This is a genomic window from Leptolyngbya sp. PCC 6406, assembly GCF_000332095.2.
Lineage (GTDB): Bacteria > Cyanobacteriota > Cyanobacteriia > Phormidesmidales > Phormidesmidaceae > PCC-6406.
In genome coordinates this window covers 501,337-547,811 of sequence record NZ_KI913949.1, presented here as the reverse complement: position 1 = coordinate 547,811, position 46,475 = coordinate 501,337, and the positions used below count along the sequence as shown (strand labels likewise).

The following is a 46,475-nucleotide window of genomic DNA, read 5'->3' as shown; positions in this document are numbered from 1 at the left end:
AGGGGGTGGGGGGCGGAAGTTTTGAATTTTGAGTTTTGAATTGATCCCGTAGGGGCAATCCCTTGTGGTTGCCCTTGTTGCCGGGTAACCAGTGATGGGGTAGGGGCGCGGTTTCCGCGCCCAAGGCAGGATGTCGCCGTAGGGGCGGGTTTGGCTCGTATTGACTGGGAAATCCAGAATGGGAGGCTCAAAACCCGCCCTGCCCAGTTGCCGGGTGACCGATATTGGGGTGTGAGGGTAGGGGCGCGGTTTCCGCGCCCAAGGCAGGGGATGTCAGCGGGAGACTAGGAAATCTGCGATCGCAAATGCAGTCTCCTCCGCATCTGGTTCGGCATCATCCAGATTCAACAGCACCACCACAGATAGGCTTTCTTCAGGGAAACGGAGGTAGTAACTGTCGAAGCCCAGCCACGACCCTTGGTGGCCCACATAGTCGTAGCCGCTGTAGGTGGCCACCTCAACACCAAAGCCATAGGCGGTTTCCTCGCCGTCATTGAGGGTGCCTGAGGTGAACATCTCTGCCAGCAGGTCTTGGCTCACCAGGGCTTCGGTGTATAGGGCTTGGTCATATCGGTACAGATCGCCCAGGGTCGAATAGATGCTGCCGGAACCGTTGACGTTGTCCAACACATCCGACTCATAGGGGCCGCTGGTGTCATAACTCTGGGCGACCGTGTCGCCAAACCGTCGGTCGCTGGGCAGGGCAAAGGTGTTGGCCATGCCCAGAGGCGCAAACAGATTGGCCTCCATAAAGCGACTATAGGGTTGGCCCGAGATGCGCTCGATCAGAAGGCCAAGAATGTCATAGCCCGTGTTGCTGTAATGAAACTCGTCCCCCGGATCGGCCAGCATTTCTTGAAACTGCGAGAGCGCTGTCAAGACATCCTCGTTGTCCGGCGCGGGGGACAAGGCCAGCAGGGCTGTGTAGATGTCATCGCGATCGTCGTATCCCATCACACCAGAGGTGTGGTGCAGTAGGCGGCGGACGGTGACCCCCGAGTCCATCCACCTCAATTCAGGGATATAGACGCTGATGGGGTCATCTAAATCCACCTGGCCGCGCTCCACCAGAATCAAGATCCCCATGGCGGTGAACTGTTTGCCCACGGAGCCTAGATGGAACAGGGTCTCGGGGGTGATGGGAATTTCTTGCTCTATATCCGCCAAGCCGTAGCCGTTTTGGTGGACAATTTCCCCGGATTGAATCACCATCACCACCCCGCCGGGACCATCTTCAAATTGCGCCATCAACCCGTCGATCTGGGCAGACATCTGACCGGCGATCGCGCCGTTGGGGCTGGACTCGGCTATGCCTGAGTCCACGGAATATGCCTCCGATTCTGGCTCTACCTCCAAGGCACCGCAAGCGGCCAGGAGAGGCATGATCACGACCAACGACAGGAGTTTATTTTTCATGGCTGTTCATCCGCTAATGGGCGTGCATAGCTCGATCAGTGAGCCATCCGGTGCCCGAATGTAAGCAACGGCTTGCACCCAGGGTTTGGTTGTGGGCGGTGCGAGTTATCATTGCACCCGCCGCGATGGTCAGAGACCGGCCCAAAGGGGCCATCGCGATGGCCACCGCCTATTCCACATTGTCGGTCACTAGGGCGATTTCGATGCCGGGGGGACGGGGCAATTCGGACAGTTTTGTGTAACCGTTGGGGAAATTCGATGCGCCTAGGGTATGGGATGCAAACGCAAGGGTGGTCTCGCCAGTGTCGAGTTCAGCATAGTCGCCCCCATCGTGAACAAACCGAGTTGCGATGCCAAAGGCTTCGCCATAAAACCTGGTGGCGGCGTTGACATCGGCAACGTAAATGATGGTGTAAGCTGTTAGACATTCAAACTGCACTAGTACAATCGCTCTAAAAGCCTTGCAGCAAGGGTCTTGCAGAATCCACCATGCAATTTAGATGCTCAACAGCTTATCCAAGTTTCATGGATGAAGGTTTTGAATGGAAATGAGTTCAGACGGATAACGACCTAGTTGACTTTTCAACTTAAAGAGAATGCTTAGCCATTACTTCCACTCCGTTTCAAGCCATTGAATCTTAGGACTCTTAATGCTGAGCCGACGACATTCGTCCAGAAAGTGATGCACACTTTCTGGTGTTAGGGTAAGCCCTGATTCTTGAAAGTTATCAATATATAAACTGATATCGGACGTAGTCAATAGTGCGTCACCTTCTTCTAATACAGCAGTATGTACAACTTCCTGACAAACTGCTTCGATATCAGAAGACACAAATCGCTTGCTGCGCTCCGCTAGTGCTGCGAAATCAATGAGATCCAGATTTAAAAGATCTTTATTGACAGGATATTGATCAAGGAAACGAGATAGATGAAATCGGAATAAATCATGCCTTTCGTTCTGGTCTGGGGGGAAAATGGGGATTTTCCATCCCAGCCGTCCTGACCGTATCAACGCAGAGTCCAAAACTGAAATGAAATTAGTGGTTGCAATGACAACAACATCGCTATCATGTAGATTGTTGAACTCGATCAGCAGTTGAGTAATTGTTGCTTTTTGATCTGTGTGAGCCTGCTCTTCCACACGACTAAAGCCAACACTATCTAACTCGTCAATAAAGACAACGGATGGCGAACGTTTTTTTGCCTGCGCAAAAATTCTCCTAATATTTTGCTGACTTTCGCCTATCCATTTGCTCTTAATATCAGCAGGTGAGATATTAAAGAAGTAACGATTGCTTTCGCCTGCAAATGCTTGTGACAACAGAGTTTTTCCGCATCCAGGCAGACCAAAAAGGAGAATCCCTCTAATGCCAGCTGTATGCAATCCTTTTTCTTGGAGAAGAAGGAGCTTTCGCAACTTTTCTTTCTCGGCAGACAAACCCGCAACATCTTGGAAAGAAATCTTCTTTTCTTGGACTTTTCTTGTGGAAGTTTGACGAGCATTCCGGTTAACTGCATCGCCATACGTAGGGTTTTTAGAAGGATAATGAATGTGATCAAAAGATGCCGGAATAAGTTTTTGAAGCTGATAATCTGGAGCCATTATCTGGACTCGAAACGATGAGCCGAACTTCTGGGCAAGCTCAGAACATAAAATCTCTTGGATTTTTTTTGAATTGATAATAGTTCCTGGCAATTTCAAAACCTGGTAGTGCAATCCAAAGTTCTTTAGCATTCTTACCCCAACCTTCTGACTTATTGAGTATGTTACGGGTAAGATTCAAGAAGACATTACTACTACCTGCCTTGCTTCTGAGCGTTTCTGCTTCAACAATAACTTCATTCTTCACATAAATATCTGGTCGAGATCTGTGACCAATCTCAGTTATTTTTTCAACCTATCTAGCATCAACATCGATAATTTCTGACGTTTTTTCTATGGATTTCTCACATTGAATATCAAGCAAGTTATAGCCGATTTCTTCCAATGTTCGTATGGCAAAGTACTTCAAGTAAATATGTTCTGTACTTTCATGGCCCCACGTCAGCTTGTTGAAATAATGGGGCTCTATCGTGAGAAAAAGTTGAGACTCAAACTGTGCCTGAGCCTTTTGCAACTCAACGAAGTACTCTAATAGAGTAGCTTCTTCTTCTTCGCTTTCATAGCTTGGCATCTCCATGAGAAGCTTTAAGTGACTACAAATATCCTTGTAAACCTCCTGGTCTAGTAGCAATGAATTACTTGAGGAGTACTTGCATTTCAATGTAAATGTGAAAGGTAGCCTCTCAGAAACCTTGTCAACAACATCACTGAATAAATCAAGACGACCTTGCTTTCTTATTTCCAGCTCTGATGGGCAATGAAAAACAACAAAAAATTGTTCGTTGTTGTATTTATGAGCATATAAGGATACTTGACTAAACTCGTTTTCAAATTGCTCAGAGTCCAACATTTCAAGACCAGTCTTACCAAGCAATACATTATGCATGGTTTCCCGATCAAATCGAATGATGCCAGATGTTGAGGCGACATCATTAATATTTAAGTGACTTGTTGCCAAATCGGAACTGACAGAGGAAAAAGTTGATGTGGATGAGCTTGGGGTTCCTGAAATACCCAAATACTGATACTTCCTAATAAGTTCATAGTTTAGAACCTTAATGACAACCTCAGAAAAGAAGTCGTCCTCTAACGGAACAAAGAAAATGCCAATGGGTTGATTGGAGTCAAGACATGCTTGCAGACGTTCGTATTCTTGTTCGGAACCTAAATCGAACAAGTGCGATAGAAAGTCACATTTAACTTGTATAGATGAAATTGCATTCAAATCCAAACTCTTATTTCTGACAGAACTATTATTCTGCTCTGTTTTGACTGCTTTGTTTTTCAGAGAGATTGATATTCTTCTGTCAAAGTCGATAGACATATCTATCGATGGATTCACGCTGAGTTGTAAGTCGCTCAGAGTACAATTAATTTTGTCAACAATGAGTTGACTCCGACGACGGTAGCCAAGTACTGCCAGAATATTTTTGAGTTTAATCGTTTTTGAATTGTTACCAGTACTTTCAAGCTTTTCCTTGATGCTTAGAAAATAGCCAATTGCATTGTCTAAATATTCTGAAGTCATTGAATTATGGCAAACTTAATTGCTTTAAGGTCAGTGGATTTATTTGGTAAATTATAGCGATTACTTGCTTAGATAGCGACCTTACCATTAGCCATTGGTAGCGATAGGGTGATGGTACCGTTTCGGCCCACCCCCAAGACATCCATGGGGGCGATTCGGTGGCGGGAGGTGGAAGTGGGCATTCTGGCCCGCTTAGGCACCGAAGTGGGCATTCTGGCCCGCTTAGGCACCCCGGAGAAGACTGTCCTCCAACTACTGAGACGCCGACTGGTGGCGGTGTTGGACACGATTGATGAGTTCATCTCACGGGAGATCGCATCCCATACCTGGCTACACTAGAAACCATCCCCCACCCCATGCCTACCATGATTCTGGCCAAAGAAACCGGTACTATCGCCATCTCCCCTGAGGGCCGGTCTCCGGTGGCCACATCTGAGCCAGAGGCAGCGGTGGTCTTTCCCCCCAGTGACCTCTACAGCCACGAGCCCCCCTTGGAAACCGACCTGCACCGCGACCAAATTGACCTGTGCGCTTTTTTACCCCAGAGGGCACGTTGGTGCCAACCCCAGAGGAACGCAGCGAAAAACTGGCGGCTAAGTTGCGGGAGTTGGGGGTTGACCCGGATGAGATCGCGTAGTGTCTCCCCCGGAGCATCGCGTAGGAGGCCAGTTATAGTCCTTGGTCTTGGTCGGGCAGATGGTAGATCGGCAAGGTCAGTCGCCAAATGATGGCGACGAGGCGTAGGAGGACAATGGTGGCCATTCCCACGCCCTGAGCCAGAAGGGAGGGGAGACCTAGGTATTGGAGCAGCAGGTATAGGGCAATACCCGCGATCGCGGCAGTGGCGTAGATATTTCCCCGCCGCAGAATGACGGGAATCTCCAGCAAAATCACATCCCGAATCACACCACCCACCACCCCGGTACAGGTACCCATGAGGATAATGATCAGGCTATGTAGGTCTGCCGCCTCCGCGATCTGAGCCCCGCTGATACTGAACAGGGCGAGACCAAAGGCGTCGGCTACCAGCAGGGATCTTCCCGGTGGTTTGAGGAACCGGGTGTACAGCACCGTCCCCATCGCCGCCAGCAGGGTGACAATTAGGTAATCGGGCTGACGAATCCAAAATACCGGGCTGCGATCCAGCAGTATGTCCCGCAGGGTGCCGCCCCCCAGGGCCGTCACCACCGCAATCACCAGCACCCCTAACAGGTCTAGCTGCTTGCGTCCGGCAGCCAGGGCTCCGCTAATAGCAAAGACAGAAACCCCCAGCATATCTAGGGTGTAGAGAATCATAGGGACTCAAAACCGCTAGTCCGAAATCCAGGCATAGGGGTCACCGCCAATGGTGATGCCCCCAGTTTTGGAATAGCGCACGACGATCAGGTTAGAGTCGCTGCGACCCACATCCAAATAGCCCGAGGCCCAGCGGTCAAACTGGGTAGTGCCGGTGATACTGAGGCGATAGGCTCCCGGCTCTAGCTCCACGGCATAGTTACGGCGAGTATTGAGGGCGCGAAAAAGGATGCGATCGTCCAGGTAAATAGTGGCCCAGTCGTTGCCTTCGGCAATGAACTGCACCGTCACCAGCCGTCGAGTCTTGCGCTGGGGCACGATGATGACGGGATACCCCGGAATGATGATGGGGATGTTAATGATCAGGTCGGCCCGCAGAGGCAGCACTTCTATGGGGGTCGGTGCAGGTCCAGCGGGGGGTAGGCTGGCCCCCAAGCTGCATAGGGCGACGCCAGCCCCAAGACTCGCCTTTGCGATCGCAGTCATGCGCGATGTCCACAGCGCGATCGCAGGCCATCGCCGAAACGGACGCCCGCACTCAGACCCGAATTCAGACTCGAACTCAGAATTGAAAACCTTGCCCATTTCACCACCTCCCAGGGAGGACGACCTTGTTGTTTCCAGCTTAGTTCCCACCCTAGGGAGAAGCCACAGTGGCTTCTCCCTAGGGCGGGAAGCGGGCTACGCTGGCCCCATGCCGACGACTCCGGCGTAGATGGCCTGATCCCCCAGTTCATCCTCAATCCGCAGCAGACGGTTGTACTTCGCCACCCGCTCACTTCGGCTAAGGGAGCCCGTCTTGATTTGCCCCGCCCGAGTTGCCACCGCCAGATCCGCAATGGTGGTGTCCTCCGTTTCCCCAGAACGATGGCTAATGATCGAGGTATAGCCGCTGCGGGTAGCGAGGTCGATGGTTTCCAGGGTTTCCGTCAAGGTACCAATCTGATTCAGCTTGATCAGGATAGAGTTACCCACCGCCTGCTCAATCCCCCTGCGGAGGCGGATGGGATTGGTGACAAAAAGGTCATCCCCCACCAATTGCACGCTGTCTCCCAATCTGTCGGTGAGACCCTTCCAGTTCACCCAGTCCTCTTCATGGAGGCCGTCCTCAATGGAGAGAATAGGGAACTTGCCACACAGATCCGCCAGATAGCTGATCAGGTCATCGGGGCTATGGGCTGCCCCGTCGTAGGTGTACTGACCATCCTTGTAAAACTCGCTGGCGGCCACATCTAGGGCCAAAGCCACCTCTTCACCGGGCTTATAGCCCGCCTGCTCAATGGCCTGCATCAGCAGTTCCAGAGCTTCCTGATTGGAGCCCAGATTGGGGGCAAAGCCACCCTCATCCCCGACCCCCGTCAGTAAGCCCTTGCCCTTCAGCACGGTACTGAGGCTAGCGAAGACCTCTGCTCCCCAGCGCAGGGCCTCCCGGAAAGTGGGAGCACCGATGGGCACAATCATGAATTCCTGGATATCCACGTTGTTATCGGCGTGGGAGCCGCCGTTGATCACGTTCATCAAGGGGACGGGCAACAGATTCGCCAATGGCCCCCCCAGATAGCGGTAGAGGGGCAGCCCCACCGCCGCCGCCGCCGCCTTAGCGGTGGCGAGGGAGACCGCCAAAATGGCATTAGCCCCCAGTTTGGACTTGTTTTCCGAGCCGTCTACTTCTCGCATGATGCTGTCTAGGACGGTCTGCTCTAGGGCATTGATGCCCATGAGTTCAGGGGCCAGAATCGCCTCGACATTTTCGACCGCCTTCAGCACTCCCTTACCCCCAAAGCGCTCGGGATCTTCATCCCGTAGCTCATGGGCTTCAAAGGATCCGGTGGAGGCTCCGCTGGGGACTTGGGCAATACCTGCGGCTCCCCCGGCTAGGTATACTTCCGCCTCAATGGTGGGGCGACCCCGTGAATCTAGGATTTCTCTGGCTCGAATGTCTTCAATGGAGGTATCGAGTTCGTCAATCATCATCCCCTATTTCCTCGTGTCGTCTTCGCTGGAGCTGGGTTGGAAATCGCGATGGCCAAAGGCCAGTCGGAGACCATGACACCTGATGCTAAACCGAAACAGTACAGCCCCTAGTCGCGAAACTAAAAGATGCCACCGGGGCGATTCACATCAAGCCGAACACGGTTCCCGAGAAATAAGGATACGTCGAAGCTGGGCTTGCCAAGCAGGGTTTAAGGGTGTCTTCGGACGGGGCGGTTCCCGAGAATGGGATTTTCTTCGGGATCGGTGGAGTAGGGCGGGGCAGTACCGATGGGTTTTGCGGGGAGCCTGCTGCCATCCTGATACCAGGTGCTGCGTTCGTAAAGGATAGGAGGGACTGCTATAGCTTTGGCCCCTTGGCTGCGGACACCGACTCCCTCTCTGATGTGTCGTGCTACAGCACATTACCTCCCAGGCTTGTCCTAACCGGACTGGCGACTGCTATCGGTCTCTGCATCTCCCTACAATCTGCCGCCTGTCGGCTTAGCCCTATGACCCTGGCAGTGAATACCGATCACTTCTACGAGCAACTACCCGCTCTGGAGCACTTTATCGACATCACGGTATCGGAAAATTTTGTGGCGGTGCCAGAGGATTGGTACATCATCGTCACCGATGTGGTGCAATCCACCCAGGCCATCGCCGCAGGCGGCTACAAAGCCGTCAACTTTATTGGAGCCGTCACGATTGTCAGCCTCCTCAACCTGGCAGGCAACCTGCAAATTCCCTTCGTCTTTGGTGGTGACGGGTCATCCCTGTTGATTCCGGGCTACCTGCTGATTCCAGCCAAACGGGCGCTTTTGGCCAACCGTGATCTGGCCCGCCGTGATTTTCAGCTCGATCTACGGGTGGGGATCATTCCGGTCTCAGCGGTCACCATCGACTATGAGCTGAGGATTGCCAAGCTCCGGGTTTCAGAAAACTACAGCCAAGCGGTTTTTCGGGGGGGTGGCCTCACCTACGCGACCCAACTGCTCAAAAACCTAGCCACCAGTGGCCTGTACCAACTGGCAGCGGAGGATCTGATGCCCCAGGCTAACCTTTCCGGGTTGGAATGTCGGTGGCAGGATATCCCCAGTCCCCACGGGGAAATGGTCACCCTGATGGTGTTGGCCACGGCCCCCAGCGAAAATCAGCTCAACCGCATCTACCGCGATGTGATCCTTCAGCTAGAGAAAATCTATGGCGGGGATGCCCGCCTTAATCCCATCTTTCCGGCTAACCTGCGTCTGTCCTTTAGCCAGAAGAATTTAGATCTAGAGGCTAAGGCTCGGGCTCCGGGGCGGCGTTGGTGGAGCCGTCAAGGGTATTTGCTCAAAATGCGCTTGGAGAATGCCCTGGGTTGGCTATTCATGGGGCTAGGGATGCGAATGCCGGATGTGGATTGGGGAGCCTACAAGCAGATCGTCACCGACGCCACGGACTATCGCAAGTTTGATGACATGCTGCGGATGGTGATCTCCAGCACCCCAGCCCAGCGACGCAAACTGGATGACTACCTGGAGAAAAAGTACCAGGAAGGGCGGCTGGTCTACGGCATCCACACCTCTGCCAGTGCCCTGATGACCTGCCTCGTGTTTGAGCGCGGCGGTCAGCAGGTCCATTTTGTCGATGGCGGCGACGGGGGCTATGCCCTAGCCGCCACCGCCATGAAGCGTCGCATGATGGCCTAGGGAGAGAAAATCATAAAATCTGATAATAGCGATCGCGCAGCAGCCCCACCATCTGCATAAAACCAACCCTCCTGCTCCCTAGTTCCCTTACTCCCTAGCTCCCTAATCAGGTCAGGGCTACACCTAACGTTTGTGCTCTGGGCTGTTGAAGTCCGATTTACAACCCGCATCCCAGACATCGGGTTGATTGCCATGGGCCGGAATGCCGCCATTGTCCTTCAACATGCGGGCCATGTGCATACAGTTCCAGGCCAAGAAAGTAGTATTGCGATTGGTGAAATCGTTCTCTAGCCCCCCCGAGCCGGGATCTAAATAGGATGGACCTGGCCCCACTTCCCCGAGCCAACCCGCATCCACCTGGGGGGGGATGGTGTAGCCAATGTGGGATAGGGAAAACAAGATGTTCATGGCGCAGTGTTTAATCCCATCTTCGTTGCCGGTGATTAAGGTCGCGCCCACTTTGCCGTAGTCGCGATACTGCCCTTTTTCGTTGAAAAGGTGGGTGTAGCCATACATGCGCTCCAGGACTCGGTTACAAACGGAGCTTTTCTCCCCCAGCCAAACGGATGTACAGAGCACCAAGATGTCGGTGGCATCCACCTCTTTTTGGATTTGGGGCCAATCATCCCGGTCCCATTCATCGGTTTGAGACATATCTACCCCCAACCCGGCTGGAATCTCATAATCAACGGGACGGATAATCTTGGTTTTTACCCCATTCGCCTCAAAGATTCGTTGGGCGATTTTGATCACGCCTTCGGTGTGTGAAAGCACTGGGGTGCGGTTGAGGGTGCAGTTCAGAAACAGGGCGGTCAGGTCATCGTATTTCGTCGGTGCTGTCTCGCATTGGTGCTCGGTGATTTTGGTGAGCTGTTCTGACATGGATGTAGAATCCTGGGACGAATGACGCTGATATTATGGCGTTAATCATCGTTTCGGCCAAGGGGTTGTTCAAGCTACATCCGATCTAAAAGCCCACCACCTAACTCGCTCCCCCACATCCAACTCCTTCCCTACAAAATCCGCCTCCCCACAGCCCCAATTCTCCCCATACATTCCCACCCCACAAACCGCCGAAAACTCCCACCCATGGGAGCACCTCCCCAACCCATGCTTCACCGGGTTGTAGCACCCCAACTCCCTGCAAAGCTGAGAAGCGTCATGATCTATTGATCACGCGACATAGATAACCTGCGCTTAATCCAAAATATTGCGTCGGCGTAGTAGTAGCCCGACAAACCTAAATTGGTAGCTTAAGCAGCAATTGTAAATTCGACGCTAGAAGGGCATTTCAGCCTCTCCGACAGAAGTTAGTGTCACACTCCCAAGCGACTTGCTGCCGCTGCTTAGAGATCTCAATCTGCAAACCACTGGGGTAAAAGATGTCTACCACAGATCCCCGCTCCACCCCCAAGCGTTCCGTCAGCAGCGTCAACGGGCACCCCCTGAGGTTGGGTAACCTCACCCCAGGCGCTCTGCCGCCCCCGGAGACTGTCAGCCGAAACAGGTTTAGCCTAAAATCGGAGGGATGATTATACTGAAGCATTCTACCTAATCACCCATATAGGGGTGTTAGGCTGACGTATTTCCACCTAATCACCCTATACGGGGGGTTGGACTGACAGATTTCCATCTAAGATCCCCATACGGGTAAATAGGTGGAAACTTTCGCTCTAAGTAATAGTTGGGTGGCAGATTCACTTAACCCAATAGCTATGTAGAGAAAGTTTTCTGACAAGAAATATTTACCGCAATTATGCATGGACTCAGGGGTGCTACTTATAAGCTGTAGACTTATAGGCATCATCTTGCCAAAATAAGACCCATGTCGAGCATACTTGCCACCATTGGGTCAAATATCAAATTTCACAGAAAAAAACTTAGGCTAAGTCAGGAGCAATTGGCTGACTTGGCGGATTTGCACAGAACATATGTTGGTTCTGTTGAACGAGGTGAGAGAAACATCTCTGCCCTTAATATTGAAAAACTTGCGGCAGTGCTTGGCGTTGAACCAGCAAAGTTATTGGAATCAAAGCCAAACCAGATTGATGACAAATAGAGAAGAAGAAAAAGAACTACAAGCTTGTTTACCAATCCCGGTTGATCCAGATTCTTTTAATCCTGACTGTGATTTACCTTATGGCTTAGAAACTATTCATATCTATCAAGCCATGAATGAATTTATCGACTTCATAGGCTTTATTAATGGACAACTTAAGACAAAGGAGATGTCACGCCTTGAGGGTTTCTTAATGCCTGCAAGTTTTAGTAGTATCGTGGGCGAATTTATGAACATGAGTATTCCCAAGTATTGTCCTACCTTAGTAAAAAATCAGTATCATAACGGTCACCCAGACTTAATACCAGTAAATACCTTCCCTGACAACGCAGTGCAGTATTCAAGCCAGGGCTTAGAAATAAAAGGTTCAAGACATCTTAGCGGTTGGCAAGGTCATAATCCCGAATCAGTTTGGCTTATGGTTTTCTGCTTTGATAGCAATACATCTAGCGACAAAATTAAGAATGTCGATCCTAAGCCTTTTGTTTTTAGAGCGGTTTATGCTGCTAAACTTGAGGAAGATGATTGGAACTTTTCTGGTCGCTCCGCAACTAGCCGACGAACTATTACTGCAAGTATCAATAAGCAAGGCCATAACAAAATGAAAGGAAATTGGATATACGAAGATCCATCAAATTTGTAAAGAAAGTTGATCGTCTTCAGTTTGTAATTCTGCTAATTTTGGAATGGCAAGTTTACTGGCATCAAAATAATCCTTATATCTTTCAATTCCAATCGCTTTATAGCCCACTGCCTCTGCTGCTGCTATCGTAGATCCTGATCCCATAAAGGGATCAATAACAACTCCACTGCCCAGAGGCAAAGAAGCATAAACAATCTTTCTTAGAAAAGACTGCGGTTTAAGGCTAGGATGCTCTACAATTTTGCGTTCTTTTTGAGAAGTTCGTTCACTAGGAATAACATCTTCAAAAGGGTTTCCGTCAGGCTTCCTTCTTAGTCCTCCAGTTCCAAATTCTTTCAAGCAATCACTCACTTTCATCCCCTTTAAGAGAGGCTTACGAAAAACACCCCACGGCTCGTAGCAACCACGAGGCATAGAGCATACATCATCAAATTCCTCCTCTGCATTTTTCGGTCTATCGCCACCACGTAATGTTCTAACTAATCGAATGACTGTCCCCCTGTATTCAAGCCCACCATCTATCAGTGCTTGAAAAACCATCTGTGAAAGAAAAGTGTTAGATGCGATGAATATGTGGCTACCCGGACACATAGGACGGTTAACCATTCTTGCCCATTCTAGAAAAAAGCGACATAAATCAGCCCTTTCTTTTTCATTAAGAGCAGTGAAACGAGGAAGTGGAGAACGTATACTTCCATCAAATGACGGTGGTATTCTCCAAATCCCTCCCTTACCATTGTCCTTTTTCTCTAGCTGATCGAAATTATATTCCTTGACTCCGTAAGGAGGATCGGTAACAACAGCGTGAAAGCTATTGTCAGGCAACTTTCCTAGCCATTCAAAGCAATCTGCATGTACCACAAGAGATTGACCATGCTCAAATGCCAAATATTCAAAAGCTAGTTGTGGATGATGTGTTAGCACAGACTAAAGTCAATCAAAGTGGGTTGTGATGACTAAAAGTAGCATGGTTGTTTGATTGGCGCAAGGTTTAGTGCCACCTAACATAGTCCCTGAGGCCGACGGGATCAATTACGGCAGCGGACGGACGAAAGCCACTGGTGCTGAGTCAGCAAGTAGGGTGGGCACTGCTCACCACCTAACTCACTACCCCACATCCAACCCCTTCCCTACAAAATCTGCCTCCCCACAGCCCCAATCCTCCCCATACATTCCTGCCCCCATAATCTGCCGAAAACTCCCACCCATGGGGGCACCTAATCCATCCATGTTGCCCCGAATTGTCTCGATGCCGTTTCAGATTTTCAAACCAGGCATCAAAGGGACAGTTTTCCCCTTCATCCACGGCACTGTCATCTTAGGGAGTGAGAGCTAGACTGTAGATACAGCGAGCCTTTAAGTCCAATGAACTGTATCCATTGTCAGAGTGAGGCCATCGTCAAGAATGGCACAAAACCCCTCAAGACGGGTCAAGTCCTTCAACAATACCTCTGTAAAACCTGTGGTCGTCGCTTCAATGAACGCAGCGGCACCCCCATGGCCCGCCTGCGCACCCCAGTCACCACCGTAGAGATGGCCCTCAATGCCCGCCACGAAGGACTCGGCATCAGAGCTGCTGCCAGGGTGGTGGGGACATCTCCCAGCAGTATTACCACCTGGGAAGAACGGTTATCGTCTCATCTGCCCGCCTGGTCACCCCCTGCCCCAGAGGGCGGAGAGGTCACGATAGAAGGCGATGAACTCTACACCCGCGTCGGTGAGAACCTTCCCCCCCGAAGCCTCCGAGGGATGGACTATTAGCTTCATTGAGCGAGAGAGTCGCTACTGGCTAGAAGCCAGCGCTGGACTCAAGCAGGCTCAGTTGTTTGAGGAAGGGGTGCAACGGGCGTGGCAATGGGCAGAACCCAGCCTTTGGATTCGCTGGTTTACCGACGGTGAACGTCGCTATGGCAAGGAATTGTGGAAACTGGCTAGCGTTTATCTGCCGAGCCACCTCAGCAGCGATGCCTATCCCTATCGCAAGGTGTGGCGGGAGGGGTTAGAGGTGGCCATCAAGATCAAAGGCTCTCAAGGTGAACCCAGGGTAGAGTGGCTCAAAGTTGAGCATCCTTGGACGGCCCTCAGTGCCCTCAGCGAGGTCCACGCCAATCACCTGGAAGCCTTCAACAGTGCCTTGAGGCGACGGGCAACAGCCTATCGCAGGCGGCAGAATCACTATGCCAAGCAGGTGGAGGGCTTGCAGCGAGCTTTGAATGTCCAGCGTCTGATGCACAACTGGGTGCGGCCCCATTGGAGTTTGGAGAAACGGACGACGCCTGCCATGGCCATGGGATTCATTCAGCGCCCCTTGAAACTCTCTGAAATCCTATTATCCAGGGGATTTGAGGCTCTCACTCTTTAATAGGACAGTGCCTCATCCACATATTTCTGAATGAGCCACTGTCCTTGGTTCATGCCTTGAGATCTGCTCAAACGGTTAGATGTCGTTTACTTCTTCACCGAGATAACGTTCCACAAAAGCTTTGGCGGCTTCAGGTTTGAGTTCTTTCAGCGCCCTTACCAGTTCAATAATCGTTTCCCCTGAGGGGTCACTCTTCTCATTCACCCATCGGTAAACGCTGTTGCGCTCAATATTGAGAGCCGCTGCGAGACTGTACTGGCTCACCTCAAACTCTTCAAGTACCTGCCGGAGGGCTTTTCCTGCTTTTCCCATGCCCTCATGGTGTCAGAGGAATTTGACCACGTAAACAACAGACTTGTTGACGGCATCAAATGCGTTGACTATCATGGGCGTCATCGACTCTGATGACGTTTTGTGGTGTTCGCTATGCAAACTCAAGCCTTTCTTGCCGCCGATTCCCAGGCTTCTGAAACCGTGGGGGTGGAGCTTTCCCTCAAGCTGTACACTTACCCCAAGCCCGACCGCGAACCAGTCAAAATCCTGGTGATTGGTTCCAAAGCTGCTGTGAGCGCGATCGTCCATAGTCTTCATCAACGCCGCTTTGCTGAAGTTTTGGAGTGGACTGACTTCCTTCCAGCCCCTAGCGAGACGAATCCCCTCCGGACCCATCCTGGAGAAGTGATGAAGGCGCTGATTAAGTATTTGCCCAAGGAATAGCCGTGCTTGGCCCCGCTGACTGGGCCATTTTTGGACCTCCAGCGCCGTCTACCCCAGGGTGCAGGAGCGCCAGGGGGTATGCTCTCACGCAGAGCGCGGGAACGAGGGGAATGGGTCAAGGGCTTGTCATCTCGCTGGTTTCTTCTCCGATGCTGGGGACCGACTCCGCTAGGGCTTTACGAGCGATGCGGGTGACGTACACGGTGACCGCCACCGTGGCCAGGAAGGCGATGATGCGAATGGTCCAGGTAATGGTGGGGTTGCTGGGTTGTTCCCCGGCTCCTAGGGTGGCCAGGTTCCCGGCTAGGGAGCCCAGGTAGACATACATGATGGTGCCGGGGATGATGCCGGTGGTGCCTGCGATGTAGTCTTTGAGAGACACTTTGCTCAGGCCCAGGGCGTAGTTGAGCAGGTTGAAGGGAAAAGCTGGGGAGAGGCGAATGAGAAAAATAATCTTGCGGCCTTCGCGACCAATGGCTTCATCAATGGCCTGGAATTTAGCATTTCCGGCGATGCGCTTGCCGACCCAGTCTCGGGCCAGGTAACGTCCGACCAAAAAAGCTGCGGTTGCCCCCAGCATGGCTCCTACGAAAACAAGGAGGGAGCCCTTCACCACCCCAAAAACGACCCCTGCCCCTAGGGTGACGACGGATGCAGGCAGGAAGGCGACGGTGATGACAATGTAGAGGGCGATGAAGGCGATGGGCGCGATCGCACCTAGGCCATCAATCCAGGCGAGGGCATCCACCAGTTGTCCCCGCAGTTGTCCCAAGATGCCAACATCGGGGGAACTAGCGGTCTGAGCTAGGGCGGGTAGGACGGGCAGAAATAGGGCAGCAAGGGTCATGAGTAGAGCCAGACGCAGGGGACGGGCAGAGCGGCGGGTCCATTGGGGAAGACCAGTCAAGAGGAAAAGCATGGGGAAAGCCTTGTGACAGGATGGGGGGTTGCGGCAGGGGATGGATGAGCGCAATTTGCCCGAAATCCATCCTGCTCTGATCCTGCCGGAGGGCAGCGCTAGAAAAATGAGAAAAGATGAGTTTTACCCTGAGTGGGCATTCATAAAGGCACCTCCTGGGGAGAGACCGCCCGGTGACCGCCGAATTTCTCTGCGATCAGGTCTTCGTAGGTGTGGGCGATGGTGACCACGGAGAGGATGCAGGTTTGCAGCTCCATCAGATCCATGTTGTCGCCCCCCAGAACACTCTCGGCAAAGAGCACCTGACCCGCCTCATCCAGGTGAAAAGCGCCAAAGCGCATTCGGCGGTTTTCCGTCAGCAGAAAATACATGAGATCTTCCTTGAGGCTGCTGCCCACGGTGACGCAGCTGGTGGCCCGGACGGTGGCCAGTTCCGTCGTCTGCCAGGGATGGTCCTCCCAGGGCAAAACCTCAATTTCCGCTAGGGTCGCGCCATAGAGGATGTCAAATTTGGGCCGATTATCATAAATCCGCAGGGACTCTCGAAACAGGCTGGACTGCTGGAGATAATCCAACACCTTGTGGTAGGTAACCGCCTGGACCGGGCTCTCAAAGGAAATCGCCATAGGGCCTCTAGAGTATGAACATGCGGCGGTCTAGGGTTTTGGGATCGTGGCTGGCGACGAAGGTGTCCAGGTTTTCGTCGGATGCCAGGGCTCCATCCACCAAATTGATGATGCGATCCGCCACGTCTAGAATGCGGTTGTCGTGGGTGACCATGAGCACGGTGCAGCCCTGTTCCCGAGCCAGGATTTGCATCAGGGTGACCACGTCCCGCCCGGATTTTTTGTCCAGGGCAGCGGTGGGTTCGTCCGCCAGAATTAGCTTGGGTTGGTTGACCAGGGCACGTGCGATCGCAACCCGCTGCTTTTGCCCGCCGGAGAGCGCTTCGGGCTTGTAATCCACCCGATCCGCCAACCCCAACCGAGTCAGCATATCCACCGCCTGAGCCCGCTTGTTGCCAAAACGGCCCACCAATTCCACCGCCATCTCTACATTTTGACAGGCGGTGAGGGAAGCGAAGAGGTTATGGGCCTGGAAGATAAAGCCAATGTTGCGCCGCACCTCCACCAACTGATGTTTGCCGAGCCCCACCACCTCTTTCCCCAGCACCCGTAGACTGCCGGACTGAAGGGACCGCAGCGCCCCAATCAGCGTCAGAAGCGTGGTTTTACCAGAGCCGGAAGGCCCGGTCATGATCACAATCTGCCCCGGCGGCAGATCGATGCTGATGTCAAAGAGCACCTGTTTTTTCAGGTCACCGCGCCCAAAGTGATAGTCCAGATTGCGGATACAGACCGCCAGGTCGGCGGGGAGGGCATTAGGGGCAGGGGAAGTGAGGTTGGGGGAAGCCATAGCACGTCACTAGGAACTGACGGCGAGGGGGGCAAGGAGTTCTGGATCCTGGAACAACGGGGTACTGAGGTAGCGTTCCCCAAAGCTGGGCTGGATCAGGACGATTAGCTTTTGGGCATTTTGGGGGCGCTTGCCCACTTCAATCGCAGCCTTAAGGGCGGCTCCGCTAGAAATGCCGGATAGCAACCCCTCCTCTCGGGCGAGGCGGCGACCATAGGCGATGGCATCTTCATCGCTGACGGTGACCACCTCATCAATTATGGCAACATTCAGCACCTCGGGGATAAAGCCTGCCCCGATCCCTTGAATTTTATGGGGTCCAGCCTTGCCGCCGGAGAGAATGGAACTGCCGACGGGTTCCACCGCGATCGCTTGAAAGCTGGGTTTGCGGGCCTTGAGCACCTCCGCTACCCCGGTGATGGTGCCGCCAGTGCCAACCCCCGCCACCAAGATATCCACGGCCCCATCGGTATCGGCCCAGATCTCCTCCGCCGTGGTTTTGCGATGAATATCGGGATTGGCCGGGTTGCGAAACTGCTGGAGCATATAGGCATCGGGCAGGGTGTTGACCAGCGCTTGGGCACGGCTAATACAGCCCGCCATCCCCTCTAGGCCGGGGGTCAGGTGCAGTTCTGCCCCGTAGGCGCGCAACATCGCCCGCCGCTCCGCGCTCATGGTTTCGGGCATGGTCAGAATCAGGTGGTAGCCCTTGGCGGCGGCGGCCATGGCCAGGGCAATGCCCGTGTTGCCCGAGGTGGGTTCCACCAGTGTCGTGCGTCCAGGAGTGATTTTGCCCGCTGCCTCCGCCGCTGCGATCATATTGATGCCAATGCGATCTTTCACAGAGGCGGAAGGGTTCATGCCCTCTAGCTTGACAACAATCTGGGCGTGACACCCCTCCGATTGGGGAATGCGGTTGAGGCGAACTAGAGGAGTGTGGCCAATCAGAGCGGTGATGTCGGCGGCAATACGCATGGTGGTTAAGGACGGTTCAGAGCAAGGTCTTAGAAGTTCTTAGATGTAATACATGATGTCTACCTGCTGTTTGGCGTTACGCCGATCCAGTAGGTCTTGCAGAGTGTATTTTTGCAGCACCGATTCCGCCGCTTGCCGGACCTCTTGCCAGACTTCGGTGATCACCACCGCTTCTGATGTCTGGGGACAGTCCTGGGGTTCGCCCTGGGCGTCTAGCCCCTCAATGCATCTCACCACATCGTAGAGGGTGATCTGCCAGGGCAAGCGCGCCAGCAAATAGCCCCCCCGTGCTCCCCGCTGGCTGCGCACCAGTCCCGCCCGCCGCAGGGTGGCGAGGAGTTGCTCTAGGTAGCGGTCGGGAATATTTTGCTGGACTGCAATTTGCCGAATTTGCATGGGCTCATTACTGGTGTGGTGGAGGCCAAGTTCCACCAGCGCCAACAGGGCATATTCACTTTTACAGGAAAGTTCCACGAACAGGGTGACAGCCTTTTAACAGTCTTCCCAGTATACCCCGGTTCCCCAGTCGGGTTTAGAGGATTCCCGTTTGGGTGCCGTTAGTACTGGGCGGCGGCAATACCCTGGCCGTTCCATCGTGGCACACTCGGCCCCTCTCCCTAGCCCTCTCCCAAGGGGAGAGGAGACCAGAAAAGGTTGGGCTGGTGCGACAATAGTGGGCTGATTTACGCCCTGCGGTACTAGCCGCCGCCGATCACGCCCTGCACTAGGGGACGAAATTGATCCACTAAATCAGCGCGGCTGGTGATGAGGGTGGGGAAAGCGCGATCGCGGTAGTTTTCCCCCACCGTCAGGGGAAAGGGATCACCCTCGTCCAGAGGCGTCCAGGTAGCTCCAGCGGCCTGCAAGATCGGCCAGACCCCGGCAATATCCCACACCTTGGGGGTGGCTTCCACCGCCCCCACCGCATAACCCGCCGCCACCAGCAGCAGATTGTAGGCGGCGGTGCCCAGCATCCGCACCTTGCAGGGAAAGGGGCGTTGCAAGATGCTCGTACTGCGGGCGCAGAGGCTAAAGAACTGGTTGGCACTGGGATCGTCGGGGCGGGTGTGGATGGGTCGGTTGTTCAAAAATGCTCCGGTGGGTAGGGTCAACCCACTGGTCCCGGCCCAGTAGCCGTGGAAGCGATCCCCCAGGGGCGGCAGGTAAATGTAGCCGTAGACGGGGGTGCCCCGGTAAAGCAAGCCCAGGGAAATGGCCCAGAGGGGAATACCCCGGCTGAAGTTGGTGGTGCCATCGATGGGGTCGATGATCCAGCACCAGTCTTGATCGGGGAACACATGGTGGGTTTCTTCGCTGAGGATGCCGTGGTCTGGGAAGGCGGTCTGGAGGCCGGTGCGGAGTTGTTCATCAGCCCAGGTATCAAATTGGGTGACGAGGCTGCCGTCTTGTTTTTCCTCTGCGGGGGCGTTGCCGACTGCTAGCAGTTGAGTTGCCACCCGATCCGTGAGGCTATGGCAAACATCCAGCACCCGATCCCACTGCACCTGATCCTGCATTAGATCCTGCATTAATCTAATTCCAGTTCCATGAGGGCCGCGATCGCATCTCCCGACTCTTGCTTAAAGGTCTGCACATTCACCCGCGTCAACAGCAAAAAGGCCAACACCATTCCCACCGACTGGCAGGCAAACACCAGACCAAAGGCCAGGAAGGAATCGCCAAAGACCTGGCGACCTAGGGAGAGAATAGCGCCCCCCAGCACCGTGGCGCTGGCCTGGGCCATGGCCTGGGCCAAACCCCAAGCCCCGATAAACGTCCCCGCCGTCTCTGCCGCCGTCAGATCCAGCATTAAACTCACCGCGCTATTGGTGAGGATGCCGGAGGCCAGCCCAAACAGCATCACCGCACTGCGGAGCAGCGTGGGATTCGTGGTCGCGCCCGACAGGATCACCAGGACAAAACAGACGGAGGAGAACAGACACCCCACCATGGCGGTGTTCCGTTTGCCGAGACGAGGCACAATCACAAACCCGGAGATGGCGATGCCGACCAAAATACCGTAGCCCCAAAACTGGTTCAAACCGGCACTTTCGCCAATGCTGAGGCCAAAGATCTCGCGGGCATAGGGTTCCAGAATCGGCTGTTGCAAAAACAGACTGGTGGTCATCACCAGCAGAAAGGTAAAGAAAAAGCCCGTCTGCTTGGAGGCGGTCAAGACAGACAGGGCTTGTCGCAGGGTGACTTGGTCTTCCCGTCCCGCCAAGGAGGAGCGGCTACTATAGCGGGAATATTTTTTCTCGATGCCAAAAGTGGCCACGATCCCCAGCCCCACAACACTGAGGGGAAACAGGATAAACAGTCGGGTAATGGCCCCTTCTAAATCCTCCGCTGTCATATCCCGCAGCAAGACCTGCCCCGCGATCGCGCCCGCAATAATGCCCACCATCAGCATGGCCCAGACGATGCCCACCAACTGGGAGCGGTTGTCTTCATCGGACACATCCACCAGCAGGGCGGCGAAGGGAGTGGAGGCAGAAGCAATGCAGAGGCCATAGAGGGCAAACATCCCCGCCAGCAGCGCCAGCCACCCGGAGCTGACCACCGTCCAGCCCTCCCCCAGACTGGCTCCCAGTTGCCACACGACTTGAATCGCCAGGAACAGACAGATGGCCTGCATCCCCAGCCCCAGCCAGACATAGCCAGTGCGGTGGTAGCCGCGAATGGGCTTGGTATCAGAGAGTTGGCCCATCCACACCCGAGCCGGGGAGACGAACTGGTACATTGCGATCGCACCCGAAGCCAGCAGAGCCGGGATTCGCAGCTCTGAAATCAACACCTGATTCAAAATTCCCAGGGTCAGCAATGACAGCAACCCCAGCCCCATCTGAAACAGTCCCAAACGGAACATGGTGAAGAGGTTGAGGCGGGGCAGAGCGGAGTCGGGGAGAGCCGTAGAGGACATATCACGGAAAGACATAAGTTAGGAGGGGCGATGGCCCCCTGGGCCGGTCTTTGACCATTGTGGCAGAACGACAGTCAATCGCCGCCTCTGCCGCTGGGAGCCCCAGGGGAGTGTGTGGAGGGGACGGGTTCCTCTCCAACGGGCCAGCTACCCCAGGGAAAATCCCCCCAGGAACCCGTCCCCTGCCCCACCCCCCAGAAATCGGTTTTCTTTCTAACGGTGAATAAGCTCCCCCAGCCCAGTTCAACTTTCGTAGACATCTCGGCGATGTCCCACCTTAATGACTCGGATGATGAGGGCTGCATCCTCAACGCTGTAAATAATCCGATAGTCTCCCCACCGCACCCGATAGCGGTTGTCTCTGTCCTTCAGCTTTTTGCACCCAGAGGGTCAAGGATCATCCGCGAGGGACTCTATCTGGACAATCAGTTCAGCTTGCACTGCTGGGGGCAACTTTTTCAATTGCCGCTGAGCAGCGGGCTGGATCAGAATTTCATAACTCACCCTAGCCCCAAGGATTGTTTGAGTTGACTGAGGGGGATTGCCCCGGTCTCAGTGAGGGCAAGATCACCATCAATATTATCGATCTCGTCTTCTAGGGTCTCCAGGCACGGCTCTAGGTCAACGTTGTATTTGAACTGAAGATACTGGAGAAGATGGTACAGCTCATCCAATGCGGGGCGCGGCAGGGCGGGAAGTTCCAACGCTATGGGGGCGGTGCAGGGCAGGGTCGTCATCGCTGCTCTAGTCAAAAAAGGTATTGCCATCCTAGCGCGGGGGTTGTAGGGGACGGGTTCCTCGCCAGCGGGTTGAATACCCCAGCGACAAGGTTCAAGGGGACGGGTTCCTAGTTGATAGGCCAGATACCCCAGCGCCAATCTTCCGAGGAACCCGTCTCCTGCCCCTCCCCAGAAATCAGATTTCTTTATAACGCTGAATCAGCTCCCCCAGCCCAGAACTATAGAGTTCTAGGTAGATCCCCGAGTGCTCTGGGGCGGAAATCCTGTGACCATTTACCCTAGGCGTTGCCTTTCTGCGGTGCATTGCTTCGCGTGGGCGAAGCCGCGCCTTAGCGCTATGCACCCTACGAAACCCTGAAAATCAAACCTGATGATGCACCAGCCTAATATTTTCCGGTCCCCTCTCCCCGTGGGAGAGGGCTAGGGTGAGGGGCCGAGGTGTACCACGATAGAACGGTTAGGGTATTTGCACCGCCCAGCCAGTACTAGTGCCCTGGCCTGGTGCCTCAGGCTCCGCCTGGGCACTCCCTGCCGAGGTGGGGCCTCGGTTCCGGGCGGCGGAGGCTAGGAGCCTCCGCCTGGGCACTCCCCGCCGAGGCTAGGAGCCAGGGGTAAGTGAATTTTGATGATTTAGCGCGAGAATTGACTTGTGGCTGATCCGCCTATGGTTACTGATCCACGCAAGGGAAATACCATGCCAATGCTTTCAGAAAAAGAACAGCAGATTCTAGGCAAAATTCGTCAGTGTTCTTCTAGTCAGCTTGCTGAAATTGAAGACTTTATCGACTTTTTGCATCAGCGCTCTCAGGATCGGGCGCTGGTCACGGCTGCTGCCCAGGGGGCTGAAGCTGCGTTTGCTCAGGTTTGGGATAATCTGGAGGATGCCGCCTACGATGACCTGTGAATTTGGCTCTGTGGTGCTGGTGCCTTTTCCTTTTACCGCCCAAAATGCACTCAAGAAGCGCCCTGCTGTTGTAGTCAGTTCAGCAGATTACACAGCAAACCGTCCTGACCTGATCTTGATTGCTGTTACCAGTCAGGTGAGAAGCCCCTTGTTGTTTGGCGAAGCCCCGATCATCCAATGGCAAGGGGCTGGGTTACTCAAGCCGTCGGTCATTGGCCTGGTGCCTCAGGCTCCCAGCCGAAGGCTAGGAGCCATCGGGTGCAGATGGTCCGTCCCTGGGCGGGGGTTATGGGCTGGGAAGGGTTTGGACGGTTAAGACTTGGGGGGGAGTGGCATCGGCGGGGTAGAGGAGATCCACCTGTACCTGTTGCACTTGGTTGGGTGGAATCAGCACTTCCACTAGGGGGCGACCCATCTGGCCCCGCCGCTGTACCAGGTGAATAAACCGCACCCGCCGCCGCCCGGTTTCATCCCGGTGGCTAATCCGCACTGGCCCCCGGAAAAACACTGGGGCGGTGGGGGAGTTGAGGAAGCGGAGGCCGGGGGTACTCAGAACATCTTCTTTAATGGGGGTTTCCAAAGCCACCGTTACCCATTGGGGGGTGGGGGTGGGGTTGTGCAGGGGCAGGGTGAGGCTGTACTGAATGCCGTAGTTGCCATGGGCTTCGTAGGCGGTATCGGCATAGCGGACGGCCAGGTTGGCGCTCTGGTTTTGCCCCGTGCCCAATCGGCCCTGGTAGAGGGTGCTGATGCCGTAGGAGAAGGCGGCACCGGGGGCGGGGATGGCCAAGTGGGGGCTCCCCTCGTCGGTGAGGGTGGCTCGCCATTGGGAGCCGATCGCTACCCCGGCGACCCGACCATAGATAAAGGCGTTGGTACTGCCCAGGGGGGTGGGGGCGCGATCGCGCGGCCCCGCTACGGGACTTTCCCGCAGCAGGGATTCCCATTCCGCCAGGGTGGGAGGCCGCTCGATGTCATACCAGGTGATGGGGGCATAGCGGGCGAGGCTGGCCACATAGACGGGGCCACTGCTCTGGAGCCGAATCAGGGTGGAGCGACCATTGAGGGGGGGCTCTAGGGTGCGCACCGGGATGGGTTCATTCAGCAGCAGGGTGCTCTGGCCGGGGGGAATGATCACCTGGGTGGGGAATCGGTCTGACTGCGATCGCCCCGCCAAAAAATCCCCTGACACTCGACTCCCCGGCCCTGCAAAGGCGGGAACCCAGGGGGAATGCTCGATAAAGTCATCAATGACGAAAAAGGGGGCATCGGGCTGGCTGAGGTAGCTGGCCCCTTGCAGAAGGGTCACGGTCACGGGTTCCCGCCCTGGGTTATGCACCACGATGCCCAGGTACAGGCTGGTGAGGTCATCGGGTTGGGGGGCGCGGGCGACGTGGTGGGCAAAGATGTCGAACCGCCCCGAGAGGGCATAGTTCAGATGGGCTTCGGGGTGGGCCATTCCTGCTGGGGGAAAGGTGGATAGTAAAATTCCCGGCTCTAGGACTAATTCCGGGCTATTGCTGTTGAATACGGGCACGGTGTCTAGACCACCGGGTAGGGGCCGCACTTCCTGGGGCCGCACCATCTCCGCCGGGGCCTGGGCCACGGGCGACTCCGCTGCCGCCGCTACCGGGGCCGCAGCCAGCATTAAAACCGAGAACCACGCGAGCATAGATCTTGTCTTCCTTTCGCCAGTAAATCGTTTCCCCATCCTACAGAACCGCTGAACCCAGCCACGTTGGTGCGCTTTATGGGTGTCCCCTCAACTCAGCTACGATTGAAAGACCTAATCATCAATTATGGACATGCACCCTACCCTCAAGCAGCTAGACGCATTGCCCCCTGCGCTACAACAGCAGGTGATTATGTTGATTCAGACGTTACTGCGGCAATACACCCGGTCTTCGGCCCAGCCGCTCAAGCAAACTTGGGCAGGGGCAATGGCGACCTATCGAGACCAGTACACAGGGCTCAGCCTCCAACAGGAAACCGTTGAACAATGGGGCAGCAGTGTACCTGATTGATACCAATATTTGGCTAGAACGCTTACTCGACCAGCAGCAATCCGACATTGTTGGACAGTTGTTGGCCAAACTACCGTCTGATCAACTGGCGATGACGGACTTTACCCTGCATTCCATCGCTTTAGCCATGATGCGGCGGCAACTGGGGACTGCATTTGAACAGTTTGTGCAGGATGTATTCATTGAGGGGGCTGTTGGCCTCTTGAGCTTGAGCCCTACAGAACTGTCCAGGGTTGTCGTTACGATGCAACAACAGCAGCTTGATTACGATGACGCCTATCAATATGTGGTGGCAGTAGCTTTTCAACTCACCTTTGTTAGCTTTGACAAGGATTTTGATGGCACGACCTTAGGCCGCAAAACCCCACAGCAAATCCTGCAAGCCCTGTCTTCGCTTTGATGTTACGAATCGCACTCTGTTCGACCCACCCTACGATTGCCTGGGTACCGCCGCTGAGGCTCTGCTTCTAGGGTGCTGGCGGCGGAGCCGCCACCGGGAGATCCCAGCCGGAGACTGGGAGCCAGTGGAGTCGCGGGGCGGCTCCCTGGTGCCCTGGCTCTGCCTGGGTACCGCCGCTGAGGCTCTGCCTCTGGGGCTCGGCGGCGGAGCCGCTACCGGGGGCTCCCAGTCTCCGGCTGGGAGCCAGTGGAGTCGGGCGGCTCCCTTGTGCCCTGGCTCTGCCTGGGTACCCGCCGCTGAGGCTCTGCCTCTAGGGTGCTGGCGGCGGAGCCGCTACCGGGGGCTCCCAGCCGGAGACTGGGAGCCAGGATCGGGTTACGGTTGAATAAGCTGGCGGGGCTCAGCAATAGTGATGGGTGTTATCCCCATGCTGGAGATTGCCCCATGGCCCGCCCCGCCAAGCTGCTTAGTTTTGCCCTCTGCTCTACGTTGCTGATGCCTGTGGTGCAATTGGTGGGTGGGTTGCAGCCGTTGCAGGCGGCGCGATCGGGTGAGGCGGCGAGGGACCGGGTGCTTTGGAAGCACCCGGTCCATGATGGGTTGCGGGGGGTCGGGGACAGGTTCCTGACGACTGATCCGATTACCCGCCCCGCTGCCGTTGAGGAACCTGTCCCCTTGGGGGTGACCCAGAGCCCAGGGTTCTTTGGCGCGGGTGACCCGTTGCGGTTAGGAACGATACAAGAACCCTGGGCTCTTGACCCACTGAACGGGGAAGGGCCACAGATGGAGCCGTCGCCCCTATTGGCGGAACCGCCGCAGATTTTGACCCAGGCGGATAGTCGTCTAGAAGAAGCGGATCGACTTCTAGATTTAGGGATTGAACAGTACAACCGTAGTCAGTTTCGTGAAGCATTGGCCTCTTGGGAACGAGCTTTAGAACTCTACCGGGCAGCAGGGAATCGCACCGGGGAAGGCCGCGCCCTAGGCAATTTGGGCATTGCTTACCGCAACCTGGGCCAGTACGACCGCGCCATTGACCTCTATGAACAGGCCCTGGCGATCGCCCGCGAGATTGGCGACCGGGCTGGTGAAGGCCGCGCCCTGGGCAATTTGGGCAATGCTTACGACAGCCTGGGGGATTATCGCCGCGCCATTGAGTTCCATGAACAAGACTTAGCGATTGCCCGCGAGCTTGGCGATCGCGCTGGGGAAGGCAGCGCCCTGGGCAATTTGGGCAATGCTTATCTCAGCCTGGGCCAGTACGAGCGCGCCATTGACTTCCATGAACAATCCTTGGTGATCGCTCGCGAGATTGGCGACCGGGCAGGGGCAGGCCGCGCCCTAGGCAATTTGGGCATTGCTTACCGAAACCTGGGCCAGTACAATCGCGCCATTGACCTCTATGAACAACGGCTGGCGATCTCCCGCGAGATTGGAGACCGGGCAGGGGAAGGCAGCGCCCTGGGCAATTTGGGCGTGGCTTATAGCAATCTGGGCCAGTACGACCGCGCCATTGACCTCTATGAACAACGGCTGGCGATCGCCCGCGAGATTGGAGACCGGGCAGGGGAAGGCAGCGCCCTGGGCAATTTGGGCAATGCTTACAACAGCCTGGGCCAGTACGAGCGCGCCATTGATTTCTATGAACAACACCTGGCGATCGCCCGCGAGATTGGCGACCGGGCCGGGGAAGGCCGCGCCCTGGGCAATTTGGGCGTTGCTTACGCCAGCCTGGGTCAGTACTCCCGCGCCATTGACTTCTATGAACAAGACCTGGCGATCGCCCGCGAGATTGGCAACCGTGCTGGGGAAGGCTATGCCCTGGGTAATTTGGGCGTTGCTTACGACCGTCTGGGCCAGACCGACCGCGCCCTAGAGCAGTTTGGCCAAGCCGTCGCCCTCTTCAACGAGTTGGGTGCTCGCGCCGAAGAAGCCCGAACTCTCAGCAACATCGGCATCCTCCTCAACGACCAAGCCCAACCCGAACTGGCCATCATCTTCCTCAAAGCCAGCGTCGATATCCGCGAAGCCATCCGGGGCGACATTCGCGGCCTCAGCACCGACCTCCAGCAATCCTTCACCGACACCGTCGCCGACAGCTACCGCCTCCTCGCCGACCTCCTCCTCCAACAAGACCGCATCCTCGAAGCCCAGCGCGTCCTCGACCTACTCAAAGTCCAAGAACTCGACGACTACCTGCAAGAAGTGCAGCGCAATGCCCGCACCGCCAGCGGTGTGGACTACTTGCGGCCAGAGCAGAGCATCCTCGACCAATACAACCAATTGCAGGCCAGCGCCATTGCCCTGGGCCAAGAGCGGGCGCAGCTCAGTCAGCGACAACGCAGCGGCAACCTCACCCCCGCAGAAACCCAACGGCTGCAAGACCTGGTGCGTCTAGAGCAAGCCCTGGCCGCCCAGTTCAACCGCTTTGCTGAGGATCCCGAAATCCAAGCCCTCCTAGCGGCCCTCAGCCCCCAGGTACTGCGACAGACCGTTGACCTAGAGGGACTCTCCGCCCTGCGCAACAACCTGGACAGCCTCGATGCCGCCCTGATCTATCCCCTGGTCCTGGAGGATCGCCTAGAACTGGTGATCACCACCGCCGATACTGAACCCCTGCGCCGCACCGTCGCTGTGGGGCGGGCGGAGTTGAATGCCGCCATCCTCGCCTTTCGCCAAGCCCTAGAAAATCCCGGCAGCGATGCCCAAACCCCCGCCCAGCAACTCTACCGCTGGCTAATTGAACCCCTGGAAGCAGACCTGGCGGCGGCGGGGGTGACGACCCTGCTCTATGCCCCCGATGCCAACCTGCGCTACATTCCCCTCGCCGCCCTCCACGATGGCGACCAGTGGTTAACAGAACGGTTCCGCATCAACCACATCACCGCTCTCTCCCTAGAGGAATTGACCGCCCAGCCCCAAGCCGCCCCCCGCATCTTGGCGGGAGCCTTTGCCGATGTGGGGATAGTTCACCCCGTGGGTGCCTTCAACCTGCGGGGGTTACTCTATGCCGGGGAAGAGGTGAGTCTGCTGCAAGCGGCCCTGCCCAACACCGTCGCCCTGATTGACCAAGCCTTTGACCTAGATACGGTGCTGCTGGAATTGGGCAGCGCCAATATTCTCCACTTCGCCACCCATGGGGTCTTTGTCCCCGGTGACCCAACGGATTCCTTCATTCTCCTTGGCAATGGCGATGCCCCTACGCTGCGGGACATTGGCTCTTGGTCCTTATCTCACATTGACCTGGTGGTGTTGAGTGCCTGTGAGACTGGGTTGGGAGGTTTTGACAACAACGGCGAGCAAATTCTGGGGCTGGGCTATCAGTTCCAGCGGCGGGGGGCAAAGGCGGTGATCGCCTCCCTGTGGGCAGTGAGTGACCAGGGTACCCAGGTTCTCATGACGGCGTTCTATGACGCTCTGGCCCTGGGCATGACCAAGACGGCGGCGTTGCAGGCGGCTCAGGCAGCGTTGATTACTAACGATTTTTCGGCGGTGGGGGGGCAGCGGGGCTCGGTGGAGTTGATCAGCACCGTAACGGGGCAACGCTTGGTACCGGGGGGAACGCTGGCCCATCCCTACTACTGGGCTCCGTTTATCCTCATTGGCAATGGGCTCTAAGTAGGTGAGCGTAATGATTTATATAGCGGTTCTCACTCGGGTTAAGTACAGGCAAGGAGCTTAAGCCCCTTGTTCGCCAAAGTGTCATTAAGTTGAGGTGTACCTCATACATTAGGGAACTGCTATAAAACCGGGCTTGCTCCCTGGGTTGAAGTTCTCACTGTTCGTCGGTCATAGGGAGACTCCTTACTTTGCGGATGTTGCGAAGCAGGCAACTGTTGCGGGTTTGGTAGTAGATTTCACCCATGAAGAGGCAACTAATCACCACATCATGGTGAAGAGAAAGGTCGGCAACGGCTTTGCCGGTGTGTTTGATTTCTTCACCGGGATTGACGGGTGGCTTCAGCACGACCAACACATCAATATCTGAATCCGGTTCAGCGTCTCCACGGGCTTGGGAGCCAAAGAGGGTGAGGTGCAGCAGGCGATCGCCATAGAGACTAGCCAGATCTTGTTTAAGGTGAGTTAGGATGACCTGGAGATTAGGTTTCATGAGGATAAGGTATTCATTAAAGTTGACCAGTTAGTCACCTTTTGTCGGTTGGGCAGAGCGTTAGCAAAACCCAACACAAATGTTACTGAAACTGCCTAACGTTGCTGGTCAGTAGTTGGCAAGTTTCTTGCATCTAGGCTAAGCGATTTCAACCAATCTGCTACACCAGAATTGTTAGGTTTCCGATGCAGGTACAATTCGGTGTTTGTCAAAGAGTTGACAGAAGAAATTTCGCACTAAGTTTTCACCTTGAGCTTTATTGTGTTCATCATCCTTCAGCTCATATCCGCCAAAGCGATAGATTTCGTAACCCAACAATCGCAGTCTACGATCTTCGGCAACCATTTCTGAGTATTTCTTAGGACTAGGTACGTTATTATTTTCTGAATAATGTTGTTTCCCATCTATCTCAATCACAATTCTCTCATTATTTGGCAGAAGCATTAAAAAATCCATTCGCTGCCGTGGCAAACGTTGCTGACCCCCTAAATCTTTGAGACTTTTTGGATCAAAATGCAAGTATACCTGGGGGACTAATGCAGGAAAACATTCTCCTAGAGCCTTGTGATAGTCTTTAAAATATGAATTGAAGAAAAGCTTCTCTGGTGGAGAAGCCAATGAATTTCGTAGTCTCAAAAATAAACTCTCTTCAGTTTTCCGATCAGGAAAAGCTAGATTATTACTGTTTGCCCACCATTCCACCAGATTCTGCCAAAGTAGACCTGATTGAAGAATAGGTAAATTATAGACAAGGCAATATTCCGCATTTTCTACGATTTCAATAGTGTTATTCAGCGCATCAGTTAAGACTAATTCAGGTTTAGGCCCATCCGCAGCAAAAATCAGATTCTTGATATTCCCACTTACTCCTCTAGCTTGTGCTTTGAAGAGACAAACCATATTTGATAGATCTTCAGCATTAGGATATCTCTCTAGCAACTTCTCTCCCAAGTCAACTAAATCACTCAGATTTTTAGTTATGATTCGATTTCGTACATAACTACGCTTGCTAGAATGGGCTTCTTCTACAGTTCCCGGTTCAAGTTCAAGAGCTGTACAGATTGCAGGTAAGTTATATGACTTTTCCTCTGCAAGTGCCTCAGCAATTGCTTCGCGAAGTTCAACTATGGTTACGAGAGGCAACATAAAGAGTTGGGTTATTTAAGAAAAACTATCTTAACTTTAATTTTGCCAACCAAGGAGCAAGATGAACACTATTTTGGGCCTAAGTGAGCTTTTTTAGCCTTTCTATATCAAGTGCACCGCAACCTAACGTTCCTGTTGAGCGGCTATCGACAACCTTAAGATTAAACATCAAAAATCTTTGGTAGTCTGCTCAAACAGGGTTGTTAGGGGGCGGTTGCTACGAAGCAAACATCATTATTTATTACCATAACCTCATTGTCATCTGGGGACTCAGGCCAGTTTGGGCGAAACGTATCTTTCTCTTTAGTACCAATAACCACAGTACTCCAATCATCAAATCCATTTCCACGAACTGAAATCTCTCGATCTCGCATGACTTCTCTGATCCTGTCTGGCGCTTGATATGTCAACCAAAAAGCCACTGGAAAGTATTTAAGAAAATCGCCTATTACGATTTGATCTCCAGAAAGAATTCCAACACCTTTAAAGATAACTTGATGTTTTGCACGATATGGCCAGCAGTACACATTAAACTCTGATGGCAAATCCGCTGATGTATCCAGGAAATAATATCTCATGAGATCACGCATTGGCTCTGAAGCAGGAGCTAAAGACATATCTTCCCTGATTTCAGCGGCAAGTAAATGACCGATTATAGAGCGCACAACTCGCTGCGGTTGCAAGCTAACTTCAAGTCTTGAAGGTAGAGATAGATGGCTACGGTTGCGAATGATTTGAGCTACTGCCTGACTGAAGGCATTGAGAGCAGGATCAAATTTTCTTCCTAGCCTATGATTATTACACGAAGGACATAAGCTGCGGAATTTGACACCATTTTGAGATAGTCGAACTATTTTAGGATCTATTGGATCAACAGTTTGGGCAAGGCTTTTAATCCCCACTTTCTGAGGAGTAATACTCCCTTTAGGAGGAACATGATCTTCAGTAAGAGTGCAAAAAATTCCGCAGATGTTACACATTCCTTTTTTGGAACCTCTCGTCGCCACTCTTTTCATTTTCGGTAATAGCGAGTTCTTGTTGACTTATATTCCTGATTATTATCACTAATCTTATAGGATTTCTCAACCTAGCTAATGAAGCCACCTCACTATTAATTGGAGAGAACTATTCTGCATAACATCCCCGTTTGAGTGTTTAGGTGGAAACTTTTCAATCTAACCCCCTGATTTGGGTGATTAGGTGGAACTGTGTCAGCCTAACTGCCCTATCGAGGTGATTAGGTGGAGTGATTCTGCCTATTTTTCCCTCAGTTTATAGTCATACACCTGCCCAGGGGGACAAATGCTTAAGTTCTGTCTATCAAAAGCGATCGCCTCCTCCCATCGTCAACAAACCTGTACATACGGTTGCACTCCAGCCGGACATTGTGTAGTTTATCTGTCACGGGGAATGGTTCTAGGCGGGGAAGAGAGGAGGTGGTGCTCCTCAACTCCCCTGAACATCCCGCTTAGCCTAGGTAAGACGAGATGTCTGGGATCATTCTATGATCTAGCTTCTTCGTTGCGCCTCATTTGGGAAACGCTAGATAGTTCCCCGTTTTCCTTAAACCGAAAACGGAGATACCCGCCATGTTGCAAGCATCCAGCGGAGCGGTACAGCCCGCTCCCCAGTTCAACCTACCCTCCTTCAACCAAGAAGCCGTTCGTCATATCCTCCTGGGTGACTACGGTGCCCTCATGGAAGCCATCAACCGCATGGCCATCCTTGGCTACTGCGAAAGGATCGCCTGGAGCAACCCCCTGCCCACCGGGCGCAATGGCGAATACATCAGCGTCATGACCCGCAAACGTACTCTGCCGTAAGGAGCAGGGCATGTAGAGAACCCCGGTTTCTTGGGTCGCAGTTTTACCGACTGCTCACTCCTGAACAAGAAACCGGGGGTCTGGGCAAGCATGTGCGATCGCACTCTCCCTCTATCGAGTTGACGATAGCCTGTCCGCAGGGCGATCGCCCTGCCAGAACCCTGCAATATAATGGGCTATGCTGAAAACCACTCGCTATTTTGACAACTTTGCTTCGCGGAAACATCCTGAAGTTGACCGCAATTTTTATAAGCGCCAGCAGCGAGGTGAGGAACCCACATGAAGATCCAATATTTTCCTGATACCGATACTTTAGCCATCGAATTAACAACAAAATCTGTTGTGGCGACGGATGCCGTTACCGATGATTTAATTTTGGACTATGACGGAGACGGCAAGGTCGTTGCTATCACGCTGGATAACTATTCTAAGAATGTCGAGACGGTTGACCTGCAAGCGCTAGGGATGCCACTGCTAGCGGCCTAAAGCGTATTCAAGGAATAGAGTCCGCCCTCCACTCCCGTCATGTTGGCGCTAGCCTATCCGAAGGGTGATCGCACTCCTCCAATCCCCAGTCAGCCTTGAGAGTGCTAAGTTTAGAACTTCTCACGCCTAACTGTTTACACTCAACGACAAAATCTTGAACTTGCTTCTGATTCAAGGACAATCCACCTTCTTGTAGTTGGTTGATATGACAAATTACATCATTAGTCCTCAAAGATGTCTGAATTTCCTCCAATAGGACTTCCATTCTCAGGGTGTCACACACAGCTTTAACGTCGGATGAAGTGAATTTTATACTTCTCTCCGCAATCTCATCGAAGTTGATAAGGCTGTCTTCAAAAGGAATCTGTAATCTTGAGAAATACAATTCATACATAGTCTTGCGCTCATTTTTATCCGGTGGAAAAATTGGGATTTTCCAATCAAATCGGCCCGAACGCTTGAGTGCTCCATCTAAGCTTTCAAGATAGTTTGTAGCTCCAACAACGAGAACATCATGCCCTTGGAGGTTCTCTAATTCGATCAGTAGTTGATTGATGGTTGCCCTTTGATCGGTGTGGGACTGGAATTCATTTCGGCTAAAGCCAATAGCATCTAGCTCATCGATAAATAGCAACGATGGACATCTTCTTTTTGCCTGAGAAAAGATTTTCTGAATATTCTTCTGAGTCTGACCAATCCATATTGACTTCACATCGGCAGGAGAGAACTGTAGGAAATATCTTTCAGATTCGTGCGCGAAGGTTCTAGCTAAGAGCGTTTTGCCACATCCGGGTAGTCCGTAAAATATAATTCCGTTAATGATGCAAGAGTTCCCTTTTTCTTGCAACTTTAGTATTTGCCGTAGCTTTTTCTTTTCTTCTTCAAGTCCCGCCACATCAGAAAACAACGTCAACCGCATCTGCTGTCTCTCAATTGGCGGTTTTATAGTAGTGCTAACTGTCGGTGAGATTATGAGAGATGGATAATGCACTTGATCGAAAGAAACTGGAATTAACTGGTGATTCTCATAGTCTGGAGTCATCACGAGTAGCTTGATATTCCGATTAAGGGTATTTTGCAGAAAGGAACTTAGTATTTCTTCAGTCTTTTTGATCTGATAATAGTTTCTGGCAATTTCAAAGCCAGGGAGAACCAACCAAACTTCCTGCAAACATTTAGGCCATCCGAAAGCCTTGGTAAGTAGTCTATCTATAAGATCAAAAAAAACATTTTGAGTATTAAAAACTTTTGAGCGCAGGGTCTCAACCTCAACAATTATTCTGTCTTGCACATAAACATCAGGTCTCCGATTAACATCTTGTTGTGGTAAGGGTTCTTGTTCTTCAGTCCGTTGTACTTCTGCTGATTCTGATGTACCTAATTCTTCTGTAGTCTTCGATGAGCTAATTGATACCTCACATTGGATATTCTTAAGTGAATGCCCAGCACTCTCAAGGGTTTTAATAGCAAAATATTTGAGATATATGTGTTCATCACTTTCATAGCCCCACACCAGCTTTTCAAAAATGTCCCCATTCATTTTGAAGAGCAGTTGGGATTCTGCTTGAACTTGGGCCTTTTGAAGCTCCAAGAAATAATCAATCAAACTAATTTCTTCTTCTCCGATCTCAAACTCTGGCACTTCCATCAATAAGCGCAAATGAGCGGATATTTCTTCTCTGCGATCGATTGATAACTCATCCGAAAATCGATATCTCAACGCAAAGGTTAAAGGAATCTGGTTAGAGACTCGATCTATCAAGTGTTCAAGTAAATCGGATTTTGAGTGCCGCCTAATTTCTTGTTGAGAGGGACATTGAAATATGACAAATGATTGATTTTTGTTGTATTTATGGGCATAAAGTGAAAGTTGTTCGAATTTCTCCTCGAATTCCTCTGAATCCAAAAGATCTAAGCCTGTTTCGCCTAAAATCACACTCGACATCGTAGAGCGATCAAAGCGAAATAGTCCTGTACCCACCAAAATATTCCTCACCCTGTGATCTTGATCGGATCCCTCAGATAGACTGCTTAAGGTGTGTCGCGACGCAATCGGGATATCGGGTGAACCTTGATATTGATATTTCCTGACTAGTTCATAAGACAGAATTCTAAAAACCAAGTCGGTCAGGAAATCTTCATCCTCGGGAATCAAAAATAACGCAATGGGTTGATTTGAGTCTAAACTGGCCTGAAATCTTTCATACTCCTGTTCTGAACCAAAATCGAATAAATAATAAAATAGGTCATGGTTGACTAGAATTAGGTTTTCATTTTTTATCACCTCATTTGAGGTATTATTAGAATTATTTACTGAGTTGTCAATTCCGTCTTTCAAAGTCATACTAATCCTGCTATCAAGAGATAGATCAATAGAAAAATATGGTTTTCCATATAATCCACAGGCATCCAGTGCTGTGTTGACGCTATCTACGAAAACTTGGCTACGTCTGCTGTAGCCAAAACGTTTCATGATCGATTTAACTCGTAAGGTTTTATGGCTTCTGCCACTCTCCTCTAATTCTTGCCTAATCTGGGAAAAGTATGTTCGGGCAGCAAATTCAATATCCATAACTTGACCTTAAATATAAACTTGAAGTGGGTTCTCCGAGTTTTCCCCATCTGCCGATTTACTAATATCGCCAACAAATAAATTGGCCGAACTTCGCATATTTTTACGTAGTGACCAGATTCTTTACTTACATGAGCGACAGGTAGCGGTGCCGTTTTGGGGCAATGGTGCTGTAGCCTTTGTATATCAAGCAGTCTGGCTTTGATTGCCCACAGCTCCTAGTTTCCCAGTGTCACCGTGTCATAAATCAGCATCATGGGCAATGCTAACCCAACACTTTTCAGCGCAATGGTATCCCCAGTTTGGTACGCCTGATAAAGCCACAGTCGTCCTTCCCCCCGGCGATACACCTCCACATTGATTTCTGTACTGCTAACCAGCACATACTCCATCAACGTGGGCAGTGTCCGGTACTCCTTAAATTTGTCCCCCCTGTCCAAGGCTTCCGTGCCTGGAGATAGCACCTCCACAATTAGCTTGGGATGCTGAATCGCATCGGTGGCCCGCTGGTCCTGGGGGTCGCAACTCACCACCAGATCTGGATAGCGATAGATGGATGGGGTGACCTGCACCTTGGCATCGGCAATGTTGATGCGACACCCCTCGCCACGCACTTGGGGCCGCAGCGCCGTCAGGATATTGATAGCAATGTCATTATGGGCCAAAGAGCCCCCCGTCATGGCGAACACCTCACCATGGGCATACTCATAGCGCCGATCCTGACAGCGCTCCCACGCCAAGTAGACTTCGACCGTCATTTTTTGCGGTTGGGGCGTGGCAACCATGGCAACATCGTACTAAATGGGATGGTCCTATTATGGCGATGAATTCGGTCAATCTTTGCCAGCGTAATTATGGGAGAAGCATTAACGACCCATCGTCTAGTCACGACTGAGTTCTTCCTCCAGTTCTTCAGGCGTTGTTTGAAAGGGGGAAACCTCAAAACGGTTGAGGGCCACTAAGAAAGCTTGCCGACTGATGCTCGCAATCTCCGCCGCCTTAGATTGCGAGATCATGCCCATCTCGTACCATTTCACCACAGCAGCAATCAACAGTTCTTGCCCAAATTCATCGGGAGTGCTGCGTAAAGCAGAAAAGGCACTTTCTGGTAAGGTCAGTTGAATTTGAATCATGGTTAGCACCAAAAATAGGAGCCGCAGGGTCCATAGCGTCAGAGGCGAGGCTCCCCGACTGACAGAGATAGAACTTCATTCAATAGATTTATGGAATTGACTATTATTGATTTATGAAGCTACTAATCCAAAAACAAGTGCAAGTAATCCAACTACCCAGCAAATCAAGGCTTTTGATTCCTTGGTCTCTCTCTTTGTTGCATGAATCAAAACATATCCTGGAATGATCAAGCATAGCAATCCTTTCATAAAGGAATGACGAAACGCCTGAATTACCATGTATATCTGAGCGATAGCAGCAGTTAACCAACCCGCAAAAAATATGTAAGGTGCCAAGCTACGCATATTTTTTCAATGTGAGTTTTCTTTACAGCTGTGGCCTGAGTGTATTCGCAAAGCCCAGGAATCTTGCCACGATTGTATTCACCTGATCGCCCATCCTCCTCCCCCAACCATAGAAATCCTAAGAGCTTAGCCCGAGTTGGGATAGAAATGCCCCCACCCTAGCGTCCCTAGCGGCGGTTGAATTTGGCTTGTAGATCCTTGAGACTGGGTTGGGCAGACGGTTGGGATGTGCCCTGACCCTGGCGGGGACGCGGATCGGCAGACCGCTCTGATGGGCGATGATCCCCTCGGACCGGCTTTTGATCATCGCGCCGAGGCGGTGCCGATTCCTCCCCCGATCGCATCGACAGGCCAATGCGCTTCAGCTTTTCATCCACCTCTAGCACCCGCACCGTCACCACCTGGCCCACCTTGACAATGTCCTTGGGGTCTTTGACAAAGCGATCCGCCAGTTGGGAGATATGGACGAGGCCGTCCTGATGAACACCGATGTCCACAAAGGCTCCAAAGTTGGCCACATTGGTCACCACCCCCTCCAGGGTCAGACCCGGTTTTAGATCCGCCAGGGTTTGGATGTCGTCACGGAACTGGGCGGTGACGAACTGGGCGCGGGGGTCGCGGCCCGGTTTTTCCAGTTCTTGCAGAATGTCCCGCAGGGTGGGCTCTCCGACGGTGTCGGTGATGTAACGGCGGATGTCCACCCGCTGCCCCAACCCCGCCCCTAGGGCTTGGGGGGTAACGCCTACATCCTGCAAGATCCGTTCCACCACGCCGTAGCTTTCCGGGTGGACGGCGGTGTTGTCTAACGGGTTATCACCATTGCGAATGCGGAGAAAGCCCGCCGCCTGTTCAAAGGCTTTGGGGCCGAGCTTGGGCACCTTCAGCAGGGTTTTGCGATCGCGAAAAGCCCCATTCTGATTCCGGTAGGCGACGATGTTGTTGGCGATCGCCGGACTAATGCCCGACACATAGGTGAGCAGCGCCGCCGAGGCGGTGTTGAGGTCTACCCCCACATAGTTGACGCAACTTTCTACCGTTTCCGCCAGCTTTTGCTTGAGGCGCTTTTGATCCACATCGTGCTGGTACTGGCCCACCCCAATGGATTTGGGATCAATTTTCACCAGTTCCGCCAGGGGGTCTTGCAGGCGGCGACCAATGCTGATCGCCCCCCGCACCGTCACGTCTAGGTGGGGGAATTCCGCGATCGCACCCTCACTGGCGGAGTACACCGACGCCCCCGCCTCATTCACCATCACCTTAATCGGCGGCTGGGGCAGGGTGGCCAACACCTCCGCCACAAAGGCATCCGTCTCCCGTCCGGCGGTGCCGTTGCCAATGGCGATCAGGGCCACCCCATGGGTTTGGATCAACCGGGCCAGAGTTTTCGCCGCCTTTTCCCGTTGACCGGCCCCCTGGTGGGGAAAAATCGCCTCGTAGTGGAGAAACTGCCCCGTTTCATCCACCACCGCCAGCTTGCAGCCGGTGCGAAAGCCGGGATCCAGGGCGAGAGTTGCCTTCATCCCCGCTGGGGGGGCCAGCAGCAGATCCCGCAGGTTGGACTCAAAGGTTTGGATCGAGGCTTCATCGGCCCAGGCTTTTTTCTCAGCGATCACCCCATTCACTAGGGAAACCTTCATCAAGCGGTTAAAGGCATCTTGAACCAGGGTTTGGTAAAACCGCCGCAGGTCTCCCTGGCGGGTGCGAATCACCTGAGCTTCTAGGTATTGCAGTACGGTTGCCGGATCGAACACCAGGTCCACCGTCAAGATCTCCTCCCGTTGCCCCCGCAGCAGAGCCAGTAGATTGTGGGGGGCAATTTTGCCGATAGAGATTTCGTACTGGCGGTACAGCTCGTACTGGGTGCTGCCTTCGGGGATCTTGGCGTCAATGCGGGAGCGGAAACTGCTGGAGTCGAGGAGGTAGGCCCGCACCCAGGCCCGCAGGTCGGCCCGCTCCGCCACGGCTTCGGCCAGGATGTCTGCGGCTCCCTGGAGGGCGGTTTCTGGATCGGGCACCTGCTCTGTCACATAGGACTGGGCGGCTTGACTCAGGTTAAAGGGAGCAGCCTGGGGCTGGTTGGCGGCGGCGATCGCCTCGGCTAGGGGGGCCAAGCCTTTTTCTTTGGCCAGGGTGGCACGGGTGCGGCGTTTGGGGCGATAGGGCAGGTAGAGGTCTTCGAGGTCAGTCTTTTGGGTGCAGGCGTTGATTTCGGCCCGGAGGCTGTCGGTGAGTTTGCCCTGGTCAGCAATGGACTTGAGGATGGTGGTTTTGCGATCGCCCAGTTCTGTCAAATATTGGTGGCGCTCTTGCAGGGTGCGCAACTGCACCTCGTCCATGGCCTCGGTGCGCTCTTTGCGGTAGCGGGCGATAAAGGGCACCGTCGCCCCCTCCTGGAACAGGGCCAGCGCCGCCGCCACGGCCCGGTGGGATAGGTTTAGTTCGTCAGCGAGGATTGCAGTCAGGTCAGCCATGGAAGGGACGGTCAGATCGCGTCAAGGTCAGGGCCGTAGTCTAGCTGATTGGCCTCCTGATGGGGTTATTAATATGGACTTAACCTTGAAGTGGCACTGCCTTAATCTTTTCTAGAAGGTCTTTCGATATGCTGAAAACAATAGATTACAAAAGTTAGTACCTCCCGCAGGTAACGCTGATTACCCGCGCTAATTAGCCCTTAGGTCGTTCTTAACTACTGGGGATAGATTCCCTCTACGCCGATATGACAACCGTACTCGACTTTTTGGCTAAGGGTGGCCCTGTCATGGTGCCCATCGTCGGCTGTTCGATCTTGACCCTCTCCACTGCCTTTGAGCGGGCCTTGTTCTGGACGCGATTGCTGCGGCGTGAGGGGCAAGTCGTAAACGAGGTGCTAGATGCGGCCCGTCGAGACTTGAGTGAAGCCGCCGACATTGCGGCCCAGGCTCGGGATTTGCCCATTGGCCGTTTTTTGATGGCTCCGCTGCGTCTTCGCAATTCTTCCCCCGAAACCTTTCGGCTGGCCTTGGAAAACGCTGGAGACAAGGAATTTATCCAAATGCGGCGGGGGGACAAGATCTTGGAAACGGTTGTTGCCGTAGCTCCTCTGCTGGGACTGCTGGGGACAGTGACGGGTCTGATTGCCACCTTTGAGAATCTCAATATCGGCGGCGGCGGTGGGGCCGAAGGAGCCTCCCAGGCGGCAGCGGGGATTGGGGAAGCCCTGATTACGACGGCGGCGGGGATGGTCGTGGCGATTTTGGCGCTGCTAGTACTGCGGATTATGGTGACGCTTCAAAGTCAGCAGATGGATTACTTTTCGGAAGCGGGGAATGAGCTGGAGCTGATTTACCGCGAATATTGGTATGAGCCTGCTCTGATGGCAGAATCTCTGACGGCAGAGGGAAGACCCCCAGCCCTAGTGGGCGATCGCTACTGAGGATATCCCGATGCGATTTCGTCAAAACTCTAGTACTAAGCCTCCTGAGGTAGATCTGATCCCCATGCTGACGGTGATGATGGGGGTACTGGCCTTTTTTGTCGTCGTCACGATGACCCTGGGCAGTGAGGAACTGGTGGACATGAAGCTGCCGCCACCTCAGCCAGAGGAGAACGAGCCACCCCAAGCCCTGACAATGGAGCCTTTTATTGTGACGTTGGAGCTCAATAGTGTAATCCGTCTCAATAATCAGCCTATTGATAAGGATGCCTTGAAAAGTCGGATGGAAGTCTATCTGGGGCGCAACCCTGAGCATATCGCCTATATTCTGCCCGATCAGGCTTTGCCCTATGAAGTGGTTATGCAGTTCCTCGGAGAAATGCGAACGGTGGGAGGCGATCGCGTTTCCCTCGCCATTGAGGAGTAGGGCACCATGTCTATGCGCTCTCGCCGCCGTCAACACAGTGCTGCAACCCCCGAGGTCAACCTCGTCCCGATGATGGACGTGTTGATGACGGTGCTGGTGTTTTTCGTAATTATCTCGATGACCTTGACGGGGCGGCAATTGCTGGGGGTGGAGGTACCCCAAGAGGTAGAGGGGGTAGAGAAGACGGCACCAGAGGAAACGGTTGAGGCGCTGATTATCGGACTGGACAGTAATAGCAATATTTTGATCGCTGAGCAGAGCATTGAACTCGGGCAACTCACTCAGCAGGTGCGGGCCTATTTTCAGGCCAATCCCGAGGGCAAGCTCATCCTCAAGGCCGATCGCAATCTACCCTACAGCGAAGTCGCGAAATTCCTGACCCAACTGCGGGATATTGGCGGCAATCGAGTATCTCTGGCGGTGGAATAGCGCTGGAACCTCCGGGTACATAATCACGCGGGCAATGCTCTTACGGAGCAGGTAGAAACATAACAAATCCGTCGCCATCCCACTATCCTCGGATTGAGTACGATATCCCAGCGGTGCTGCCAGTGTGGGGATTAGTGCGGGGATTTGAGTTGCCATGGTAAAAGTTGCTGGGATACCCCATTCGAGTTTATCGCTGATTGTTTAGCGTCTAGGGGCCAAGACCTGCTTCAGGACATCGAGGCGGGAGCAGTGCCAGTGGTCGATGTGGGCACAGATTTGCCCCTCGGCATTGAGGCGGTAGTCGGTCCAGCCGGAAATTGCAATCCCAGGTTTCCAGGGCAGGGGGGCAACCCAGCTCAGAGTCCAGTGGGTTTGAATTTGGTCAGGGTCGTGGCAGATCAGCTCATGTAGGTCTAGGGTCGGGTCAATGAACCAGCGGTCAATGAAGCCGATCATCTTTTGATATTTCTGCACGCCCTGAAAGCGGTTCAAGGGATCCTCAAACTGTACGTCCGCCGCGTAGAGGTCGTAGCTCTGATGAGCCGGGAACTGGGCGTAGTCTTGGCGTAGACGCTCCGCTACCGTCCTTAGCACCTGGGAAGGTTCCGCGTTCACGGCTCCACCTCTGACCAGAGGCGCTGCAACTGGCGCTGCCATGCTGCGAGAGCTTGCCCTTGGTAGGTGCTCCCTAGGGCCATATCCCCCATCATGCCCTCGCTGTAGAAGCGATCGAGGGTTTTCAGGGTTTCTTCTAGGGACTGGCCTTGCCGCTTAGCGGCTTGAATGATCTGGCGCAGTTGTCCCTCCAGCAGATCGGTAAAAAACGGGTCAATTCCCTCCTGCTTGAGCAGCAGCAGTCGATCGATAGCGCTGCCAAGCCCCTTTGCCGTCAAGCTTTGGCGGTCGTGGTGAAAGACACCCCACAACACCTCTTGGTGCAGGGCATAGCGGACCTCCTGGGTGAAATCAAAGTTGGCTACTAGAATTTGACTCAGAAAGGGTTGGGCTTGGTCAGCGGGGACAAGGGGTAGGAGCAGCCGCAGCCAGCTTTGATCCTCAGAGAGCAATACCAGCAGTCGAAATTCCGACGCATCCACTTGCCAAGCGTCGGGGGGATTGCAGGCAACCAGGGAACCAAAGCGATCGCCTAAAAATTCAGTGATGGCGTCAGGGGTCATGGGTTTACCATATCAGCCCGGTGCGCCCTGGGATCTTGAGCCCTTCTTGACTGGGATCGACTCTGGCATCTCTTGACGCTCGCTACGGGCCTTCCTGCTACAGATCCCCGGTGAAGAAGTGGGCGTGGGTGAGGCGGCTGCGGGTCATGATGGCACTGGTGAGGTCGCTGTGGCTGAGTCTTTCTGCTGTGGTGGGATCAAACTCTAGATAGGTAGAGCCAGTTTGACGAACCGTGGCTGTTACTTTATCGGGGGTCGTGGCCACCCTCCCCAGGGCCATTTCCATCTGGACTGTACCCAGGTCTGCTGCCGAAGCTGGGTGATGCAGGGCATCTATCCCCACTGCGATCGCAAATAGTGCGATCGCAACCAGCAACATCCCTCGGACAGACAAACGACGCCACAGTCTGTGACCCCAGGGCTCTACGATAGTCTGCCGTGACAGAGGGGTCTCCACATCCACCAATCCCATTCCAAGCTCCCCAAGCTATTGCTACACCATCACTGCGAAGGAGAGGGCTGGAGCTGTTGCGACAATGCTCTGCCGCGCTCTCATACTTCGCAAAAGTTTATGAGAGTAATGTATCAGACGAACGGGCGTTACGCTTTACAAGATTTTGTGAAGCCTCCCCCAATCTTTCCCTAGGAATATACATTTAGGCATTGACTGAGCTAAATAGAAAACGCCTCCTGAAGGCCAGGAATAGGGGGCTTTCCGCTGAGTCATCTTTTCCATGGCATACCCTAAACTACCGATCCTCCAGATTCAGCAGACAGATCCAGAGGACCGATCCAAGGGATCTGCGGGTACGTTATTTTCCTGCGAGTCCCCAACCAACAGATCCAGCCGAGACGAATAGCCCTTGGGTTATACCTGCCCCAAGCTCACAAATGATACATATCGTTACATCAATCCCAGGTTTTTTCTGGGGTCAATAGGCCCCAGGTTCTTGCTAATAGCGGCTAATACCGGATTCTAGGGTCGATGTAGGCATTGAGGATATCAATGGCGATGCTGATGGTAGCCACGATCACCCCGAAAAACACCATAAGCCCCTGCACCACCGGATAATCTCGCTGGGAGATGGCCTCGTAGAGGCGGTTAGCCAGTCCCGGCCAGGAAAAGGTTACCTCCGTCAGTACGGCTCCCCCCAGCAGGGAGGCGAAAGTGAGGCCCAACACCGTCACCACTGGAATCAACGCATTTTTCAAGGCATGGGCCAGGACAATACGGACCTCAGGGACCCCCCGCGCTCGTGCCGCTTCCACATAGTCGGCCCGCAGGGTTTGCTTCAGATTGACCCGGACAATGCGCTCAAACACACCGCTGATCAAAATCCCCAGGGTGAGACTGGGCAGGGCCAGATGGTACAAGGTGGTGGCCAGTAGATCCAAGCGCCCAGTGAGGAGGCTATCCACCAGGTATAGCCCCGTGGGGCCAACCGGGGGAGTCACCCGCAGGGGAAACCGAGTGCCAATGGGGAACCAGCCCAGCCGCACGGCAAACAGCAATTGCAGCAACATGCCAAACCAATACATGGGCACCGCATAGGTAATGATGCCAAATAATCGGCCCCCGGCATCCAGGGCAGAGTTGGGGCGAGAGGCCGCGATCGCACCTACCGTCAGCCCCACCCCCGCCGCCACCAACATTCCACCCACCGTCAGTTCCACCGTGGCCGGGAAATGGCGGCCAATGATCTGCCATACGGTCTGGCCTTGGCTGGCAAGGGAGGTACCTAGATCAAAGGACAAGAGTTGGCCCAAATAGCGGACATATTGGACGATTAGGGGGGCATCCAGACCCAGTTGCCCCCGCAGCGCGACCTTCGCCTCCTCTGGGGCACGGGGACCCAAAAGAGCATCCACCGGGTCGCCGGGGGTAGCCCGCATCAACAAAAATACCACCGTGGTAATGGTCCACAGCATCAACGGAGCCAGCATCAGCCGGGTCAGGATGTAGTAGCGCAAGGCATTGGCACGAGCCATGGGCAAGCCCCAGAGAAAAATCGTTGAAGGAATCTCGGAATCCACAATACATTGGATCCCTGGATGGAATGAGGATTTCCCTTGGCAGACACCTACAGCCATATTCCAGTACTGCCCCAAGCGGTGCTGATGGGGTTGGCGATTCACCCCCAGGGCCACTACCTGGATGCCACGGTGGGAGGCGGGGGCCACAGTGGCCAGATTTTAGACGCGGATCCTACGGTGCGGGTGACCGCTATTGATCAGGATGGAACTGCGATCGCGGCGGCACGGGAAACCCTAGCACCCTGGGGAGAGCGGGTCACCTTTTGGCGGGGCAACTTTGCCCAGTTTGAGCCGGGGCAACAGCGCTTTGATGGCATCTTGGCAGATTTAGGCGTGAGTTCCCCCCAGTTGGACAATCCGGAGCGGGGGTTTAGCTTTCGCCACGAAGCGCCCTTGGATATGCGGATGGATCAACGTCAGGATCTGACCGCAGCAGAGATTATCAACCACTGGGACGAAGTGGAACTGGCCCGGATTTTCTACACCTATGGGGAAGAACGCCTCTCCCGGCGCATTGCCCGTGAAATTGTGGCCCAGCGCCCCTTCACCACCACCACCGCCCTAGCCCAGCGCATTGCTCAGTGCGTCCCCGGACGCTACCGCCATGGCCGCATCCACCCCGCTACCCGCGTGTTTCAGGCCCTCCGCATCGCCGTGAATGGAGAGTTAACGGTGCTGGAAACCTTCCTGGCCCGCAGCCCCGACTGGCTGACCCCCACCGGACGCCTAGTGGTGATCAGTTTCCACAGCCTGGAAGATCGCTTGGTCAAGCACACCCTACGCGGAGACGAGCGGCTACAAGTCATTACCAAAAAACCCCAGATCGCTACGCAAGAGGAAATTGCGACTAATCCGCGATCGCGATCAGCAAAACTCCGCGTGGCCCAGGCCAAAGCTCCAGATTGATCCCCTCCAGATCCCCCCTTCACCCCAATACCCAACAGCCCTCCGGGCAGGCTAACTCCCTGGGAGTGGCTTCGCCAACGCCTTTCTTGAATGCCGTTAGGCTATATACCCCATCACCTATCACCCGGCAACAAGGGCAACCACAAGGGATTGCCCCTACGGATCCAGATCAATATCGGTCACCCGGCGCTGGGTAGGGCGGGTTTTGAGCCTCCCATTTGGAATTTCCCAGTAGACACGAGCTAAACCCGCCCCTACGGGATTTACCCCATTCCCCCATCCCCCCCTCATACGAATGGGTTTTATCCCCCTGCGACGTAAGGACGAAAGTGCCGCCACAAAAGACTCCTGCGGCCATTTCCACAGCAGGCACCAACTCCCCCTAAGTGGGGCATAAATTCTGTCGCATCAATTACGATCTGGGTTGACCGCAATTGGGTTTAGGGTGCTATAGTAGCCATAGAGAAAATATCGGTTGCGGCATTTGTTTCTAGTATTAACGAGTTTTCACGTTTTTCCATTGACAGGCTTACCTCCGAAATTTAACTCTTCACATCCTTTAAATCTTGGGGACAATCCATGTCAATTTACGTAGGTAACCTGTCTTATGAGGTTACAGAAGCTGATCTAACTAGCGTCTTTACTGAGTACGGCTCAGTTAAGCGAGTTCAGCTACCCACAGACCGCGAAACAGGCCGCATGCGCGGTTTTGGTTTTGTAGAAATGGGTGCAGAGTCCGAAGAAGCTGCCGCTATCGAAGCCCTTGACGGCGCTGAGTGGATGGGCCGCGACTTGAAAGTCAATAAAGCCAAACCCCGTGAAGATCGCGGTAACTCCTTTGGTGGCGGTGGCGGTGGTGGTGGACGCAGAAGCGGTGGCTTTT

At 53.7% G+C, this 46,475-nt stretch carries 52 protein-coding genes; 19 read left to right on the top strand and 33 right to left on the bottom strand.

Annotated elements, in window-relative coordinates; genetic code table 11:
• Positions 1–273: 273 nt before the first annotated feature.
• The 4 genes from LEP6406_RS0202550 to LEP6406_RS33735 all read right to left on the bottom strand — a co-directional run bounded on the left by LEP6406_RS0202550 (position 274) and on the right by LEP6406_RS33735 (position 4,547).
• Positions 274–1,416 (bottom strand): serine hydrolase domain-containing protein, encoded by a 1,143-nt coding sequence (locus tag LEP6406_RS0202550; RefSeq protein WP_008309443.1) that lies wholly within the window; start codon positions 1,414–1,416, stop codon positions 274–276.
• 169 nt (positions 1,417–1,585) lie between these two features.
• Positions 1,586–1,855 (bottom strand): VOC family protein, encoded by a 270-nt coding sequence (locus LEP6406_RS35440; protein ID WP_008309441.1) that lies wholly within the window; start codon positions 1,853–1,855, stop codon positions 1,586–1,588.
• 168 nt (positions 1,856–2,023) lie between these two features.
• Positions 2,024–3,151, bottom strand: coding sequence for an AAA family ATPase (locus LEP6406_RS33745; RefSeq protein WP_008309439.1), 1,128 nt, complete (start codon positions 3,149–3,151; stop codon positions 2,024–2,026).
• 163 nt (positions 3,152–3,314) lie between these two features.
• Positions 3,315–4,547, bottom strand: coding sequence for a hypothetical protein (locus LEP6406_RS33735; RefSeq protein ID WP_008309437.1), 1,233 nt, complete (start codon positions 4,545–4,547; stop codon positions 3,315–3,317).
• Positions 4,548–4,658: 111 nt separating this feature from the next.
• On the opposite strand from LEP6406_RS33735, the gene LEP6406_RS0202535 reads away from it, so the two are divergent.
• Positions 4,659–4,886: a hypothetical protein gene (locus tag LEP6406_RS0202535; RefSeq protein WP_155834613.1), complete on the top strand. Its 228-nt coding sequence runs from the start codon at positions 4,659–4,661 to the stop codon at positions 4,884–4,886.
• Between the two features lie 330 nt (positions 4,887–5,216).
• Here the strand turns inward: LEP6406_RS0202535 and LEP6406_RS0202525 are convergent, their stop codons facing one another.
• From LEP6406_RS0202525 to eno, 3 genes are all read right to left on the bottom strand, one after another.
• Positions 5,217–5,843: a trimeric intracellular cation channel family protein gene (locus LEP6406_RS0202525; protein ID WP_008309435.1), complete on the bottom strand. Its 627-nt coding sequence runs from the start codon at positions 5,841–5,843 to the stop codon at positions 5,217–5,219.
• A gap of 15 nt (positions 5,844–5,858) precedes the next feature.
• On the bottom strand, positions 5,859–6,428 hold the full coding sequence (locus LEP6406_RS0202520) for a hypothetical protein (RefSeq protein ID WP_008309434.1): 570 nt from the start codon (positions 6,426–6,428) through the stop codon (positions 5,859–5,861).
• 96 nt (positions 6,429–6,524) lie between these two features.
• Positions 6,525–7,814, bottom strand: a complete 1,290-nt coding sequence (gene eno, locus LEP6406_RS0202515; RefSeq protein WP_027268772.1) for a phosphopyruvate hydratase — start codon at positions 7,812–7,814, stop codon at positions 6,525–6,527.
• 512 nt (positions 7,815–8,326) lie between these two features.
• On the opposite strand from eno, the gene LEP6406_RS0202510 reads away from it, so the two are divergent.
• On the top strand, positions 8,327–9,508 hold the full coding sequence (locus LEP6406_RS0202510; protein ID WP_008309430.1) for a DUF3095 domain-containing protein: 1,182 nt from the start codon (positions 8,327–8,329) through the stop codon (positions 9,506–9,508).
• Between the two features lie 123 nt (positions 9,509–9,631).
• On the opposite strand, the gene LEP6406_RS0202505 is transcribed toward LEP6406_RS0202510, so the two are convergent.
• On the bottom strand, positions 9,632–10,390 hold the full coding sequence (locus LEP6406_RS0202505; RefSeq protein WP_008309428.1) for a flavodoxin family protein: 759 nt from the start codon (positions 10,388–10,390) through the stop codon (positions 9,632–9,634).
• A gap of 943 nt (positions 10,391–11,333) precedes the next feature.
• Between LEP6406_RS0202505 and LEP6406_RS30840 the strand changes: the two genes are divergently transcribed.
• Positions 11,334–11,567, top strand: a complete 234-nt coding sequence (locus tag LEP6406_RS30840; protein WP_071992190.1) for a helix-turn-helix domain-containing protein — start codon at positions 11,334–11,336, stop codon at positions 11,565–11,567.
• Positions 11,557–12,210, top strand: coding sequence for a hypothetical protein (locus tag LEP6406_RS0202500; protein ID WP_027268771.1), 654 nt, complete (start codon positions 11,557–11,559; stop codon positions 12,208–12,210). Before LEP6406_RS30840 ends, LEP6406_RS0202500 begins: the two co-directional genes overlap by 11 nt.
• Here the strand turns inward: LEP6406_RS0202500 and LEP6406_RS26325 are convergent.
• Entirely contained in the window at positions 12,199–13,134 is a 936-nt protein-coding gene (locus LEP6406_RS26325) for a DNA-methyltransferase (protein ID WP_008309422.1), read from the bottom strand. The two genes, LEP6406_RS0202500 and LEP6406_RS26325, sit on opposite strands and share 12 nt — an antisense overlap.
• A 441-nt stretch (positions 13,135–13,575) precedes the next feature.
• On the opposite strand from LEP6406_RS26325, the gene LEP6406_RS0202475 reads away from it, so the two are divergent.
• Positions 13,576–14,572 (top strand): IS1/IS1595 family N-terminal zinc-binding domain-containing protein gene (locus LEP6406_RS0202475; protein WP_155834612.1). Its coding sequence is split into 2 segments (ribosomal slippage): positions 13,576–13,938 and positions 13,940–14,572, totalling 996 coding nucleotides; the frame shifts between segments, so codons are not numbered across the junction.
• 75 nt (positions 14,573–14,647) lie between these two features.
• On the opposite strand, the gene LEP6406_RS0202470 is transcribed toward LEP6406_RS0202475, so the two are convergent.
• Positions 14,648–14,884, bottom strand: a complete 237-nt coding sequence (locus LEP6406_RS0202470; RefSeq protein ID WP_008307703.1) for a helix-turn-helix domain-containing protein — start codon at positions 14,882–14,884, stop codon at positions 14,648–14,650.
• 114 nt (positions 14,885–14,998) lie between these two features.
• Here LEP6406_RS0202470 and LEP6406_RS0202465 point away from each other — a divergent pair, with 114 nt between their 5' ends.
• The gene (locus LEP6406_RS0202465) at positions 14,999–15,289 is read left to right on the top strand and encodes a hypothetical protein (protein ID WP_008307706.1); all 291 of its coding nucleotides are present in this window, start codon (positions 14,999–15,001) and stop codon (positions 15,287–15,289) included.
• A gap of 115 nt (positions 15,290–15,404) precedes the next feature.
• Here LEP6406_RS0202465 and LEP6406_RS0202460 read toward each other — a convergent pair whose 3' ends face one another.
• The 10 genes from LEP6406_RS0202460 to LEP6406_RS0202420 form a co-directional block, all read right to left on the bottom strand.
• Entirely contained in the window at positions 15,405–16,208 is an 804-nt protein-coding gene (locus LEP6406_RS0202460; RefSeq protein ID WP_008307707.1) for a TVP38/TMEM64 family protein, read from the bottom strand.
• Between the two features lie 140 nt (positions 16,209–16,348).
• Positions 16,349–16,834 (bottom strand): T3SS (YopN, CesT) and YbjN peptide-binding chaperone 1, encoded by a 486-nt coding sequence (locus LEP6406_RS0202455; RefSeq protein ID WP_008307709.1) that lies wholly within the window; start codon positions 16,832–16,834, stop codon positions 16,349–16,351.
• Positions 16,835–16,841: 7 nt separating this feature from the next.
• Positions 16,842–17,624, bottom strand: coding sequence for a DevA family ABC transporter ATP-binding protein (locus LEP6406_RS0202450; protein ID WP_008307711.1), 783 nt, complete (start codon positions 17,622–17,624; stop codon positions 16,842–16,844).
• A gap of 9 nt (positions 17,625–17,633) precedes the next feature.
• Positions 17,634–18,599 (bottom strand): cysteine synthase A, encoded by a 966-nt coding sequence (gene cysK, locus LEP6406_RS0202445; protein WP_008307712.1) that lies wholly within the window; start codon positions 18,597–18,599, stop codon positions 17,634–17,636.
• A gap of 39 nt (positions 18,600–18,638) precedes the next feature.
• Positions 18,639–19,073, bottom strand: coding sequence for an RrF2 family transcriptional regulator (locus tag LEP6406_RS0202440; RefSeq protein WP_008307714.1), 435 nt, complete (start codon positions 19,071–19,073; stop codon positions 18,639–18,641).
• 224 nt (positions 19,074–19,297) lie between these two features.
• Entirely contained in the window at positions 19,298–20,128 is an 831-nt protein-coding gene (locus tag LEP6406_RS0202435; protein WP_008307715.1) for an inositol monophosphatase family protein, read from the bottom strand.
• Positions 20,128–21,537 carry a BCD family MFS transporter gene (locus tag LEP6406_RS0202430; protein ID WP_008307716.1) on the bottom strand — a complete coding sequence of 470 codons (1,410 nt, stop codon included), beginning with the start codon at positions 21,535–21,537 and terminating at the stop codon, positions 20,128–20,130. The genes LEP6406_RS0202435 and LEP6406_RS0202430 overlap by 1 nt, the downstream gene beginning before the upstream one ends.
• Positions 21,538–21,765: 228 nt before the next feature.
• Positions 21,766–21,894: a type II toxin-antitoxin system RelE family toxin gene (locus tag LEP6406_RS35560; protein ID WP_225886647.1), complete on the bottom strand. Its 129-nt coding sequence runs from the start codon at positions 21,892–21,894 to the stop codon at positions 21,766–21,768.
• An 18-nt stretch (positions 21,895–21,912) separates the two neighbouring features.
• Positions 21,913–22,026 (bottom strand): type II toxin-antitoxin system RelE family toxin, encoded by a 114-nt coding sequence (locus LEP6406_RS35555; RefSeq protein WP_409978139.1) that lies wholly within the window; start codon positions 22,024–22,026, stop codon positions 21,913–21,915.
• On the bottom strand, positions 22,023–22,259 hold the full coding sequence (locus tag LEP6406_RS0202420; protein WP_008307717.1) for a hypothetical protein: 237 nt from the start codon (positions 22,257–22,259) through the stop codon (positions 22,023–22,025). The genes LEP6406_RS35555 and LEP6406_RS0202420 overlap by 4 nt, the downstream gene beginning before the upstream one ends.
• 697 nt (positions 22,260–22,956) lie before the next feature.
• Between LEP6406_RS0202420 and LEP6406_RS0202415 the strand changes: the two genes are divergently transcribed.
• Positions 22,957–23,166: a hypothetical protein gene (locus LEP6406_RS0202415; protein ID WP_027268767.1), complete on the top strand. Its 210-nt coding sequence runs from the start codon at positions 22,957–22,959 to the stop codon at positions 23,164–23,166.
• On the top strand, positions 23,144–23,482 hold the full coding sequence (locus LEP6406_RS30830; protein WP_071992189.1) for a type II toxin-antitoxin system PemK/MazF family toxin: 339 nt from the start codon (positions 23,144–23,146) through the stop codon (positions 23,480–23,482). The genes LEP6406_RS0202415 and LEP6406_RS30830 overlap by 23 nt, the downstream gene beginning before the upstream one ends.
• Here LEP6406_RS30830 and LEP6406_RS0202410 read toward each other — a convergent pair.
• A complete protein-coding gene (locus LEP6406_RS0202410; RefSeq protein WP_008316169.1) occupies positions 23,453–24,838 on the bottom strand; it encodes a DUF3370 domain-containing protein in 1,386 nt (461 codons plus the stop codon). The two genes, LEP6406_RS30830 and LEP6406_RS0202410, sit on opposite strands and share 30 nt — an antisense overlap.
• Positions 24,839–24,965: 127 nt before the next feature.
• Here LEP6406_RS0202410 and LEP6406_RS0202405 point away from each other — a divergent pair, with 127 nt between their 5' ends.
• From LEP6406_RS0202405 to LEP6406_RS26315, 4 genes are all read left to right on the top strand, one after another.
• Positions 24,966–25,190: a DUF2281 domain-containing protein gene (locus LEP6406_RS0202405; RefSeq protein ID WP_008316172.1), complete on the top strand. Its 225-nt coding sequence runs from the start codon at positions 24,966–24,968 to the stop codon at positions 25,188–25,190.
• Entirely contained in the window at positions 25,177–25,590 is a 414-nt protein-coding gene (locus LEP6406_RS0202400) for a type II toxin-antitoxin system VapC family toxin (protein WP_036028111.1), read from the top strand. Before LEP6406_RS0202405 ends, LEP6406_RS0202400 begins: the two co-directional genes overlap by 14 nt.
• A gap of 124 nt (positions 25,591–25,714) precedes the next feature.
• The gene (locus tag LEP6406_RS32575; RefSeq protein WP_155834611.1) at positions 25,715–25,975 is read left to right on the top strand and encodes a hypothetical protein; all 261 of its coding nucleotides are present in this window, start codon (positions 25,715–25,717) and stop codon (positions 25,973–25,975) included.
• 59 nt (positions 25,976–26,034) lie between these two features.
• Complete coding sequence (locus tag LEP6406_RS26315; RefSeq protein WP_051463601.1) at positions 26,035–29,208, top strand: CHAT domain-containing protein; 3,174 nt, start codon at positions 26,035–26,037, stop codon at positions 29,206–29,208.
• 157 nt (positions 29,209–29,365) lie between these two features.
• Here LEP6406_RS26315 and LEP6406_RS0202390 read toward each other — a convergent pair whose 3' ends face one another.
• The 3 genes from LEP6406_RS0202390 to LEP6406_RS32570 all read right to left on the bottom strand — a co-directional run bounded on the left by LEP6406_RS0202390 (position 29,366) and on the right by LEP6406_RS32570 (position 31,863).
• Positions 29,366–29,701, bottom strand: coding sequence for a nucleotidyltransferase domain-containing protein (locus tag LEP6406_RS0202390; RefSeq protein ID WP_008310734.1), 336 nt, complete (start codon positions 29,699–29,701; stop codon positions 29,366–29,368).
• A gap of 174 nt (positions 29,702–29,875) precedes the next feature.
• Complete coding sequence (locus LEP6406_RS26310) at positions 29,876–30,847, bottom strand: hypothetical protein (RefSeq protein WP_008310732.1); 972 nt, start codon at positions 30,845–30,847, stop codon at positions 29,876–29,878.
• Positions 30,848–31,050: 203 nt separating this feature from the next.
• Positions 31,051–31,863 carry a hypothetical protein gene (locus LEP6406_RS32570; protein WP_008310730.1) on the bottom strand — a complete coding sequence of 271 codons (813 nt, stop codon included), beginning with the start codon at positions 31,861–31,863 and terminating at the stop codon, positions 31,051–31,053.
• Between the two features lie 573 nt (positions 31,864–32,436).
• Between LEP6406_RS32570 and LEP6406_RS0202375 the strand changes: the two genes are divergently transcribed.
• Together LEP6406_RS0202375 and LEP6406_RS0202370 are read left to right on the top strand one after the other, a co-directional pair.
• Positions 32,437–32,670 (top strand): hypothetical protein, encoded by a 234-nt coding sequence (locus tag LEP6406_RS0202375; RefSeq protein WP_008310729.1) that lies wholly within the window; start codon positions 32,437–32,439, stop codon positions 32,668–32,670.
• A gap of 279 nt (positions 32,671–32,949) precedes the next feature.
• A complete protein-coding gene (locus LEP6406_RS0202370) occupies positions 32,950–33,156 on the top strand; it encodes a DUF2283 domain-containing protein (protein WP_008310727.1) in 207 nt (68 codons plus the stop codon).
• A 37-nt stretch (positions 33,157–33,193) separates the two neighbouring features.
• On the opposite strand, the gene LEP6406_RS0202365 is transcribed toward LEP6406_RS0202370, so the two are convergent.
• The 5 genes from LEP6406_RS0202365 to LEP6406_RS0202350 form a co-directional block, all read right to left on the bottom strand.
• Positions 33,194–35,728, bottom strand: a complete 2,535-nt coding sequence (locus LEP6406_RS0202365) for an AAA family ATPase (protein WP_008310725.1) — start codon at positions 35,726–35,728, stop codon at positions 33,194–33,196.
• A gap of 218 nt (positions 35,729–35,946) precedes the next feature.
• A complete protein-coding gene (locus tag LEP6406_RS0202360) occupies positions 35,947–36,513 on the bottom strand; it encodes a Uma2 family endonuclease (RefSeq protein WP_008310723.1) in 567 nt (188 codons plus the stop codon).
• Positions 36,514–36,609: 96 nt separating this feature from the next.
• Positions 36,610–36,861 carry a UPF0175 family protein gene (locus LEP6406_RS0202355; protein ID WP_008310721.1) on the bottom strand — a complete coding sequence of 84 codons (252 nt, stop codon included), beginning with the start codon at positions 36,859–36,861 and terminating at the stop codon, positions 36,610–36,612.
• Between the two features lie 111 nt (positions 36,862–36,972).
• The gene (locus tag LEP6406_RS32565) at positions 36,973–37,206 is read right to left on the bottom strand and encodes a hypothetical protein (protein ID WP_155834610.1); all 234 of its coding nucleotides are present in this window, start codon (positions 37,204–37,206) and stop codon (positions 36,973–36,975) included.
• Between the two features lie 167 nt (positions 37,207–37,373).
• Positions 37,374–39,677, bottom strand: coding sequence for a Tex family protein (locus LEP6406_RS0202350; protein WP_008310719.1), 2,304 nt, complete (start codon positions 39,675–39,677; stop codon positions 37,374–37,376).
• 245 nt (positions 39,678–39,922) lie between these two features.
• On the opposite strand from LEP6406_RS0202350, the gene LEP6406_RS0202345 reads away from it, so the two are divergent.
• The 3 genes from LEP6406_RS0202345 to LEP6406_RS0202335 are packed head-to-tail and all read left to right on the top strand — an operon-like array spanning position 39,923 to position 41,474.
• The gene (locus LEP6406_RS0202345) at positions 39,923–40,618 is read left to right on the top strand and encodes a MotA/TolQ/ExbB proton channel family protein (RefSeq protein ID WP_008310717.1); all 696 of its coding nucleotides are present in this window, start codon (positions 39,923–39,925) and stop codon (positions 40,616–40,618) included.
• A gap of 10 nt (positions 40,619–40,628) precedes the next feature.
• Positions 40,629–41,045, top strand: coding sequence for an ExbD/TolR family protein (locus LEP6406_RS0202340; RefSeq protein WP_008310715.1), 417 nt, complete (start codon positions 40,629–40,631; stop codon positions 41,043–41,045).
• Positions 41,046–41,051: 6 nt separating this feature from the next.
• Complete coding sequence (locus tag LEP6406_RS0202335) at positions 41,052–41,474, top strand: ExbD/TolR family protein (protein ID WP_008310713.1); 423 nt, start codon at positions 41,052–41,054, stop codon at positions 41,472–41,474.
• A 201-nt stretch (positions 41,475–41,675) separates the two neighbouring features.
• Here LEP6406_RS0202335 and LEP6406_RS0202330 read toward each other — a convergent pair whose 3' ends face one another.
• From LEP6406_RS0202330 to LEP6406_RS0202315, 4 genes are all read right to left on the bottom strand, one after another.
• Positions 41,676–42,089: a C6orf136 family protein gene (locus LEP6406_RS0202330; RefSeq protein ID WP_008310709.1), complete on the bottom strand. Its 414-nt coding sequence runs from the start codon at positions 42,087–42,089 to the stop codon at positions 41,676–41,678.
• Positions 42,086–42,652, bottom strand: a complete 567-nt coding sequence (locus LEP6406_RS0202325; RefSeq protein ID WP_008310707.1) for a hypothetical protein — start codon at positions 42,650–42,652, stop codon at positions 42,086–42,088. The genes LEP6406_RS0202330 and LEP6406_RS0202325 overlap by 4 nt, the downstream gene beginning before the upstream one ends.
• A gap of 97 nt (positions 42,653–42,749) precedes the next feature.
• On the bottom strand, positions 42,750–43,124 hold the full coding sequence (locus tag LEP6406_RS0202320) for a hypothetical protein (protein ID WP_008310704.1): 375 nt from the start codon (positions 43,122–43,124) through the stop codon (positions 42,750–42,752).
• Positions 43,125–43,615: 491 nt separating this feature from the next.
• Positions 43,616–44,641: an ABC transporter permease gene (locus LEP6406_RS0202315; RefSeq protein WP_008310703.1), complete on the bottom strand. Its 1,026-nt coding sequence runs from the start codon at positions 44,639–44,641 to the stop codon at positions 43,616–43,618.
• 81 nt (positions 44,642–44,722) lie between these two features.
• Between LEP6406_RS0202315 and rsmH the strand changes: the two genes are divergently transcribed.
• Both rsmH and LEP6406_RS26305 read left to right on the top strand, forming a co-directional pair.
• Positions 44,723–45,592 carry a 16S rRNA (cytosine(1402)-N(4))-methyltransferase RsmH gene (rsmH, locus tag LEP6406_RS0202310; protein ID WP_008310701.1) on the top strand — a complete coding sequence of 290 codons (870 nt, stop codon included), beginning with the start codon at positions 44,723–44,725 and terminating at the stop codon, positions 45,590–45,592.
• Positions 45,593–46,171: 579 nt separating this feature from the next.
• A partial coding sequence (locus LEP6406_RS26305) for an RNA recognition motif domain-containing protein (protein ID WP_071992188.1) occupies positions 46,172–46,475 on the top strand: 304 nt, incomplete at its 3' end.

Coding starts and splice junctions, on each gene's coding strand:
- LEP6406_RS0202550 (WP_008309443.1), bottom strand. CDS start 1,416: ATGAAAAATAAACTCCTGTCGTTGGTCGTGATCATGCCTCTCCTGGCC.
- LEP6406_RS33745 (WP_008309439.1), bottom strand. CDS start 3,151: ATGCTAAAGAACTTTGGATTGCACTACCAGGTTTTGAAATTGCCAGGA.
- LEP6406_RS33735 (WP_008309437.1), bottom strand. CDS start 4,547: ATGACTTCAGAATATTTAGACAATGCAATTGGCTATTTTCTAAGCATC.
- LEP6406_RS0202535 (WP_155834613.1), top strand. CDS start 4,659: ATGGTACCGTTTCGGCCCACCCCCAAGACATCCATGGGGGCGATTCGG.
- LEP6406_RS0202525 (WP_008309435.1), bottom strand. CDS start 5,843: ATGATTCTCTACACCCTAGATATGCTGGGGGTTTCTGTCTTTGCTATT.
- LEP6406_RS0202520 (WP_008309434.1), bottom strand. CDS start 6,428: ATGGGCAAGGTTTTCAATTCTGAGTTCGAGTCTGAATTCGGGTCTGAG.
- eno (WP_027268772.1), bottom strand. CDS start 7,814: ATGATTGACGAACTCGATACCTCCATTGAAGACATTCGAGCCAGAGAA.
- LEP6406_RS0202510 (WP_008309430.1), top strand. CDS start 8,327: ATGACCCTGGCAGTGAATACCGATCACTTCTACGAGCAACTACCCGCT.
- LEP6406_RS0202505 (WP_008309428.1), bottom strand. CDS start 10,390: ATGTCAGAACAGCTCACCAAAATCACCGAGCACCAATGCGAGACAGCA.
- LEP6406_RS30840 (WP_071992190.1), top strand. CDS start 11,334: ATGTCGAGCATACTTGCCACCATTGGGTCAAATATCAAATTTCACAGA.
- LEP6406_RS0202500 (WP_027268771.1), top strand. CDS start 11,557: ATGACAAATAGAGAAGAAGAAAAAGAACTACAAGCTTGTTTACCAATC.
- LEP6406_RS0202470 (WP_008307703.1), bottom strand. CDS start 14,884: ATGGGAAAAGCAGGAAAAGCCCTCCGGCAGGTACTTGAAGAGTTTGAG.
- LEP6406_RS0202465 (WP_008307706.1), top strand. CDS start 14,999: ATGCAAACTCAAGCCTTTCTTGCCGCCGATTCCCAGGCTTCTGAAACC.
- LEP6406_RS0202460 (WP_008307707.1), bottom strand. CDS start 16,208: ATGCTTTTCCTCTTGACTGGTCTTCCCCAATGGACCCGCCGCTCTGCC.
- LEP6406_RS0202455 (WP_008307709.1), bottom strand. CDS start 16,834: ATGGCGATTTCCTTTGAGAGCCCGGTCCAGGCGGTTACCTACCACAAG.
- LEP6406_RS0202450 (WP_008307711.1), bottom strand. CDS start 17,624: ATGGCTTCCCCCAACCTCACTTCCCCTGCCCCTAATGCCCTCCCCGCC.
- cysK (WP_008307712.1), bottom strand. CDS start 18,599: ATGCGTATTGCCGCCGACATCACCGCTCTGATTGGCCACACTCCTCTA.
- LEP6406_RS0202435 (WP_008307715.1), bottom strand. CDS start 20,128: ATGCAGGATCTAATGCAGGATCAGGTGCAGTGGGATCGGGTGCTGGAT.
- LEP6406_RS0202430 (WP_008307716.1), bottom strand. CDS start 21,537: ATGTCTTTCCGTGATATGTCCTCTACGGCTCTCCCCGACTCCGCTCTG.
- LEP6406_RS0202420 (WP_008307717.1), bottom strand. CDS start 22,259: ATGACGACCCTGCCCTGCACCGCCCCCATAGCGTTGGAACTTCCCGCC.
- LEP6406_RS0202415 (WP_027268767.1), top strand. CDS start 22,957: ATGCCAATGCTTTCAGAAAAAGAACAGCAGATTCTAGGCAAAATTCGT.
- LEP6406_RS30830 (WP_071992189.1), top strand. CDS start 23,144: ATGCCGCCTACGATGACCTGTGAATTTGGCTCTGTGGTGCTGGTGCCT.
- LEP6406_RS0202410 (WP_008316169.1), bottom strand. CDS start 24,838: ATGCTCGCGTGGTTCTCGGTTTTAATGCTGGCTGCGGCCCCGGTAGCG.
- LEP6406_RS0202405 (WP_008316172.1), top strand. CDS start 24,966: ATGGACATGCACCCTACCCTCAAGCAGCTAGACGCATTGCCCCCTGCG.
- LEP6406_RS26315 (WP_051463601.1), top strand. CDS start 26,035: ATGGCCCGCCCCGCCAAGCTGCTTAGTTTTGCCCTCTGCTCTACGTTG.
- LEP6406_RS0202390 (WP_008310734.1), bottom strand. CDS start 29,701: ATGAAACCTAATCTCCAGGTCATCCTAACTCACCTTAAACAAGATCTG.
- LEP6406_RS26310 (WP_008310732.1), bottom strand. CDS start 30,847: ATGTTGCCTCTCGTAACCATAGTTGAACTTCGCGAAGCAATTGCTGAG.
- LEP6406_RS32570 (WP_008310730.1), bottom strand. CDS start 31,863: ATGAAAAGAGTGGCGACGAGAGGTTCCAAAAAAGGAATGTGTAACATC.
- LEP6406_RS0202375 (WP_008310729.1), top strand. CDS start 32,437: ATGTTGCAAGCATCCAGCGGAGCGGTACAGCCCGCTCCCCAGTTCAAC.
- LEP6406_RS0202370 (WP_008310727.1), top strand. CDS start 32,950: ATGAAGATCCAATATTTTCCTGATACCGATACTTTAGCCATCGAATTA.
- LEP6406_RS0202365 (WP_008310725.1), bottom strand. CDS start 35,728: ATGGATATTGAATTTGCTGCCCGAACATACTTTTCCCAGATTAGGCAA.
- LEP6406_RS0202360 (WP_008310723.1), bottom strand. CDS start 36,513: ATGGTTGCCACGCCCCAACCGCAAAAAATGACGGTCGAAGTCTACTTG.
- LEP6406_RS0202355 (WP_008310721.1), bottom strand. CDS start 36,861: ATGATTCAAATTCAACTGACCTTACCAGAAAGTGCCTTTTCTGCTTTA.
- LEP6406_RS32565 (WP_155834610.1), bottom strand. CDS start 37,206: ATGCGTAGCTTGGCACCTTACATATTTTTTGCGGGTTGGTTAACTGCT.
- LEP6406_RS0202350 (WP_008310719.1), bottom strand. CDS start 39,677: ATGGCTGACCTGACTGCAATCCTCGCTGACGAACTAAACCTATCCCAC.
- LEP6406_RS0202345 (WP_008310717.1), top strand. CDS start 39,923: ATGACAACCGTACTCGACTTTTTGGCTAAGGGTGGCCCTGTCATGGTG.
- LEP6406_RS0202340 (WP_008310715.1), top strand. CDS start 40,629: ATGCGATTTCGTCAAAACTCTAGTACTAAGCCTCCTGAGGTAGATCTG.
- LEP6406_RS0202335 (WP_008310713.1), top strand. CDS start 41,052: ATGTCTATGCGCTCTCGCCGCCGTCAACACAGTGCTGCAACCCCCGAG.
- LEP6406_RS0202325 (WP_008310707.1), bottom strand. CDS start 42,652: ATGACCCCTGACGCCATCACTGAATTTTTAGGCGATCGCTTTGGTTCC.
- LEP6406_RS0202320 (WP_008310704.1), bottom strand. CDS start 43,124: ATGGGATTGGTGGATGTGGAGACCCCTCTGTCACGGCAGACTATCGTA.
- LEP6406_RS0202315 (WP_008310703.1), bottom strand. CDS start 44,641: ATGGCTCGTGCCAATGCCTTGCGCTACTACATCCTGACCCGGCTGATG.